The organism is Bacillus sp. SDLI1 (genome assembly GCF_001553895.1).
In the GTDB taxonomy this organism is placed as follows: Bacteria; Bacillota; Bacilli; order Bacillales; family Bacillaceae; genus Bacillus; species Bacillus siamensis.
The window spans coordinates 2,981,517-3,037,191 of the sequence record NZ_CP013950.1 but is presented as its reverse complement, the minus strand read 5'-3'; the positions used below and the strand labels follow the sequence as shown (position 1 = coordinate 3,037,191).

Sequence of the window (55,675 nt, the reverse complement as noted above, 5' to 3'; positions counted from 1 at the left end):
AATACTTTCAAATCAGAATCCTTTATATTGATATTCATCTCGTTCAAGCTCGCCGACCCGTTTTTTCAGATCTAAAATCACTTCTTCACTCATCATCATTGTTTCATGAAAAAGACGTTTCGCTTCTTCATCCTGAGATTTGAGCGCTAAAGCCGACAGACCTGCTTCAATACTCTTGAGACTGGCTAAGCATTGTTTTACCTGAGCTCCAACTGTCATGTGTACAACCTCCTTATCCTTTTGGTTTAAAAATTAGTGCTCCAATCAGACCAAAAATAACAGCAGCCGAAATTCCAGAACTTGTTACTTTAAACATACCGGTGATTACTCCGATTAGGCCATATTGATTTGCTTCTTCCATTGCCCCATGGAAAAGCTGATTTCCAAAACTGACTATCGGTACAGTTGCTCCAGCTCCCGCAAAATCAATAAATGGTTCATAAAGCCCAAACGCATCAAGTAAAGCGCCAATGACGACAAGTGTGGACAGCGTATGTGCCGGTGTCAGCTTAAATACATCGAACATAATTTGCCCAACGACACATATCAGTCCCCCGACAACAAATGCCCAAAAAAAGATCACCTATTTCTCACCTCCGAGCTCAATTGAAACAGCATGGGCAATACACGGAATCGTTTCTTTTTGCTGGTATGACAATGGAGATAATAATGCTCCGGTTGCAACGACAAGAAGACGCTTAATTTCACCTTTTTTCATTAGATTTAATAAATGCCCATATGCAACGGCCGCTGAGCATCCCGCACCGCTTCCTCCGGCAAGTACAGGCTGTCCTTCCCTGTAAATCATTAAGCCGCAATCCTGAAATTGTTTTTCACTAATCCATGTCTCGTGTTTTTTGAATAAATCCAAAGCAATTTCCCTGCCGATGTGCCCAAGATCCCCTGTCGCGATGACATCATAATAGGAAGGGTCAACCCCCCGCTCTTTTAAATGGGTTTCAATCGTATCTACGGCAGCAGGCGCCATCGCCCCTCCCATATTAAAAGGATCTGTCAAGCCCATATCAATAATTCTTCCGATTGTGGCTGATGTGACAACAGGACCGTCTCCCTTATCCTTTAACAGTGCTGCGCCGGCAGCAGTAACAGTCCATTGTGAGGTAGGGGGCTTTTGCGAACCGTATTCTGTTGGATAGCGGAATTGTTTTTCAACTGCCGCATTATGGCTTACAGCCCCGGTCAGCAAACAGTTTGCTCCCTTATGGTTAACAAGAAAAGCACCCAAGGCTAAGCCTTCCATCGATGTGGAACACGCTCCAAATAGCCCAATATAAGGTGCTCCCAGTGTTTTTGTAGCAAAGCTGGTTGGTGTAATTTGATTAATTAAATCTCCGCCTAGAAAAAACTGTACCTGATCTTTTTGGATGTTCGCTTTTTTAATCGCCGTTTGGCAGGCATCTTCCAAAAGAACTTGCTGGGCTTTTTCAAACGAATCCTGATTCAGCCACATATCGTTGTGCAAAAGATCGAAATCATTCGGGATTTTTCCATTCCCTTCGAACGGCCCTCCTACTGTTCCAGTCGCAACAATAACCGGTTTACGATCAAAAATCCAAGTACGGTGACCCGCAAGCATTACAGTCCCCCCCAAGTAATGAGGATGGTTTTAATCGTAGCAAACACAAATGCGGAGAAAACACCAAACATAATGACAGAGCCAGCCAACTTGAACATATTGCCTCCCACACCTAATACAAATCCTTCGGTACGATGTTCAATTGCCGCAGAAATAACCGCATTTCCAAATCCGGTCACTGGTATAGCTGACCCTGCACCTCCAAATTGAGCAATCCGATCGTAAATCCCAAACCCTGTTAAGAGCATAGAGATGAAAATCATTGTCGCAACAGTGGGATTTCCGGCCGTCAGAGTTGTAAAATTAAAATAATACATAAAAAACATTTGAATTGCTTGTCCGATTAAACAAATGATTCCGCCTGTTATAAAAGCATTTAAGCAATTTTTTAAAACAGGCCGTTTGACTTCTCGTTCTTTTGCGAATTGTTGATATTCTTGCATAACAGGTGTTAAATTTTTCTTTTTTTGATTAGCCATTTAACCCCACCTCTTTAAGGCTTTTCTTTCATCATTTTTTTGATTTTCTTAAGTTTTTTCTGCAATTTTTGTTCACTGATTTTTTTGTTTTCAAGCTGTTTTTCTAATTTGTCTAACTCCCAATAGATTTTTTGATCGGTTGACACTTCAATACTGTAACCAGGAATTTTTTTTTCCAGCAGGGCTTTAGACTGTTTCTCGATATCCTTTAGCCGAAAACGGCCAAACTGTTCAACCTGAACAGCCAGGATTAAATCCTTTTTACTATTGGCTCCTCTGACTTTAGTAACTTCATCTTTTTTCAATAACTGATCCTTTGCTTTATTTGCTACGGCCTGATCTGTTTTATCATTTTGAACATTTACATGCCGAATTGCCATCGATTTGTTTTGATTATTGTTTTCGTTTACATTTTGACAACCAATGGTGATGGTACTTATAGTAAGTAAAAATACTGCTATAAGGAAATAATTCAAAAAAACCTTCATCCTCATCACCCCTTTCAAGAAAAAGGTTGGCTAATTATCACCAACCTTTTTCAATCCTTACTGTTGTTTATATTGCGGTTCTTCTTGTTCAATTTGCTCAAGACGCGGCTCGAGTGAATCAACAATCGTTTGAGTTTGTTGGGCAGCTTGTTGATAAAGCTGCTTAGCATTCTGGTTATCAGTGCCTAATGAAAATGTTTCAAAGCTTGCTTGTGCGCTTTTCAGACTTGCTAAGGCCTGTTTGACTTGATTGACAACTGTCATGTTTTCTACCTCCTTTATCAACTTTATAATTATAGAATGTATTACTTTTCATATCATATTCAATCCATTTTTTTCATTTTTCTCTGTTAGTTGAAAATCACATCTTAGACTGGCGAAGCATAAAATGTAAAAGAAAGCAGCTCGATTAGTAGATCCAGTACTATCCATCCCTCCACTTAGGTGTAATGCACATTTCTTCACTCATTTAGATACACATTTTAAAATTAACGAACAACCGAAAAGAGCCGTTTTTTTAAAGGCTTTTTTCCTATTGTCCTGACTTTTTATTGGTTCTCTTAAGGGATGGACAAAATAAAACTACAAAAAGCCCTTATATAGAAAAGGGCCTTTTTGTATCACAATAAATCAACCGCAATGCCAAAGTAGCTATAATTTGACAACATACAATTGTAAAAACCTTGTCTTTCAACGGACATTTTTATTGTAACGGAGGTTGGAATTGTTGGTTTTACTGACCTTGTTGATTAAATGATTGTTGAGCCTTTGAGCCTTTGAGCCTTTGAGCTTTAATACTTGGCCGACCTTGATCAAGTTCGGATCCTTGATACCGTTCAATCTTTGCAGGGTTGCCATACTTACACCTGTTTTCTGTGCAACTACAGATAGAGCATCTCCTTTCTTCACGGTGTACGTCGCCCCGTTAGCCTTTGTTTTTGTTTTCGCAGGAGAAGATGTTTTTTTACCACCAAGGCGTTCTAATTCTGTAGCAATGGCCGCCTTTACTTGTTCCCATCTTCCCTCAAACAAAATGCGGTGCGGGCAATACTTGCCGTTCCAGTCTTGATGCTTTCTTAACCCCTTTCTGTAATGTCATGACTGCTTTAGTCAATTGAATAATTTGATCTTGCATTTGCTTGATGGTTTGACTATCCGTAATGTGCTGCTGCACAAGGGCAACAATTTGCTCTTGGGCCTGCTCCATTGGGCCGGGCGTATTCAAATCATTAATGACGGGATTTTGATAATCCGGGTTAATAATGAGAGCACCATCAGATAATTTGTAACGGAACGGATTGGAAATAAATTCAGCCGTGGCAAATTCATCCGATATCTCAATTGCTTTATCCAGCTCCCCTACCAAAGCATAAGCTGCTACTTCGTTGTTTTCATTTAGGACAATTTGCAATTAAAAGACCCCCTTGATACTCGAAATATAGATTTCAGGGTTACTGATTTCCATTTTTTCAGTATCCAGCGAAAGACATTCTGTCACAACTAATGTCTTTCCGTCCGTGTACTTCAGTCTGATTTCATCTTGATACATGCCTTTCCCGTTGCTTTTTAGGCCGGCATTGTTGATATAAAAAACAGTATCGACCGGGACAGGAAATAGCTGAAAATTAGAAATATCGGCAGCAAGTTTAATAGTATCCCCCGCTTTCGCGCTCCCTGAAAACAATAGAACCGGTGATTTCGATACCCAATTACGAAATGCTCCCTGGTATTTTTCAATATGCCAATCAGATCCCTGCAAAGTCACTAAGCCATTATCCTGATCACTGAAAACGGCGAAAATAAACCCATTCGCGTTGTCGCCGTTCAATTTAGGCGGCAGATTTTGAGTCGTAGAATTATACCAGTACACACCCGTACTAATAATGTCATAAATATCCGCTAAAACAACGGGCGTTGTATCCATTTTGTTAACGATAGCTGTATCAATTTTTTGTTTCATTTCCCCAAGATCAGCGGACACGCTTTTTCCCAAATTATCAACTACGCTGTTGAATTGACTAATTTGATCATTGAGGGTTTTCATATCATTTTCATATTGGCCGGTCGTGACAATATCACTGTTTTGAATTTTAGTATTAAGCGTGTTTAATTGCTCTTGCAATGATTGGATTGTTGTTTTAGTGCCCTCTATGATATTTTGTGTTACGTCCTGATCTGATTTGACCAAGGTTAAAAAGTCGTCATAGGCTTGTTTAAGCTGCGTTTTCAAATTTTCAAAATCAGAAATAAAGGAGGCTGAATTGATACCCATTTCCACTTTGTTCTCAAGCACTTTGATTTTAAATTCTAATGTGGTGTCTGTTTGACTGTCTCGGCTCACTTTAAAGAATGCCTGTTCATATTCCCCCACGGCCGCAAATGCTTGGTAAGGGAACACATAACGAAAAATCCCGCCCTGGGCATTAAGGACAATACCGCCGTTTGTATCAATAATATGCGTGCCGTCAGGCTTCAGCCCTTCGAAAGAGACAGTTTTCCCGGTTAGATCATAAGGCGTACCGTTTGATATGACTGATACCGTCACCGTATTAAAATCCCGAAGGAAACTAAAAACAATAAGGAAATTAAATTTTTTACAGTAGACCAACTAGAAAAATTTCTAAATCAGGTGAAAGAACCTCAGAAAAATTCCAAATACAAACATTCAATACAGTATTATGTTTTATTTTCTCTCATGGCTCGGACCGGTTTACGAATAGGTGAAGCGCTCGCTCTAACCTGGAACGATATAGATTTTGAAGAGTGCACGATAAAAGTGAATAAAACACTAGTCTACCCGACAAATTCCACACCCTATCTTTCAACTCCTAAATCAAAAGCCGGCTTAAGAATAATCAAACTAGATATGCACACCATTCAGCTTTAAAAAAAACGTAGAATCAACAGAAACGAGGTTGTGCTCAAATATAAAAATTACAAAAAACCGGAGACCGATATTGTGTTTTATCAGCATGACGGACGCTGGTTGCGCACAAATGTTGTTAGGGAATATTTCAAAGAGATATGTAAAAGAGCTGAGTTACCAATATTGTCACCCCACGCATTAAGGCATAGCCATGCGATTCATTTAATTGAGGCCAAAGCTGATTTGAAATTTGCATCTGAAAGACTTGGGCATTCGAGCATAAAAATAACCGCAGATACGTACCTCCATGTCACTAAAAAAATTGAAAATGATGCATTAGAGATGTATCTGCGGTATACAATTTTATAATCTTGTGGGTGTTTTGTGGGTGAGGTTTTCTTAAACCCCTGCTGTATCAGGCTTAGCCGATACTGCCTTCCATTTCGAACTTGATCAAACGGTTCATTTCAACTGCGTATTCCATCGGAAGTTCTTTTGTGAACGGCTCGATGAAGCCCATAACGATCATTTCTGTTGCTTCTTCTTCAGAAATACCGCGGCTCATCAAGTAGAAAAGCTGTTCTTCAGAAACTTTTGATACTTTCGCTTCGTGCTCCAATGAAATGTTGTCGTTCAGAATTTCATTGTAAGGGATTGTATCAGAAGTTGATTTGTTATCCATAATGAGCGTATCGCACTCGATGTTTGAACGGGCGCCGTCCGCTTTCCGTCCGAAGTGGACGATACCGCGGTACGTTACTTTCCCGCCTTGCTTTGAAATCGATTTTGATACGATTGTGGATGACGTATTCGGTGCAAGGTGAATCATTTTCGCACCTGCGTCCTGATGCTGACCTTTGCCCGCAAGAGCGATAGAAAGCGTCATGCCGCGCGCGCCTTCACCTTTCAGAATGACAGCCGGATATTTCATCGTCAATTTAGAACCGATGTTTCCGTCAACCCATTCCATTGTCGCGTTTTCTTCACAAACCGTACGTTTCGTTACAAGGTTGTAAACGTTGTTCGCCCAGTTTTGGATTGTTGTATAACGGCAGTAGCCGCCTTTTTTGACGATGATTTCAACAACCGCGCTGTGAAGTGAGTTTGTCGTATACACAGGAGCCGTACAGCCCTCTACGTAATGAACGCTTGCTTCTTCGTCAACGATGATCAGCGTGCGTTCGAACTGGCCCATGTTCTCAGAGTTGATGCGGAAGTACGCTTGAAGCGGTGTTTCAACCTTCACGCCTTTTGGCACGTAGATGAAAGATCCGCCGGACCAAACAGCTGAGTTCAGCGCCGCAAACTTGTTATCTGTCGGCGGAATGACTTTCGCCCAGTGCTCGCGGAAAATGTCTTCATTTTCTTTCAGCGCGCTGTCTGTGTCTTTGAAGACGATGCCTTGCGCTTCAAGATCTTCTTTCATGTTGTGGTACACAACCTCAGATTCGTACTGTGCAGAAACACCGGCAAGGTATTTTTGCTCAGCTTCAGGAATACCGAGTTTGTCGAATGTCTGTTTAATTTCCTCAGGCACTTCATCCCAAGAACGCTCTGAACGCTCAGACGGTTTTACGTAGTACGTAATTTCGTCAAAGTTTAAAGAGTTTAAATCCCCGCCCCACTGCGGCATCGGCATGTTGTAGAAATGCTCAAGAGATTTCAGGCGGAAATCAAGCATCCATTGAGGCTCTTCTTTCATGCGTGAAATTTCTTCTACGATTTCTTTTGTCAATCCGCGCTCTGAACGGAAAATGGAAACGTCCTTATCGTGAAAACCGTACTTGTATTCACCAATTTCAGGCATTTTTTTAGCCATCCATTTTCACTCCAATCTTTTAATTGCCGCCTTTTTCGCCAGCGACTCCTTTTTCAAGTGCTTTCCATGAAAGGGTGGCACATTTAATCCGGGCCGGGAATTTCGAAACGCCTTGAAGGGCTTCAATATCCCCGAGATCTATTGAGTCGTCATACTCTTTCCCTTGCATCATGTCTGAGAAAATCTTAGACATGGAAAGGGCGGTATCAATATCTTTTCCTTTAATCGCCTGCGTCATCATGGAAGCTGAAGCCATGGAGATGGAGCAGCCTTCCCCTTCAAACTTCGCTTCCTGAACGGTATCGCCGTCAAGCTTCATTGTCAGTCTGATCCGGTCGCCGCAAGTCGGGTTGTTCATATCGACGACGATGCTGTCATCCAAAACCCCTTTGTTGCGCGGATTTTTGTAATGATCCATGATCACTTGTCTGTATAATGTATCTAAATTTGCATTAAAAGACATTTGTAAAGTACTCCTTTGTCTTTTGGAGAGCTTCCGCGAGCTTATCGATCTCTTCCTCTGTATTATACAGATAAAAACTCGCTCTCGCAGTAGCAGATACATCCAGCCATTTCATGAGCGGCTGGGCGCAATGATGGCCGGCTCTGACCGCAATGCCCTCAGCATCAAGGACAGTCGCGACATCATGAGGGTGAACCTCATCAAGGTTAAATGTCACAAGGCCCGCCCGCTCTTTCGGTCCGTATACCGTAACGCCGTCGAGCTGTTCGAAACGGTCAAGCGCATAGGCCGCAAGCTTATGCTCATGCCGGGAAATCTCGTCGAGTCCGACCTCTTCAAGAAAATCAATCGCGGCTCCCAATCCGATCGCGCCTGCAATAATCGGCGTGCCTGCTTCAAACTTCCACGGAAGCTCTTTCCAAGTTGATTCATAAAGCCCTACAAAGTCGATCATCTCGCCGCCAAATTCGGCCGGCTCCATATTCTCAAGCAGTTCTTTCTTGCCGTACAGCACGCCGATTCCCGTCGGGCCGCACATTTTATGGGAAGAAAGCGCGAAGAAGTCGCAATCCAGATCCTGAACGTCGATTTTCATGTGCGGTGTGCTCTGCGCTCCGTCCACCACGATGACCGCGCCGTTGTCATGAGCGATTTTGGCGATTTCTTTAATCGGGTTGATCGTGCCGAGCACGTTTGACACATGAGCGACCGCCACGATCTTCGTATGGCTTGTGATAGTCTGCCGGACGTCTTCCAGCGAAAGCGTGCCGTCTTCCTGCATCGGGATATACTTTAAAGTCGCGCCGGTTGCTTTTACAGCCTGCTGCCACGGGATGATATTCGCATGATGCTCCATTTGGGTGATGACCACTTCATCACCTGGTTTTAAGCTGGCGCGGGCATAGCTCAGCGCCACCATATTCAGTGAAGTTGTCGTGCCTTTTGTGAAAATGACCTCAGCCATTGACTTCGCATTGATAAACTTACGAACTTTTTCACGTGCTCCTTCATAGCCGTCTGTCGCTCTTGTGCCAAGAGTATGGACGCCTCTGTGAACATTGGAATTGTATTTGCTGTAATACTGATCCACTGCTTCAATGACAGCACGCGGCTTCTGAGAAGTCGCCGCGCTGTCAAGGTACACGAGGTCATGTCCGTTCACTTGCTGATGAAGGATCGGGAACTGTTCACGAATATCAGTGATATTCATTATTTTACTTTCCTTTCGATGACGGAGACGAGCTGTTTCTTAACTCCTTCAATCGGAAGTTCTTTTACCACCGGAGCAAGGAATCCGTAAATGACTAAGCGTTCCGCTTCTTCTTTCGCAATTCCGCGGCTCATTAAGTAGTAAAGCTGGATCGGATCCACACGGCCGACAGATGCCGCATGTCCTGCAGTTACATCGTCTTCATCAATTAAAAGAATCGGGTTTGCGTCGCCTCGCGCTTTTTCACTCAGCATCAGGACGCGGGATTCCTGTTCAGCGTTTGCTTTAGACGCGCCGTGCTCAATCTTGCCGATGCCGTTAAAGATGGAAGATGCGGCATCTTTCATGACTCCGTGCTTCAGGATATAGCCTTCAGAAGCCTTACCGAAGTGGATGATCTGCGTCGTAAAGTTTTCCGTCTGTTCTCCTCTTCCGACAACCACGGTTTTCGTATCGCCGTATGTGCCGTCTCCGTAGAGGTTTGTCGTGTTTTCAGAAATCGTGTCGCCATCGTTCATCAGACCGAGCGCCCACTCGATTTTGCTGTCGCGTCCGCGCGCGGCTCCGCGGCGGTTGACGTATGTTGTGACGCCTGCTGACAAGTTGTCAACGGCACCGTACGTCACGCTGGCATTATCACCTGTGATCACTTCACTGATAATGTTGAATACAGCTTCTTTCGGATTCACCGTGCTGATATAGTTCTCAACGTAAGTGACGGAGCTGTGGTCTTCAGCGACGATCAGCACGTGGTTGAACAATGCCGTGTCATTGCTTTCATGAACGTAAACGGCCTGAACAGGCGTCTCCACCTGAACGTTTTTAGGAACATAAAGGAATGCCCCGCCATTCATTAATGCCGCATGAAGCGCAGTCAGTTTATGCTCGTCGACCTTTACGCCGTCTTTCATGAAGTATTTCTCAACGAGGTCGCTGTGCTCACGGGCAGCCGTTAAGATGTCCGTGAAAATAACGCCTTTGTCTTTCAGCTCTTTAGAGAGAGACAGGAATGCAGGCGTTTGGTCACGCTGCACATATAACGTTTTGTCTTCGTTTTCGATATCGATCAGCGCTTTTGCTTCATCAGCTAAATCTTCCAAAGAAGCAAGCGGCGCGTTTTCTACTGTATGCTTGTTGAACTTTGTAAAGTTCCAATTTGTGATTTTTGTTTTATCAGGCTTAGGCAGCGGCAGATCTTCAGCTTTTTCAAGAGCCTGTAAGCGCAGGTTTTTCAGCCAGGCAGGTTCTTGATGCTTTTCGGAAAAGCCTTTGACATATTCCTGATCTACGGATAGTTTCGTTTCCAATGTCATGTTAATCCCCCTAACGCTTACGCTTCTTGGCCTACAGTTTCGTCTTCAATGCCGAGTTCTTGTTTAATCCAGTCATAACCTTCCGCTTCAAGGCGCTGTGCAAGCTCCGCACCGCCTGATTTCACTACGCGTCCCTGCATCATAACGTGAACGACATCTGGTGTGATGTAGTTCAGAAGGCGCTGATAGTGAGTGATCATTAAGCAGCCGAAGTTTTCGCTGCGCATTTTGTTGATTCCTTTAGAAACGACTTTAAGCGCATCGATATCAAGACCTGAATCGATCTCGTCAAGAATGGCGATTTTCGGCTCGATCATCATAAGCTGAAGGATTTCGTTGCGTTTTTTCTCTCCGCCTGAGAAACCTTCGTTCAGGTAACGCTGCGCCATTTCAGGGTCCATTTCAAGGAACTCCATGTTTTCGTCCATTTTGCGGATGAATTTCATAAGAGAAATTTCATCGCCTTCTTCGCGGCGTGCGTTAATCGCAGAGCGAAGGAAATCGGCATTTGTCACACCGCTGATTTCGCTTGGGTACTGCATCGCAAGGAAAAGACCCGCCTGAGCGCGCTCGTCCACTTCCATTTCCAGTACATCCTTGCCGTCAAGTGTGATGCTGCCTTTAGTGACTTCGTATTTCGGATGTCCCATAATCGCTGCAGAAAGCGTGGATTTACCGGTACCGTTCGGCCCCATGACAGCGTGGAATTCGCCGCCTTTTATTTCAAGGTTTACACCTTTTAAGATCTCTTTTCCTTCGATTTCAACGTGAAGATCCTTGATCGTTAATGTTGAAGCAGCCATATCTATACCTCCAAAAATATATAATCATTATTCTCAATTTATTCTCATTCTAATTTTATAACAAATGAAAAGTAAATACAACTTTTTATATTACCAGGAACATTCCTAAAGTTTATCAAAGATCAGGGTGTAATTAAAGCTGTTTAAAACAGAAAAAGGGCGGAATTCCACCCTTTTTTACTGACCGATTTTCTCATTAAGCTGCGCTGCGAGGAACTTGCTTTTTTGGTACTCAAGCTCCCTCTGCCGTTCGACTTCCATCCTTTTTGAAAGACGCCGTCCGTATTCCTCGTAGCCGATGCCGTGTGACTTCTGCATCGCTTTTTCCATTTCAGGCGTATAGTCAAGGTCCAGTCTCTCGTGGCTGGTGCAGATAATGAATCAATCCCTTCATATATTTGTTTCTATTGTAACAATGATCCTCTGCTCCGGCCAAAGCGAGTGTGCCCCTGAATCCTTTCGAATGTGCCGGTAACCGGCGCTGGCTTTATCTGAAAAACGGTATTCATACGATTGCTCTTTCTAATGCGTTGTATGTCCGAATTCCTGAATGCACTGCTGCACGAGGGTTACTCCCTGACTGAGAGCCGCGCCTCCCCCGAATGCCGCCGCGACGCTGATGACCTCAAGGATGTTTTCCTCTGTCGCACCCTGATCAAGACAGCCTTTCGTGTGATAAATCATGCAAAATTCATCTTGAGCGCTGATGCTGATGCCCAGAGCGATTAATTGTTTCTCTTTTTCAGTTAATGAATCCGCTGAAAAACACTGTTCAGTAAATTCATTAAACTTCCGCCCCATCATCGGCATTTTTTGCTCGAATATGCCTAAACCTTCTTTATATTGTTTCAATGCGTCATGCACGCTTTTTCCGTTATCCTGGTATTGAGCCACTGCCATTCCCTCCAATCGTTAACCTTCCTTTTTATTATGGACAGTTCTCCGATTAATACCCGAAAAAAACCCCGGATGGTCCATCCGGGGTTTTTGCTTTATTCAGATACTGGAAGCACGGCTCCGTCGTATTTTTTCTCAATAAAGTCTTTGATTTTCTTAGAGTGAAGCACTTCCATAAGCGCTTTGATTTTCGCTGATTTTTCGTCACCTTTGCGTACGGCGATGATGTTTGCGTACGGGTTGTTTTTCGTTGATTCCACTTGAATCGCATCTTTTAACGGATTCAGTTTGTTTTGAATCGCATAGTTGACGTTAATGAAGACTGCATCGCCTTCTTCTTCATTATATGCTTTCGCCGTTAATTCAGGGGCGATTTTTTTGAATGTCAGGTCTTTCGGGTTTTTCGTAATGTTTTTCGTAGTGGCGTCGATCGTTTTTACCTTCGGATCAAGAGTAATCAGTCCGGCTTTTTCAAGCATCGCCAGCATACGGCCTTGTTCAGCGACGTTGTTTGTCATGATGATGGTCGCGCCTTTAGGCAGGTCTTTCAGTGATTTGTATTTTTTCGTGTAAATACCGAACGGCTCAAGGTGAACGGCTCCGGCATTCACGAGTTTGTAATCTTTATTTTCTTTCATTTCCTGTTCAAGGTAAGGAACGTGCTGGAAGTAGTTCGCATCCACTTCATTATCAGCTAACGCTTTGTTGTACATTTTGTAATCGTTCAGCACTTTTACTTTTAATGTGTAGCCTTTTTCCTTCAAGAGCGGTTCCGCTTCTTTTAAGATTTCAGCATGCGGTGTTTTTGTCGCGGCGACGACGATTTCCTTTTTATTTGAGCCGTTTGATCCGCAGGCGGCCAAAACTCCCGCGAACACAAGCAGCAGCGCACTTAATACAATCTTTTTCAATGTAAATCCTCCCTTATCTTTTGTCTATTATATTTGTAATCACATCACCGATAATCTGAATGATAAAGACGATGATGAGTATAAATACTGTCGCTACAAACGTTACATCCGTATTGTTGGACTGGTACCCCTCTACATATGCAAGGTTTCCGAGTCCGCCTGAACCGATGGCGCCGGCAATGGCGGTAGATCCGATCAGGGCGATGGCTGTAACGGTGATGCCCGAAATTAACGCAGGCATTGATTCAGGAATCAGCACTTTGAAGATAATCGTCGATGTCTTTGCTCCCATTGATCTGGCAGCTTCGATGACTCCTTTATCGACTTCCCGCAGCGCGATTTCAACAAGCCGGGCGTAAAACGGCGCGGAGCCGATAATCAGCGCGGGCAATGCGGCGTTCGGCCCTAAAATCGATCCGACCAAAATCTTAGTAAAGCCGAGAAGCAGAATAATTAAAATAAGAAACGGAATAGACCTGAAAATATTAACGACCGCCGCAATCACGGTGTTAATGATTTTATTTTCCCATAAGCTTCCCTTGCCCGTTAAAAAGAGCAGAAGACCGAGAATCGCTCCGATGATAAATGAAAAAACTAATGCGATGACCGTCATATAAAGGGTCTCGTATGTGGCCGTCCACAGCTCGGTTAAATCAACGTTCGGGAACCATTTTTCAAACATTTGTGATCACCTCTGCTTCTACCTGTTTGTCTTTGATGAACCTGATCACGTTTTCTACTTCTTTTTCCTGACCGTCAATATGGATGAATAAAGAACCGTAGGCTCCGTCCTTCGTCTGTGAGATTTTCCCCTGCAGAATATTGACGTCCACATCAAAGTTTCGGATCATCTCCGTAATGAGGGGCTGCTCGGCGGCCTGCCCGACAAATGAAAGCTGAATCGTTTTTCCTGTCGCGGTTTCCTGCAGAAAATGCTGGATGGTTTCTTTCGTCTCCTCCGGTTCTGTCACCTGCTGAACGAAACGCTTGGTCATCGGTTCGCGCGGGTTTCTGAAGACTTGGAGCACTTCGCCTTCTTCAACGACTTTCCCGTTTTCCATGACGGCGACTCTGTTGCAGATTTTTCGGATGACGTGCATTTCATGGGTAATGAGCACGATCGTCAGACCGAGTCTGTCATTTATATCGGATAAAAGATCCAAAATTGAATCGGTCGTCTGCGGGTCGAGCGCTGATGTCGCTTCATCGCACAGAAGGACTTTCGGATTATTGGCGAGCGCCCGGGCGATGCCGACACGCTGCTTTTGACCGCCGCTCAGCTGTGACGGATAAGACTTTTCTTTCCCCTCTAATCCGACCAGTTTAATCAGTTCATCGGCGCGGCGGACCCGTTCGCTTTTTTTCACGCCGGCGATTTCCAGCGGAAACATAATATTCTCCCGGACGGTACGCGACCACAATAGGTTAAAATGCTGGAAAATCATGCTGATTTCCTGGCGCGCTTTTCTCAGCCCGCGGCTGCTTACTTTATTTAATTCCGTCCCCGCGACTTCCACGATGCCTGACGTCGGCTTTTCAAGGCCGTTCAAAAGACGGATTAAGGAACTTTTACCAGCTCCGCTATATCCTATAATTCCAAATATTTCGCCCTTTTTGATATCAAGAGTGACATCTTGGACAGCATTGACATCCCCATGCTTCGCTTTGTACATTTTTGAAACATTTTGAAGATGGATCAAAGCAATCACCTGCCTTACACTATTCTAAGAAATCTTCCGGTTTTCTACGCAAAAGAAAAGCCTTTCTGCAAAAATGAGCAGAAAGGCTTATTGAAAAAGGCCTTTCTCTCATCTTTCAAAGCAGACCGCTTCGAGTGAATTGGCACCATTTCAACAATGTTGATGGTTGCCGGGCTTCATAGGGCACTTCCCTCCACCTCTCTTGATAAGAGAAAACATATCGTATTTTCGTCCGGAAATTCTTACTGTAGAATAGCACGGCGAATGATAAAAAGTCAATAAAATAAATAATGGAAGCTATTGTCACATAGTAGATTGGCTGTTTACGGCCGTTTGCTGATCGTCTGAAAAAATCCGTTTGTCAGCCAGAGGATGGCCTCCAGCTTCAGCAGGGCCCGGAATGATCCTTTCACTTTGAGTTTTCCGCTTTGGATGAGCTTCTGCAAAGAGACATCACCGTGCAGGAGATGGATGATTTCCGCCTGGTTTCCGTAAAAGGTCAAATTAGATTTTTCCTTTGAAACTGACGTTTTTCTCATTTCTCCCTGTCCGTTAATTGAGACCGTTAAGGCTTCTTTTTCTCCCTGGAATGTAATCAGCAGCGTTGAGGCGTTTAATAGCGGTTTCAAAAACAGATGCTGTCCGTCATTCTCCAAAACTTCTATTTTCTCCACTCGTATAACCTCCCGTTTTAATGGCCATACATACACTTTCTCTTTTTAACGGACAGAACCCTTTATAAACCGCACGACATTTTCCAGTAAAAATTGTCACATCGGGAACGTTTGCGATGTTTTTTGTTTAATCAGCTCATATAAATAGGAAACGGAGCGGAAGGCGTATCCTTTCTCAACAAGTTCTCCGCCTTTAAACAGCAAAAAGCACGGAACGCTTTCAATCTGATAGGCTTTGGCGAATGCGGGGGAATAATTCACGTTGTTTTTATAGAAGGCGGTGCCGGGCAGCATTTCTTCGACGACAGAAAGCATCTTGGACGCCAGCTGGCATGTGCCGCAAAACGGGGTGTACAAATACAGAAGATAGACGTCATCCTGAATCAATTCGAGTTCATTTTCTTGGAGTTCTTTCATTTTGATTATCACCTCAGGTCGTTCTTTTTCAAAAATACAGTGTCAGCATCAAAGCCGGCTCTGATCAGCACAGATGCGAGATGATGGCCCGGGCACGACTCGACTTGCCTGTATGTTCTGTCTATATAGATATGGCTCGCTTCGGGAAGCTCCCGTTTCAGCTGTTTTCTTAATTTTTCTCCGGATTCATCTGCGTCCGTTAATATAAAGACGTCTCTGTCAAACAGGCGGTCCGCCAAATCTTCCAGTTCGGTTTGGCCGATCGTCCCGTTTGTACAGACGATTTCCGCGGGTTCGATGAGCACTTCTCTGACTTTGATTTTATCCGATTTCCCTTCTACGATGATCACCTTTTCATCTTCGTTGTTCATAAGCATCACCTGCCGATTGTTTTAGCGTCAGATTAAAAAAGAAGGCAGTGAAATTCACCGCCAACTGTTAACACCAGCCGTTCTCATAATCGCAATCCACATATTTCGGATCACTGCCGTTTATGACATCGGCTGTTTTATAAAATTTTTGATTCTCAAATGAAAAGCCCTGTTTGAGCTCGTACTGGTTCATGCCTGTCATCTCGCCGATGGCTTCATTTTCATGAAACAAGGAAAACCGGCCGTTTTGAAAGCGGCCCGTGACGTTTTCCGTCACATCGACCTTTTGTTTATCAAACGCCATATTAGACACCTCCCGTTACAGATAGAATGTCCAAATGGCCCTTTTGCTATCCGATCAGTCTTCCTGTGTCATTTCGTCATATTGCTCGGAAGTCATGAGGTTTTCGATTTCTTCAGCATCAGCCGGTTCCACGACGATCATCCACGCTTTTTCATACGGAGATTCGTTTACGAATTCAGGGCTGTCATCAAGGTCTTCGTTCACTTCCGTCACCGTTCCGTTAATCGGTGCGTACAATTCGGATACGGTTTTGACGGATTCTACGCTGCCGAATGGCTCGTCCGCTTTAATTTCAGCGCCGACTTCCGGAAGCTCGACAAATACGATATCGCCAAGTTCGGCTTGTGCGAAATGTGTAATCCCGATACGAGCTTTTCCGTCCTCAACTTTGACCCATTCGTGCTCTTTGGAATAACGCATATCTTTCGGTGTGCTCATCTAAATCCCTCCAATTTTTTCTTATAATAAGAAGATACCATAATACTTAGAACGCGGCATTACATCCAATATTTTTCGAATTGGTCTTCTTTGAAGCCGACAGTGACTTTTTCGCCGTCTGTCGTAATCGGGCGTTTCAGGAGCATACCGTCAGATGCCAGAAGGTCAAGCTGTTCATCCTCTGACATGTGATACAGTTTTTCCTTTAGGTTCAGCTCGCGGTATTTCATGCCGCTCGTGTTGAAAAACTTTCTCAGTTCAAGTCCGCTCTTTTCATAGAGGTCTTTAATTTCTTCTTTCGACGGAGTTTCCTCCACAATATGTATTTCGTTTATTTCCTTACCGCGGTCTTCCAGCCATTTTTTCGCATTACGGCACGTTCCGCATTTAGGGTACCAGTAAAAATTTAACGACATCTTCTTCACCCCTTGTAAATGATCGTCGTTATTTTAACACAATCACTTGTAAAAACCTATAACGTTGCTTCATGAAAAAGCGCTCCGGATGAAGGAGCGCTTACAGCATGTGATCAGACGATATATTTTTCTTCACGGAAGACAGCTGCAGCCGCTTCACGTTTTTTCCGAATCAGATTTTTCGGTGTCAGGCGCGTCAGTTTGCGCAGCACGGAAAGCATCATGCGGAGGGAATCTCCTTCCTCCATGGCGATCAGTGATTCTTTGGCATGCGCTTCAATATTCTGAAGGGCTTCCTGGGCAAAGATTTCCGTATATAACAGCTTTTGCGCGGCTTTTTCGGCACCGTCCGCCGCAATCGCTTTTTCCGTTCTGAGGACGGCAGATTCCAAAGCGTACACCGCGCTGACGATATCAGCGATGTTCACCATGATTTCCTGCTCGCCTTCGATCTCTTTTCCGTATTTCTGCGCCGCGAGTCCCGCTGTCAAGAGGGCGATTTTTTTCGCCTGTCTGACAATGTATTTTTCCTGCTCAAGAGGCTCTGAGCCCGGCTCTTCAGGCATCAGCATCATGAGCTCTTCCTGGAGCGCCTTCGCTTTTTCAAAGAGCGGAAGCTGCCCTTTTACGGCTTTTTTCAGGAACGTGCTCGTTACGATCAGGCGGTTGATTTCATTTGTGCCTTCAAAAATTCTGTTGATTCGGGAGTCACGGTAGGCGCGCTCTACTTCATATTCCTGCATAAACCCGTAACCGCCGTGAATTTGAACGCCTTCGTCGGCAATGTAATCAAGCGTTTCAGATCCGCACATTTTGTTGAGCGAGCATTCAATCGCGTACTCGGCGATTGACTTTGCGACTTCGCGTCCGTCTTTTTGCGCTTCTTCCGTCAGCCGGCTCATATTATCTTCGAACAAGCCCACTGTTCTGTATACAGAGCTCTCCATGGCGTAAAGCCGTGCCGACATTGTCGCAAGCTTTTCCTGAGTGAGCGTGAAGCTTGAAATCGGCGTTTTAAATTGCCGGCGCTGGTTTGCGTAAGCGGCAGACAGCTCAATCACCCGTTTAGAAGCGCCGATTGTGCCGACGGCAAGCTTGTAGCGTCCGATATTCAGGATATTAAAGGCAATGACATGGCCTTTTCCGATTTCGCCGAGAAGGTTCTCTTTCGGCACTTCCGCCTGATCTAAAATCAGCGTTCTCGTCGATGAACCTTTAATCCCCATCTTTTTCTCTTCAGGGCCCGTTGACACGCCCGGATAATTTTTCTCTACGATAAATGCGGAAAACTTATCTCCGTCCACTTTTGCGTAGACGACAAAGACATCTGCAAAGGCGGAGTTAGTAATCCATTGTTTTTCTCCGTTGAGAATATAATGTGTGCCCGCATCATTCAAAACGGCCGTTGTTTTCGCGCCGAGGGCATCTGAACCTGAACCGGGCTCAGTTAAGGCGTATGCCGCGATTCTTTGTCCTGAAGCCAAGTCCGGCAAATATGTTTTTTTCTGTTCTTCCGTTCCGAAGAACACGATCGGCAATGAGCCGATACCGACGTGAGCGCCGTAAGATAGCGAAAAGCTGCCGGCACGCGAAAATTTTTCCGTAATGAAGGCTGAACTGATTTTATCCAAGCCGATGCCTCCATACTCTTCAGGCACGTCTGCTCCGAGGAGGCCCAAGTCTCCGGCTTTTCTGAGCAGTCTGACTGAATGCTCAAACTGATGGTTTTCAATTTCATCAATATAAGGAAGCACATCGTTTACGACATAGTCTTCTGTCGTTTTGCCGATCATTTTATGTTCGTCTGTAAAGTCCTCCGGAGTGAATATTTGATCATATCCCGTCTCCTCAATCAGAAAGCTGCCGCCTTTTTTGACGTTGACCGTTTCCTGTTTCATATTCGTTTCCCCCTTTGTTTAAATGAGCTCAAATACGCCGGCAGCGCCCATGCCGCCTCCGATGCACATCGTCACCACGCCGAATTGCTCGTTTCTCCGTTTCATTTCATGAATGAGTGACAGGGTCAGCTTCGTCCCCGTGCAGCCGAGCGGATGTCCGAGCGCGATGGCGCCCCCATTGACGTTCACCTTTTCTTCATCTATTCCCAGTGATCTGATAACTTGAATGGCCTGTGAAGCAAAGGCCTCATTCAATTCAAAAAGCCCGATATCCTGCAATTCGAGTCCGGCAAGCTTGAGCGCCCGCGGAATAGCTTCAATCGGACCGATCCCCATGACCTCAGGGGGAACGCCGCCTACGGCAAAGGAACGGAATTTGACTAGCGGCGCCAATCCGAGCGACGAAGCTTTTTCGCGATCCATCAGCATGACAGCAGCCGCGCCGTCACTCGTTTGTGAAGAGTTCCCGGCCGTCACGGTTCCCGTTTTAGAAAAAGCCGGACGGAGCTTTGCCAATACGTCAGCCGATGTGCCGGGGCGCACGCCTTCATCTTGAGAAAAGGTAAATTGTTTTTTCCGCGGCTTATGGTCATCCCCGGCTTCTGTCAGCGATACTTCAACCGGCACGATTTCGTCATTAAATTTCCCTTCTTTAAGGGCTTTCGCGGCATTTTGATGGCTGCGGACGGCAAATGCATCCTGGTCTTCTCTGGATACGCCGTATGTTTCGGCGACCTGCTCCGCTGTGTGCCCCATACTCATGTAATACTCAGGCGCATGCTCCGCCAAAGCGATATTCGGGCGGGTCACATGCCCCATCATCGGAACTTGCGACATGGATTCCGCCCCGCCGGCGATGACGGTGTCGCCCGCGCCGATCATAATTTTTTCCGCACCGTAAGCGATGGATTGAAGTCCGGAAGAGCAGTAGCGGTTCACCGTAATGGCCGGCACCGTATGAGGAAGCCCCGCCAGCGCACCGATATTCCGCGCCATATTTAATCCTTGTTCGGCTTCAGGTGTTGCACATCCGATAATTAAGTCATCGATGTTTCCTTCATAGCCGCCTGCCCGTTTCAGCGTTTCTTTCACACAAAGCGCGCCTAAATCATCAGGACGAACGGCTGCAAGCGACCCTTTTTTCGCTTTACCGACCGGCGTTCTCGCACCGGCCACAATGACTGCTTCTCTCATAAACACCCTCCTAGTTCCGTAAAGGTTTGCCTTTGACCAGCATATGCTGCATTCTCGCTTGAGATTTCGCCTCGCCAGCGAGGCTTAAAAAGGCTTCTCTTTCAATCTCAAGTAAATATTCTTCTGAAACCTCCGTGCCGAACGGGACTCTTCCTCCAGCAATGACATGGGCCAGCTTCTTCGCAATCTTCATATCGTGATCTGATAAATAGCCTGATCTTCTCATTTGGTCTGCTCCGAGCAGTAACGCCGCACAGCCGGTTTCCCCCGTGACTTTTACTTTTTTGCGGGCAGGCGGGCGGTATCTGCTGTCATATAAATAAGCAGCCAGCTGTTTCGCATCGTGCAGCAGGTGATCCTGATTCATGCTGATGCGGTCTGCCGCAGACAAAATCTTCATATCACGGGCTTCGTGCGCCGAGCCGGACACCTTGGCAAGCGCAATGGTTTCGAAGGTTTTAATGGCCGCGTCCATCAGTTCACTTCCGCCGTTCAAGTAATTCATGTACAATTCTTTATTTCCTCCGCCGCCCGGAATAAGGCCGACGCCGGTTTCGACAAGACCCATATACGATTCGCTCGCCGCCTGAACGCGTGCCGCCGGAAGACAGACTTCCGTTCCTCCGCCGAGTGTCATTCCGAACGGCGCCGCCACAACAGGTTTGGCGCTGTATTTGATGTTCAGCATCGTCTGCTGAAAACGGCGGATGACAAAATCGACTTCCATGAAGTTATCATCCTGAGCTTCCATTAAAATCATCGCCAGGTTTGCTCCCGCGCAGAAATGTCTGCCTTGGTTTCCGATGACAAGACCTTTATAATTCCGCTCCGTTTCCTCAAGCGCATTGTCAATCATCTGAATAATGTCTAAGCCGATCGCGTTGCTTTTCGTATGAAATTCCAGCAGAGCGATATCATCGCCGAGATCAATCAGACTGGCGCCGCTGTTTTTGCTGATCACGCCCTTTGTTTCCTTTACCGTTTGCAGGCTGATTCGTTTCGGATTTTCTTTCACAGCCCTGTATTGGCCGTCTGAATAGTAAAATCGTCTTCCGTTTTCCTTCATATAAAATGTTTCATGGCCCTCGTCAAGCATTTCTTTCACCCAGCCGGGAAGTTCTGCGCCTTCTTGTTCAAGCCGCTCCGCTGATGTTCTGACACCGATGGCATCCCATATCTCAAACGGGCCGAGCTCCCAGCCGAAGCCCCATTTCATGGCGTCGTCAATCGCTTTGATATCATCAGCGATTTCACCTAAAAGCCGGGCTGAGTATAAGAGAGTTTGCGACGTGATATTCCAAAGCAGGCGGCCGGCGCGGTCATCAGAGTATATAAGCGCTTTCATTTTCCCTTTGGCACCCTTTGCCTGTTTGGCGGCTTCTAAAGCGGGCGTCTTCATTTTCGAGCGCTCGCCGTATGTCATGGTAAGCGGATCGAGCTCATATATTGTTTTACCTTCTTTTTTGTAAAAACCTTGGCCTGATTTGCTGCCCAGCCAATTGTTTTTCAGCATGTCATTCATAAATTCCGGCAGCTTAAACATGTCTTTTTCAGCGCCGTCGGCTTTATCATAAACATTTTTTGCCACATGGGCGAATGTATCAAGCCCCACGACGTCAAGGGTTCTGAAGGTCGCGCTTTTCGGTCTGCCGATCAAAGGCCCGGTCACCGTGTCCACCTCGCCGATGCGGCAGCCGGAGGAAAGCATTTCCCTTACCGTGACCAACAGGCCGTACGTACCGATGCGGTTAGCGATAAAGTTAGGCGTGTCTTTTGCGATGACGACACCTTTTCCGAGTGTATTTTCGGCAAATGAAGTCATAAATTGCAATACGTCAGGATCTGTTTCCTGAATCGGAATGATTTCCAGAAGCTTCAAGTAGCGGGCCGGATTAAAGAAATGGGTTCCTAAGAAATGAGCTTTAAAATCGGCAGATCTGCCTTCCGCCATTTTTGTGACGGAGATACCGGACGTATTGCTGGACACGATGCTTCCCGGTTTCCGGTATTCATCAACAAGTGAGAAAATCTGTTTTTTCACGTCAAGATTTTCGACGACGACTTCAATAATCCAATCGGCATCCTTCAATTGAGCGGCGTCATCTTCCAAATTCCCCGCCGTTATATAATCGAGATTGGCAGCTGAAGTCAGCGGCGCCGGTTTTTGCTTCAGCAGCTTTTGCATGGCCGATCGGCTCAGTCTGCTGCGGACCTCCGGGCTTTCTAATGTCAGCCCTTTTTTCACCTCATCCTTTGTCAGCTCGTTTGGCACAATATCAAGCAGCAGGACGGGAATTCCGATGTTAGCCAAGTGCGCGGCAATTCCGGACCCCATGACGCCTGACCCGAGAACGGCTGCTTTCTTTATAAACTTGTGCATGAGTCATCCCCCTTGAACTTTGAATGAATAGTCATTCATTTTTTCGGCAAAAAAAATGAAACCCTTTTCTTCTTTCATCTTAAAAGATTTTCAGGATGACTTCAATAGCAAATATGGAATTTTTTTAAATTTTTTGGCTTCCGCATGTTCCGTGCCGCAGGCGGGAAACTTAAACCCGGAGGTGAAGGGAATGGTGCGAGGGAGAAAAGATCCGTCTTCCGGCGCAGTGAGCGCGGCAAGCATGAAAGGAAATGCGGGACCGAAGCAAAAATACGGCGGCGGCAAGCGGACAAGCCAAAATCAGCAATATAAAAAAGACAACATGGAGTAACATACTGCGGCTGCTTTTTTAAGGCAGCCGTTATTTTTTGAAGATTCCTTTCAGCACAAACGCCGCATTTGCCGGGCGTTCGGCAATTCTTCTCATCAAGTAGCCGTACCAATCGGTTCCGTACGGGACGTACACCCTCATCCTGTATCCTTCTTCGGCAAGCTTCTTCTGCCGCTCCATTCTGATGCCGTACAGCATTTGGAATTCAAACTGCTCCCGGGGAATTTGATACTCGCTGATGAGTGTTTTCGTATACGAAATCATGTCGTCATCATGTGTCGCCACCGCTGTTTCATGCCCGCTCAAAAGCTGCAGCTTAATCAGCTGCTGGAAATGAAGATCGGTCCCTTTTTTATCAGGAAACGCAACGGACGCTGATTCTTTGTATGCGCCTTTTACAAGTCTGAGCCGCGGCTTATATGGCATCAGGCTGCTGATGTCTTCAGCCGAGCGGTACAAATAAGCCTGAATGACGGTGCCGAGCATCGGAAAATCCGGTTTGCACCGCTTATACAGATCAAGCGTGCGGGCGCATCTGGAATAGTCCTCCATGTCAATCGTGACGGGGACGCAGTGTTCTTTTGCCTCCGTCAATATGTCTCTGATGTGCTGTTCGGCGAGATTCTCAGATATATCCAGACCGATAGATGTTAATTTCAGCGACAGCTCACAGTCCAATTGATTCTCGGCGATCGCCCTGATTGCTTTTTTGCATTCTTCGGCCGTCCTTTTGGCATCCTTCCGGAACCCAGCATATTCACCCAGATAATCTATCGAGGCCGACAGCCCGTTTTGGTTCAGCCGCTTCACCGTTTTTACAGCTTCTCGAAGTGTTTCCCCCGCAACGAATCTTCCCGCGCCGAAGCGGAGGCCGTAAGCCTGGGCGAATTTCGTAAGCATTTTATTTTTCGACAAAAATAAACATATGCTCCGCAGCAAGGGCGAACTCCCTCCTTTTTCTTTTATTAGTGTATGAAATCCCGGTCGCAGAGAAAGCTAAGAAGAACAGAATTGAAGGAGGCGTTTATATGAATAACCAGGAGCAGCACGGACATTTGCCGCCTGCCGTCATCTCAACGAAAGACCATTTGTATCTTGAAGACATGCTGAACTGGAATCTGCTTGCCATGAAAAAAGCGCATTTCATGGCGGAACACTGCCAGAATCAGACGTTAAAACATGAGCTTGAACAAATAGGCCGGATGCACCACAAGCATTATCAAAACATCTTGGGTCACCTGAATCCCGCTCAAGGCGGACAGACAACAACAGGCTATATGCAATAGGAGGACAATACATGGAACAGCAAAATCAAAAAATCACTAACCCGCAAACACCCGTGCCCGATACGGCGCAAATGAATGACCGAGACTTGGTGAATGAACTGCTGACGACGGAAAAGTATATCACGTCTTCATATTGCACAGCCCTGCACGAGTTCAGCCACGAGTCTCTTTATCAAGATATTCAGGCGATTTTCGATGAGTCACAAAAAGCGCAGAGAAGATTATACGATGTAATGTTTCAAAATGGCTGGTATTCCATTGAAGCGGCCGACACCCAAAAGCTTCAGCAATCGTATCAGAAGTTCCAGCAGACCATTCAGCAGCAGTCTCCCTACCAGCAGTAACATAAGAAAGGATTTGATGTTTTTCACTAAGCATCAATCCTTTTTTTATTTTTGCACAAAAGGATTGACTTATCTTTAATCCTTATTTATATTTAACTAATGTTAATTATTTTCCCGAAGAACCAGATGAGGAGGAGTTATGAAAAACGCGGATCAATATGTGTCTGACATCCAAAAATCCCTTCAGACGCTGCTGCAAAACATACAGCCGGAAATGATGGAAAGCATGGCAAAACATGAGGTGACTCCTGCCCAATTATTTGTTTTAGCCAGCTTAAAAAAACAAGGCAGCTGCAAAGTTTCCGAAATTGCGGAGCGCATGGAAGTAAAGCCGAGCGCAGTGACGCTGATGGCCGACCGCCTTGAGCAAAAAGGACTGATCGTCCGCAAACATAATCAGCAGGACAGACGTGTCATCGACATCAGCCTTACCGAAAAAGGCGAGAAGAAATTCGAGGATGTCGTGGAAGGAAGAAAAGCGATATTAGCGCGAAACCTGTCCGTTCTGACTGACGATGAACTGATTCAGTCCGTGAACATCATCCGCAAAGTAGCGGAAGCCGCCGAGAAATACGCGGTTGACCAAAAAGAAAACGAATAGAAAAGAGGAGCTGCCGAAGCATGAGCATTGAACAGAAGGATCCAAAACGCACATTATTAATAACGGGCTTAATTATCGCTATGTTTTTCTCAGCCCTTGACGGCACGATTGTAGGAACGGCGATTCCAAAAATCGTGGGTGACCTCGGGGGATTAAGCATGATGACGTGGCTGACCACGGCATATCTTTTAACTTCGACGACGATCGTCCCGATTGCGGGGAAACTTGCAGATTTATTGGGGCGACGCGTCGTATATGTATCAGGTTTATTGATTTTTATGGGAGCTTCCGCACTGTGCGGAATGGCCAGCAACATGACGGAACTGATTATTTTCCGCGGACTTCAGGGAATCGGCGGCGGTGTCATGATGCCGATGGCCATGATCGTCATCGGGGATTTGTTCACAGGGAAACAGCGTGCCAAGTTCCAAGGGCTTTTCGGGGCGATTTACGGGCTGGCTTCTGTTATCGGCCCGCAAATCGGGGGCTGGATTGTTGACTCTTTAAATTGGAAATGGGTTTTCTATATCAACCTGCCAGTCGGAATCTTAGCCGTCATCTTTATCGCAAGAGGACTTCAAGGCAGAAAACAGACCGGGCCGATTAACTTTGACATCGCCGGCATTTTCACAATGATCGTCGGAATCGTCAGCCTCCTGCTAGCACTCAGCTTCGGAGGAAAGGATTATGCATGGGGGTCTTGGCAGATTATCGGTCTCTTTGCGCTTGCGCTTGCCGGGATTGTCGGATTCATTTTCGCTGAAATCAAAGCAAAAGAGCCGATTCTGCCGATGTACCTGTTTAAAAACAGAACGTTTACCGTACTGAATCTGATCGGGTTTTTCATGAGTATCGGCATGTTCGGCGCCGTTACGTTCGTTCCTTTCTTTATGCAGGGAATTATCGGAGTCAGCGCTACCGCGTCCGGAACGATTATGACGCCAATGATGGTATCTATGATCATCACAAGTATTATCGGAGGCCAGCTGGTTTATAAGATCGGCATTAAACCGCAAATCATGATCGGCATGCTGATCATGGCCGTCGGCTTCTTCTTATTAACGACTTTGCAGCTGGATACAAGCAAGCTCGCGGCTACATGCTATATGGCCGTGATCGGTCTGGGAATGGGGCTTGTTATGCCGCTTCTCACACTCGCTCTGCAAGAAACGTTTTCAAAAGAAGAGCTGGGTGTGGTGACTTCATCAAGCCAATTTTTCCGGATGATCGGGGGAACGTTCGGCATTACGGTGCTCGGCGCTGTCATGAATGCCAGATCAGGAACCCTTCTAACCGACAGACTGGTGCCTTACTTAGATTCACTGCCGAAACAGGCAAGTGCCTTTGCCGACCAGTTTAAAGGCATGATTGACAAGAATCCTGAGGGGCTGCTTCAATCCTTGTTCAGCCAGGAATCGATTAAGCAGATTCCGGCCGCATTTTCTTCCCATATCGTGCCGGTTTTGAAAACGTCACTGATGGATTCGCTTCACAGCGTGTTTTTCACAGGCCTGGCCTTTATCGCTGCCGGATTGATCCTCACACTGTTTGTTAAATCAATTAAACTGACTAACAAAAAAACAGGCAAACAAGAAGAAAAGGCGAAAGCCGTTTAATAGAGAAAAATCCCGCGGATGCCGCGGGATTTTTTTTATATCATCTGGGCCTCTCCGTTTCCGAATGACCAGTCTTCCGCCGCATTGCCTGAGAGGACGATAAACACATCTTCTTTTCTGACGCCCAGCTTTTCGTGCAGCCGGTCAGCCAAATGCTGATAGAATGCTTGTTTCTGATGAGTTGTTCTGGAGTTTTTCAAAGTGACGCGGATAAACATCAGTTCATCGCTCCGCTCGACTTGAAGATATGACGGATCATAGAAAAACTCCCCTTTTTCGTGCTGATGCACCACTTGAAAATAGTCATCATGCGGAACATCAATCATCTCCGTCATCGCAGTGTGAATAACGGCGCTCATTTTTTTAAGCCAAAGTCCGCTTTTCCCTTTCTGTAAATGGATCTGTACAAACGGCATCATTTCTCTCTCCTTTCGTCACATCGTCTGGCCGCAATCGGCTGTTATGATTTGTCCCGTCAGTGATTCCTGCTCCAACACAGAGCAAATCAGTTCTCCGATATCCTCCGGAGTGGCGATCCCGTTCCAGCGGAAGGCATCCGGCAAGCCGGTACATCGTCTCTTCCCGCCCCGTCCACCATCTTGTTGCAACGGCTCCGGGCGCGACACAGCTTACACGGATGTCCGGCGCCAGCGCATGGGCCAATGATTTTGTCAGGCCATGCACCGCCGCTTTGGAAACGGCATACGGAAGGGAAGAACCCGCTCCCGTCAGGCCGGCGATGCTCCCGACATTCACAATAGCGCCTGACTTTTGCTTTTTCATATGAGACGCTGCCGCTCTTGCGCAATGAAACATCCCGTTTACATTGACAGCAAATAATTCATCCCATACTTCTTTCGTTGCAGATTCCAAATCATGAAGCGGAATATGTCTGGTGATGCTCGCATTATTTACGAGTAAATCAAGGCTTCCGAATCGGCTGGCCGCTTCGTTCACCATGTCTCTCGCCTGTTTGTCTATAGAAACATCCGCTTGAATGGTCATCGCGTGTCCGCCTGCTTTTATTATGAATTCTGCCGTTTGTTCCGCTTCCGTTTTTGAATGTGAATAGTTAATGACAACAGCCGCTCCCCGTTTTGCCAAGGCAAGGCACGCCGCTCTTCCGATTCCTGTACCGCCGCCTGTGACCAGTGCCGTTTTATGTTGTAAATTCACGGCTTCTTCTCCTCTTACGTTCGATGTTCATCAGCTGATATGTTTATTGTAATGGAGATCTGCATTTTCGTATAATGATCGTTAAAGATGTTTCATATCACAAAAAATGATAGCAAAGAGGGAGAGATGACAATGGAAAGCGGAGATTTGCGGATTTTTCAGATGGTGGCCCGTGAAGGTTCCATTACAAAGGCGGCTGCGCGTCTCGGCTATGTGCAGTCAAACGTGACGGCCAGAATCCGCCAGCTGGAAGAAGATTTGAAAACCGATCTGTTTTTCCGCCATAACCGCGGGATGACGCTGTCTTCAAGCGGCACGGTGCTCCTCCATTATGCAGATCAGGTCGTCGGTCTGATAGAAGAAGCCAAAATGGCGCTCGCTTCAACAGACAAGCCGAGCGGACCGCTTATGATCGGCTCCACCCAGACAACAGCCGCCGTCAGGCTGCCAAAACTTTTAGCCTCTTATTATGAGCGGTATCCTGATGTGGAGCTGTCCCTTACGACAGGACATACACAATATGTAACCGATAAAGTTCTTCGCTATGAATTGGACGGCGCATTTATCGGCTGTCACTTTCATCATCCGGATTTGCACTCCATCCCGGCCTTTGAAGAAGAAGCCGTTGTCGTGACTCCCGCTGCCGTCACCGCTATAGAAGAAGCGGTAAAAAAGCCGCTTCTTGTGTACAGCACGGGCTGTACGTATCGTGATACATTAGAGCGGTGGCTTCATTCTATTGGAACGGCGCATCCGGCTATTATGGAATTCGGCACCCTTGAAGCGATTATCGGGGGAGTGGGCGGGGCTCGGCATTACGCTGCTCCCGCGAAGCGTAATAACGCAGCACGCCGCACTGGGCGCGGTTCGATTATGGACCATTCCCGAATCTTTCAGCCTGATGAAAACGGAATTCGTCACGCGGAAGGATTCATATATGAGCAGTGCATTACGCGCCTTTATTGATTCCTTTTCAGCAAAAAAAGCTTCCGGCACCTCTCTTTGATGCCGGAAGCTTTTTATTATTTTTTTCTGTGCTCTTCATTGAGCTGTTTAATGTGCTGTACCGCGGCTTTGATGCCCTCTTTGGCGTCCGGGTAGGATTGGTTCCAATGCTTTACGAGCGGAGGCATGCTTTTTGCGATATGTGTATACAAAATCCATTGCCTGACTTCTTCCTTTAGTTCCGGATTTGTTTCGCCAAGCAATAGTTCCGTGTATTTTTCAAGCAGGCCGTCCAGCTGCTGCTGCAGTTTTTCTTCCATACCGTTCCCTTCCCTTTTTCATGATTATGACAATCGGGCGGTGAGAGCCGCTTCCTGCACGATGCATCTCCCGCGCCCGTGCGGAATGCAAAGCGGCGTGCCGAACAGCGGGTCCTGCGTTACTTGGCAGTTCATCGCAAATACCTGCTGCACAAGCTCGCAAGTGATGACTTCTTCGGGACGGCCCTCCGCATAAATCTGTTTATCCTTAATGGCGACAAGATAATGAGCATAACGGCATGCGAGATTAAGGTCGTGCAGCACCATGACGATTGTCCGTTTTTCTTTTTCATTTAATTCAAACAGCAAATCAAGTATTTCAATTTGATGCGTCATGTCAAGATAGGTTGTCGGCTCGTCAAGCAGAATGATATCCGTATCCTGGGCGAGTGTCATCGCAATCCACGCGCGCTGGCGCTGTCCGCCTGACAAAGAATCCACCGTACGGTCGGCCATTTCCTCAAGCTTCGTCGCCTTCAGCGCTTTTGCCACTGCGTCTTCGTCCTCTTTGGACCATTGCTTCAGCCAGCTTTGATAAGGGTATCTCCCCTGCTTTACAAGCTGATGCACGGTCAGGCCTTCGGGAGCTGACGGGCTCTGCGGCAAGATAGCCAGTTCTCTGGCGACTTCTTTCGTCGGCAGCTTAGCGATGGCTTTTCCTTCCAAAAGCACAGAACCGCCCCTCGGTTTCATCAGGCGCGCCAATGAACGTAAAAGCGTGGATTTTCCGCAGCCGTTGCTTCCGATCAATACAGTGATTTCGCCTTTTGGAATCGCTACATCCAACTCGTCAATGATAACAGTCTCTCCGTACCCTAAGCTCAGCGTCTCTGTAGAAATTGCACTCATACCGCTAACCGCTCCTTTTTTGTATTTCCCAACACTATGTATATAAACAAATTGCCTAAACATTCAACGTGAGATCATGATTATATTGTAACAGAAATTAATGACTCTGAATATCATTATCAATTAGTTTTGGGTAAAAAAACAGCGGGCAGCGGTTATTTTTTGATTTCCGTCATTTCTCCGTCGCTTTTTTTCAGTTTCAAATAAAAATGGTCATAATGGCTGTCTAAATTAAAAGCAGAGAGCACCTGCCTGACGACTTCGCCTTCTTGCATCCCGCTGTTTACGGCAAGTTCTCCGAGGATCATCTTCATTTCATCAAGCGCTTCCTCGCCCTCTCTGTGAACTCCTGAAAGCTTGTCTTGGATGTCCGCTGTTTCACGACCGCCTTTTCTTTCATACAAACCTTCATAGCGGTTATGCTCTCCTGTTCCGTAGTTGACGCGAAGAGAAAAGCTGCTGTAAGGAACCGGCTTCGTGGATGATACGGGCGTGCTGTCTTGTTCCGCTTCCCGTTTTTCTTCATTCAATCGGCAGCCGGCAATCAGCATCAGCGTCAGACATAAAACGCCCGCCGTCCTGATCCATTTCATGCGATTCACTCCCATTCCATTCCGATCGTTTTTAGGTATTTCCAAGGGAGGCGGCTGTCATTCATCGAACAAAAAAGAACCGGAGCTGTTTATCGCTCCGGCCGGTTCCTCTCTATATCATCATTCAGTCAGCTCTAAAAATTCCTGCACATCCCGTACCGCAAGGCGGACCGCGTCTTCCCAAAACGATCGTTCCGTCAGATCCGCTCCAAGGTGCTTCATCGCCAAATCCTCAACGGTCATCGAAGCCGTGTCACGCAAAAGCGCGATATATTTTTCTTCAAAATCCGCTTTCTCCCGAAGAGCTCTTGCGTATATTCCAAGCGAAAATAAATAACCGAACGTGTACGGAAAATTGTAGAACGGCACTCCCGTAATATGAAAATGAAGTTTTGACGCCCAGAAATGCGGGTGGTATTCCCCTAATGAATTGCAAAACGCTTCTTTCTGCGCCGCTTCCATCAGTTCATTCAATTTATCAGCCGGAACGACGCCCTGCTTCCGCTCTTCATAAAACCGCGTTTCAAATAAAAATCTCGCATGGATGTTCATAAACATGGCTACGCTTCTTTGAATTTTATCTTCAAGCAGGAACAGCTTTTCTTCTTTTGTCTCCGCTTGTTTCAACGCGGCGTCGGCGACGATCATTTCCGCAAAGGTCGAGGCTGTTTCAGCGACATTCATGGCGTAGGCTCTGTTCAGCTGCCGCACTTGGAGCATGGCCTCCTGATGGAACGCGTGACCAAGCTCATGCGCCAGCGTTGATACATTTGAAGCGCTTCCTGAAAACGTCATGAAAATCCGGGATTCTCCGCTATCGGGAAAGCTGGTGCAGAAACCGCCGACCCGTTTGCCGCTGCGGTCTTCCGCTTCAATCCACCGATCGCGGAACGCTTTTTCCGTAAATGCGGACAGTTTTTTGCCAAATGTGGAAAATTGGGTAACGATCAGATTGGCCGCTTCATCATATGTGTATTTTTTCGGCGCCTCACTGATCGGCGCGTTCACATCATACCAATTCAGGCGCTCAAGCCCTAAAAGGGACGCCTTTCGATTCAGGTATTCGGCAAAGGGCTTTTTATGATCGGTAATGACCTGCCACATGACATCCAGTGTTTCTTTTTTCATCCGGTTGATCGCAAGCGGCTCTTCCAAGGCGCTTTTCCAGCCCCGCGCTTTATACATTTCCGTTCGGAAGCCGGCCAGGTGATTCAGCGTGCTGCCAAACAGCTCCTCTTCTCCCTTCCAGGCTTCGTTAAGCTCTTTAAATACTTGCCGTCTGGTGCCGCGGTCCGGATGCGCCATCATATTTTCCGCTTGGCCGACCGACAGCTCTTTATCCTCAAACGGAATCTTCATTCTTCCGACAGCCGCATTATACAGGTCGCCCCATGCGTGATAGCCGTCAACGGCCAGACCTTCAATCAGTCTCTCTTCTGAAGCGCTGAGCTTTTCTCTGATCCGGTCTCTTCTTTCATTTAAAACGTATGTGAGGTCCTGAAGTTCCGGTTTTTGCAGCAGTTCCTCCCACACCCGCTCGTCAATCCGGGCAAGTGTATCATCAAGCGTGACCAGAGCGGATTTAAAATCACTGCTCAGCTGATTGATCCGCCCCCTCCACTCATTCGCTTTCTGATCATCAGTGTTCTGAGCCTGAAGACAGCCGACGAACGCTCCCGCCTGTCTGATCATGATCGTCGACCGCTCATACCGATCAATCAGATGAATCAGCTCTTGGCCTTCATCAGCATGAGACGGAACTGTAAACGCCTCTGCCTCTTTTTGAAAAGCGCTGAGCTGCTGTTTAAGCTTTTGTATGTATTGCTGGAAATCTTCCGACCTGCTCCCGCCCTCAAAAATGGAGTTTAAATCCCATGTTTCCTTCAATCCCTCTAATGCCATCTTTTTCATTACCCCTTTCTGTCCGAAACTGATTCCATTATAAAACAATTCTGACATATTTCCGAACGATTTCTCCTTCTCACTGCTAAATGTTATACACTAACATATAAGAACAAACGGGGAGGAATATGAGTTGAACAGAAAAGTTGCCATTGTAACCGGCGCGACGAGCGGATTCGGTCTGCTGACAGCGCTGAAGCTCGCCCGGTCTTATCATGTCATCGCAACAGCGAGACAGCCGGAGAAAGCTGAAACATTGAAAGAGGCCGCCGCCCAAGCGGGTGTATCCGGTCATATTACGATCGCTTCTTTAGATGTGACAAATGAGCAGTCAGTGTCTGACTTCGGCAACACCATCAGCGGTTTCGGACCGGTTGATGTGCTTGTGAACAACGCCGGCACTGCGTACGGGGGATTTATTGCAGATGTGCCGATGGAACATTACAGACAGCAGTTTGACACGAATGTATTCGGCCTGATTCATGTCACAAAAACCGTCCTCCCTTATATGAGAAAACACGGCGGAGCGAAAATCATCAATATCAGCAGCATCAGCGGACTGACCGCCTTTCCTGCTCTTTCTCCGTACACTTCTTCCAAATTCGCGATTGAAGGGTTTACAGAGTGTCTGCGTCTTGAGCTTCTTCCTTTAGGAATTGATGCCGCTTTAATAGAACCGGGCTCCTATAAAACGTCTATCTGGGAGACGTCTCTCTCCCATCATCTTACGGCACCCGGCAAAGATTCGCCCTATTACCGCTATTATCAGCAAATTGAAGCTTACTTCAAAGCGAGCGCATCCAAAAGCGGCGATCCCAATGACGTGGCGGAGCTGATTTATCAATTGGCACAGACGAAATGCCTGAAGAAACTGCGGTATCCGATCGGCAGGGGCATTAAGCTGACATTGGCTTGCCGCTCACTCTTCTCTTGGCCCGTCTGGGAATCTGTTATAAAGAAAAAGCTGTTCAAAGAAACCTAAATTATAATTATTATAATTTAGTATTGATTTTTATTTGATATGTGATATAATTAAATTAACAGATCACAGGGAGGACGATAAACATGAATACACAAAACGCGAAAAAAACTGAAAATCTAGTTGAGAAATCAATGAACACCCAATTATCAAACTGGTTTATCCTTTACTCTAAACTGCACCGCTTCCATTGGTATGTAAAAGGCCCTCATTTCTTTACGCTGCATGAAAAGTTTGAAGAACTGTATAACGAAGCGGCGGAAACGGCAGATGCCATCGCAGAGCGTCTTCTGGCCATCGGCGGACAGCCCGCGGCGACTTTTCACAGCTACCTTGAACAAGCTTCCATTACGGATGAAGGCCAGGAAAAGACGGCTTCTGAAATGGTGGAATCACTCGTTCAGGACTACAAACAGATCAGCCGCGAATCAAAATTTGTCATCGGCATCGCCGAGGAACAAAATGACCCGTCAACAGCCGATTTGTTTGTCGGATTAGTTGAAGAAGCGGACAAGCATGTGTGGATGCTGTCAGCCTACTTAGGAGAATGACGAAAAAAGCTGAACCTCAGGCGGAGGTTCAGCTTTTTTTATGCGTTCAGCTTGCGCTTTCAGTTTGTTTCGTTAATGTGATGTTCAGCGTCTTGCTGCTGCCGCCTCTGAGAACTTGAACAGTCGTTTTATCGCCGATTTTCAGCTGGTTATACAGAATCTGTCTGATATCGGCGCTGCTGCCGACATCTTTGCCGTTCAATTTTACAATGACGTCATTTGATTTGATGCCCGCTTTCGCAGCCGGTGAGCCGGACTGCACTTCTTTTACGTAAACGCCCTTAGACAGCTGGTCGCCGAACAATCCGAGTGTGTTTTCCTGATAGGTTTCCGGCACTTGCGACATATCAATCATCTGCACGCCTAAAAACGGACGCTCGACTTTTCCTTTTGCAAGCAGCTGGTCGACAATCGGTTCCACATCGTTGCTCGGAATGGCAAAGCCGAGTGATTCCACGCCGTTTTCACTGACTTTCATGCTGTTGATTCCGATGACCTGGCCGCTGGAATTGATTAACGGCCCGCCGCTGTTACCGGGATTAATCGCAGCATCGGTCTGAATCACGTTCATTTCCACCGTGCCTTGGGATGTGTCGGCGTCTACCGTTCTGTTCAGCCCGCTGATCACACCTTGTGTGACGGTGCCGGAAAACTGCTGGCCGAGCGGGTTGCCGATGGCGATTACCTTATCGGCAATGCGCAGCTGTGAAGAATCGCCGAAGCTGGCCGCTTTTTTGACATTGGACGAGCTGATTTCCAGTACGGCCAGGTCACTGATGGCATCCTTTCCGACAAGCTTTGCCGTTTCGGTTTTCCCGTTATAAAGAGTGACCGACAGCTTGTTTGCTCCTTCTACGACATGGTTGTTTGTGATGATGTACGCTTTTTGGCCGTCTTTTTTGAAAATGACGCCTGACCCCGTGCCGCTCTCCGTTTCAGAGCTTGAACCGCCGTCAAGTCCGAATTGGCTGCTTTGCGAAGCTTGGTAGTTGGACACTCCGACAATCGCAGGCTCCAAATCTTCTACCATATCCGCCACACTTGAGGTATTTTTCAAAGGCGTTGACGTAAAATTCGCAGACTGAACTTGTTTCGCCGTATCAGAAACAGATTCTGCCTTATGCTGCTCACCCGGCAGATTCGGTACAATGCCAAGCACGAGGCCTCCGCCGATAATGCCGCCTAAAATCGGGCTCAGCCAAGCGGCTCTCCGTTTTTTTTCTTTTTTCACGGCAGCCGTTTTTTCAAATTCCGTACCGGCCGCCGTCTCTTTTTCCGTTTCTTTCGAGACGGGGCCTTCGAGCAGCTCAGGCTCCTGATGGCTGATCCGCTGCTGTTCATTGCCGTTTTGCTCCGTATGTGAAAGATCTGACTGATCGCGGCTGATGCCGTCATCTCGCTGATCGTTCATATTCACGCACACTCCTTCAGTATGTTTTCATTCTATTCATTACATATTCATCGCATGTACAAGTTCTATTGTCCCAATAATAAGGAGAAAAGCAAAGCTCCAAAACAAAATGTGTTTGAACATGTTATCTTCCCCGCTTTTTTTCTTCCTTTCTTCCCTTATACATATCATAAACAAACATTGTGGGATAAAAATGAAAAGAATATGTGAAATTATGAAAATGCGGCCTGAGTGTGTTAAAACTAGTATAATGACGTTGAAAGGATGTGAACTGCCTTGTCATACACCATTTATCTAGTTGAAGATGAGGATAACCTGAATGAACTGCTCACAAAATATTTAGAGAATGAAGGCTGGAACATTACATCTTTCACAAAAGGCGAAGAAGCCAGAAAGCAGATGCAGCCGTCTCCCCACCTGTGGATTCTTGACATCATGCTGCCGGATACGGACGGCTATACATTGATAAAAGAAATAAAAGAAAAAGATCCCGATGTGCCGGTCATTTTCATTTCCGCCCGGGATGCCGATATTGACAGAGTTCTCGGGTTAGAGCTTGGAAGCAATGATTATATCGCCAAGCCTTTTTTGCCGAGAGAGCTCATTATACGGGTTCAGAAACTGCTGGAGCTTGTATATAAAGAACAGCCCGCTCCCAAAAAAACCGGCCTCACCGTTTCCACCTACAATGTGATCGAAGATGCCAGAGAGGTTTATGACGAAACCGGCAGCCTGGTCAATTTGACGTCTAAGGAATTTGATCTGCTGCTTTTATTTCTTCACCATAAAGGACACCCCTTTTCCAGGGAAGATATCCTGCTGAAAATATGGGGCCATGACTATTTCGGCACTGACCGGGTGGTCGATGATCTTGTGCGGAGGCTGCGGAAAAAAATGCCCGGCTTAAAGGTTGAAACCATTTATGGATTCGGCTACAGGATGATGACGTCATGAAAAATAAGCCGCTTGCTTTTCAAATTTGGGTGGTCATCTCGGGTATCCTTTTAGCCATCTCGATTCTGCTGCTCGTGCTGTTCTCAAATACGCTTCGGGATTTTTTCACGGATGAAACGTACACGACCATTGAAAATGAACAGCATGTGCTGACGGAGTACCGGCTGCCCGGGTCGATCGAGCGGGGATATTACAGTGAGGACGCGACCGCTCCGACGACTTTCCGATCCGTTCAGCACGTTCTTTTGCCGGAGCGGGAGGAATCGGCAAGCGACAAAGATTTAAACTACTTTTCTTCTTCCTTTATCCATAAAGTGTACAAGCTCGCGGGCCGCCAGCACAGCGTCACGAAACGATACAGCGCGGACATTGGCGGGGAAAAAGTGTTTTTCGTCATTAAAAAAGGCCTCACCATTAACGGTCAGGATGCGATGATGCTGTCATATGCGCTTGATTCTTACCGTGATGATCTGTCATACACCCTGTTCAAGCAGCTGCTCTTTATCATTGCCGGCGTGATTTTGTTAAGCTGGATTCCGGCGATTTGGCTTGCCAAATATCTCTCGCGCCCGCTCGTCTCCTTAGAGAAGCATGTCAAACGGATTTCCGAACAGGACTGGGATGATCCGGTCATCGTCGACAGAAAAGATGAAATCGGAAAATTAGGCCACACCATTGAAGACATGCGGAGCAAGCTGGTGCAAAAGGATGAAACGGAAAGAACGCTCCTGCAAAATATCTCTCATGATTTAAAAACGCCTGTCATGGTGATAAGGGGCTATACTCAATCCATAAAGGACGGGATTTTTCCTAAGGGGGACCTGAAAAACACAATTGATGTCATTGAAGGCGAAGCAGAAAAGCTTGAGAAGAAAATTAAGGATTTATTATATTTAACGAAGCTTGATTATTTAATGAAGCAGCGGGTGCACCATGAGACATTTGACCTTGTGAAAGTCACGGAAGAAGTCATTGAGCGGCTCAAATGGGCCCGGAAGGAATTATCGTGGACCGTTGAAACAGAAGATGTATTGATGATGCCCGGTGATCCGGAACAATGGGGCAAGCTCCTCGAAAACATTCTTGAAAATCAAATCCGCTATGCGGAAACGGCGATTCACATTCAGATCAGCCAAAATCAGCAGCAGATTGTCATGACGGTTAAAAATGACGGGCCTCCGATTGAGGATGAGATGCTATCCAGCTTGTACGAGCCTTTTAATAAAGGGAAGAAAGGCGAGTTCGGCATAGGACTCAGCATCGTAAAACGGATTTTAACCCTGCATAAAGCATCAATTTCAATTGAAAATGACCAATCGGGTGTAATCTATCGGATTATCATACCAAAGTAGACTGTAGTGTTTCATTGCAGTCTTTTTTTATGTGAAGGAGTAGCCGTTAAAATCTCTGTAGTTTGTTTTCAGCGGTTTTCGGCATTGATGAACCCATTTCTTTTCACAAATAGTCTTTTTCGGATATTTCACCTTTTCGACTTTAATTCCTCTGTTTCGCAAGCGGCTGATCATTTCATCTAATTCTTTCATTTTCAGATTCACCCTTTCGCCAGAACTTTGACCATTCGGTCAGCTCACTATATAATATAAATAAAACAAAACAAAAAAACAAGTTACAATCAGGTTAAATTTACAGAATATCAATATGACCATATAGTCACACACGTGAAGCACAAGCCAGCCTCCTGGCTCCGAAAGGGTGGAACCATTGAAGGAAAAAGAAAAGCTGATTATTGAAGCAGCAATTAAACTATTTGCCCGAAAAGGGTACAAATCAACATCGGTTCAGGAAATCGCCGATGAATGCAAAATCTCAAAAGGCGCTTTTTATCTTCACTTTCCTTCCAAAGAAGCACTGCTTCTGTCCATGCTGAATTACTACTATGATAAAACGTTTACCCGAATCACGACGATCCAAACGGAGGGTGACAGCCCGAGAGCCGCTTATCAAAAACAGCTTGCGGTGTTTTATGAATCGATTCTCGCCCATAAAGATTTTATTACCGTGCAGATGAAAGACGGTTCACTTCCTTATACCGAAGAAGTGGCGCAGTGCGGAAAGAGAATCCGCCGGTCGATCCTGCAGTTTCATATCGACAGTCTTCTTGCTATTTACGGAGAAAAAGCCGAACCCTACACCGCCGAGCTTTGTTTTTTAATAGAAGGAATCAGTCAGATGTATCTTGAATATCTCATTCTGACCGGCCGGTCTGTACAGCCTGCGCTTCTCGCAAATACCGTGATTCACAGAATTGATGACATCGTAAACGGAATGGCGGACAGACATGATGAAGCGTTAATTTCTCTTGATGAGGCAAGCTCACTGTTTGGGCCCCTTCATAACGGGAAGCCCGATCCTTTAAGCCAATCAATCTTGCAGACCCTCCGTGCGCATATCAGCACGATGGACAAGCCGCAAGCATCTGAATACACCGAGAGCTTGGATATTCTTGAAGCGGAAATGAAGAAAAAGTCGCCGAAACCGGCAATCATCAAAGGAATGATTCTGAATTTGAAGGAATCCGACCTGCTGGCTGAAGATGCAGAACAGCTCAGATTTTTACTGAAACAACAGTTTATTTAGAAGAACGGCCGCAATGACTGCAGCCGTTCTTTCTGTTTATGCTTTCGGGTGCACCATATCTTCCGGACGCACCATTTCATTAAATTGTTCTTCTGTCAGAAGGTTCAGCTGTAATGCCGCTTCTTTCAGCGTCAGGCCTTCTTTATGGGCAAGCTTGGCGATTTTTGCGGCGTTTTCATAACCGATGTGCGGGTTAAGCGCCGTGACAAGCATTAATGAGTTAGAAAGGTTTTCCTGAATGGTTTCCTGGTTCGGCTCAATACCGACAGCGCATTTGTCATGGAAGGAATTCATTCCGTCACTGAGAAGCTGCACTGTCTGCAGGAAGTTATAAATGATAACCGGCTTGAAGACGTTCAGCTCGAAGTTTCCTTGGCTGGCCGCAAATCCGATTGTCGCGTCATTTCCCATCACTTGCGCGGCGATCATTGTCAGCGCCTCACTTTGCGTCGGGTTGACTTTGCCCGGCATGATAGAGCTTCCCGGCTCATTTTCAGGAATGACGATTTCGCCGATTCCGCAGCGCGGGCCGCTTGCCAGCCATCTGACATCGTTGGCAATCTTCATCAGGTCGGCAGCCAATGCTTTTAACGCGCCGTGAACGTGAGTGATTTCATCATGGCTTGTCAGCGCATGGAATTTGTTAGGCGAGCTTTTAAATGTCTGCCCCGTTACTTTTGTGATTTCTTCCGCGACGAATTCACCGAACTGCGGGTGGGCGTTGATTCCCGTACCGACTGCCGTGCCGCCGATCGCAAGCGCGCGGATTTTTTCCGTTGACTCAAGAATCATTTCTTTCGAACGGTCAAGCATGTATACCCAGCCGCTGATTTCCTGTCCGAGTGTCAGCGGAGTCGCGTCCTGCAAATGCGTGCGTCCGATTTTCACAATGTCTTGATACGCTTTCGCTTTTTCGTCAAGTGTCGCGCGCAGCTGATCAAGGGCCGGAACGAGCTGCTCATATACGGCAAGGGCCGCCGCAACGTGCATCGCCGTCGGGAATGTATCGTTTGAGCTTTGGCTGCGGTTGACATCATCATTCGGATGAATCTTCAGATCAGAATTTTTTTCTTTCAATAAAGCAGTCGCGCGGTTGGCCACCACTTCGTTCATATTCATGTTGCTTTGTGTGCCGCTTCCCGTCTGCCAGACAACGAGCGGAAAGTTATCGTCGTATTTGCCGTTTAATACGTCATCACATACAGCGGCAATCGCCTGTGCTTTTTCAGACTCTAAATTGCCGAGGCGTTCGTTAGCGATCGCCGTGCTTCTTTTTAAAATTGCAAACGCCTTCACAACACGCTGAGGCATTTTTTCTGAACCGATTTTGAAGTTCTCTTTGCTGCGCTGTGTCTGAGCGCCCCAAAATTTATCTGCCGGAACTTTAACTTCTCCCATGGTGTCTTTTTCAATTCTGTAGTCCATTTATGTATCCCTCCATAACAGTTGCTTCACCCTGAGTATTATTCGCCAGTAACCGATGAAACCCTTTTTATTTTTCGGCCTTGGCCGTTTTTAATTTCAGCTCAAGATAGACGCGCGAATCCTTAGAGTATTTGTACTTCGGATTTGTTTTTCGGTATTCCTTCGACGTGTAAGCTACTTCGTAATGCGCTTCAAATGATTTGATGAGCTGCTCTATTTCTTCGGCATTTCCTGCCAGTCTGACTTGTGCCACATCTCTCCTCCGCTTTCATAAAAAAACTTGTACCATTAATTACTTTATCATAGTATATCATTTTTTTAACAGGAAAAGATAACCTCAATTAAGGAATGGAAGGCGGGTGACAGTTGATGGCGCAATCGGAATTCAAGGAATACATACACATAAACCTGGCTATGGTGCTGCCCCACCTAGAGCCGAACGATGACCTGGTCCAAAATAAAAAGATGCTTCCGAACGGGCTTGTTTTTTATTATATGTATCTGAGTGAAATGAACGATGAAGACAAAATAAAAGAAGCGATTGAAACGCTGCTGCAGGGAGAAGACACCCTGACGCTGGAGGCAGTGACGAAACGTCTTGATCAGATTGACGCCCGTCCCGTCACTGCGGCGAAAGAAGCCGTCACTTCCATTCTGCGGGGGAAATGCGCCGTGTTTATTAACGGCCTTGACAACGTATACATTCTTTCCACGGGAAAAAGAGAAAAAAGAAGCGTGACAGAACCTACCTCCGAAAAGGTTGTAAGAGGGCCTAAGACCGCTTTCATCGAGGATTCTGATACAAACGTCGCCATGATCAGGCAGCGGACGAACCATCCGAAGCTGAAAACGAAAAAGGTTCCGCTCGGAGAAAGCAAGTTAAAATACGCCACTGTCATGTACATAGATGATGAGGCTGACCCGTCTGTCGTCAGCGATGTTTTAAAACGCCTCAGCGAAGTGAAGCTGGACGACATTCAGGATTCGGGGACGCTTGAAGAGCTTATTGAGGATAATAAGTATTCGCCGTTTCCGCAAATACAAAATACGGAACGGCCTGATAAAGTCTCCTCCGCCTTGTTTAACGGCCGCGTCGCCATCCTTGTCGACAACTCACCGTTTGCGCTGGTGGTTCCGGCTACTTTAGGCATTTTAATGCAGTCTCCCGACGATTATTATGAACGGTGGATTTCCGCCTCGCTCATTCGGGCGCTGCGGTTTACGTCTATTTTTATCACGCTGTTTTTTTCAGCCATTTATATCGCCCTCGTCTCGTTTCACCAAGGGCTTCTGCCGACGCCGCTTGCAGTCACTATCTCGGCGAACAGAGAAAACGTTCCCTTCCAGCCCATCATTGAAGCGATGGTGATGGAAATTACGATAGAACTGCTGAGAGAGGCGGGTTTGAGGCTCCCTAACCCGCTCGGCCAGACGATCGGACTGGTGGGCGGAGTCGTCATCGGCCAGGCGGCCGTTGAAGCAAATATTGTCAGTTCCATCATGGTCATCGTGGTCAGCATTGTCGCGCTCGCTTCATTTACGGTGCCGCAGTACGGAATGGGGCTTTCATTCCGTGTGCTTCGTTTCATTTCAATGTTTGCTGCGGCAGCATTCGGGCTGTACGGCATGATTTTATTTATGCTGGCGATATACACTCATTTATCGAGACAGCGAAGCTTCGGTTCTCCGTATTTCTCGCCAAATGGGTTTTTCAGCTTAAAAAACGCAAGACACTCCATTCTCCGTCTCCCTATTAAAAATCAACCAAAAGAGGCGAAAAACGTAAATGAGCCAGAAAACAACTCACAATAAACTTACAAACTATCAAGGGACGGCATTGATTGCCAACACGATGCTCGGTGCGGGGCTCCTCACCATGCCCCGGTCGCTGTCAGCAAGGGCAAATTCGCCGGACGGCTGGATCACATTATGTCTGGAAGGCGTCATCTTTATTTTATTGATTTATCTCAATACGCTCATTATGAAAAAACATCAGTATGGATCGTTTTTTGATTATATGAATGAAGGTCTCGGCAAATGGGCGGGAAATATCGTCAACCTGGCGATCTGTCTCTATTTTATAGGAGTCGCCAGCTTTGAAGCCCGGGCGATGGCGGAAATGGTCAAGTTCTTTTTATTGGAAAGAACGCCCGTGCCGGTCACGCTGTTTATCTTTATCGCCTGTTCCGTTTATTTGATTATCGGCGGCATGAATGATATCGGCAGGCTCTTTCCTTTTTATTTGACGTTTACGATTATTATTTTGCTGGTGCTGTTTTCCTTCAGTTTTAAAATATTTGATATAGACAACCTGCAGCCGGTGCTCGGTCAGGGATTTTCTCCCGTTATGGCTTCTTTGACCGTCATTTCTGTTTCCTTCTTGGGCATTGAAATTATGCTGTTTCTCCCCAAGCACCTTAAAAATAAACAGCATATGTTCCGCATGTCGGCCATGGGCTTTGGCATCCCGATTATTTTATACATCATTACCTACGTGCTCGTCGTCGGCGCCTTAACCACCCAGGATGTCAAAACAATGATCTGGCCTACGATCGCGCTCTTTCAATCATTTGAAATCAAAGGGCTTTTTATCGAACGGTTCGAGTCCTTTTTACTTGCTGTCTGGATTATCCAATTTTTCGCCACCTATGTATCGTACGGATATTTCGCGACATCAGGCCTTCATAAAATTTTCGGGCTGAAGCAGAAAAAAGGCATCATCTTCGTAGGGATTGCGACATTCTTAGGGTCATTGATGCCAAAGGACGCCAACAAGCTGATGATGTTCAGTGATATTCTCGGCTATATCTTCTTAGGTTTCTTTTTGCTGCCTTTACTGATGTTTGCAGTCGTCGCTGTGAAAAGGAAGGTGAAAAAAGCGCAATGAAGAAATACATCGTAATCTTTCTTTGCTCATTGCTTTTGACGGGATGCTGGGACAGCCGTAATATAGAAGACTTGAGCCTCGTTATCGGAGTCGGGCTCGATAAACCTGAGGAAGAAAACGTGGAAGTGACGCAGCAGATTCTGATCCCGCAAAAAGCAAGTTCCCAGCAGTCGACATCAAGCAATCCGACAAAGGTGACTTCCACTTCCGGGGAAACCGTTCACCAAGCCTTAAGGACGGCATCGTTAAAAAATCATCCCTCTTTCTCCCAGCACTTGCGCATCATGCTGTTTTCCGAAGCGCTGTTAAAGGGCAACATCCCGTTTGACGCATTAATGAACCAGTTTGTCAGAGACAGCGGAACGAGAAGAAGCTGCAATGTGATGACGGTGCCGGATAAAACGAAAGATATTTTCAATGTCACCGACCAGGGGGAGCCTGCGTCAAATACCATCTATGACTTAACGGAAAATAATTCCGTCACCATACGGATGATGGAACCTGTGACATTAGGGGATATATCCGAGAAAATCGCCCAGAACGAGACCTTTGTCCTGCCTCAAGTGCGCAAAGTGGGCAGCAGGCTGGAAATCTGGGGCGCAACCATTATAAAAAATAAATTCTGGTATGCAGATTTAACGCCTTTACAAGTCCAGAATATGAACCTGTTCACAGGCACGGTAAAGGGAGGCGTCACGTTTGCAAAGCATGACAATTATTATTTATCCTTCGAGGTATTTTCCAGCAAATATGATGTGAAAACACAATACAAAAACGGGAAATTCAAGTTTATCGTCACCCGGTTTGTTGAAGGCCGCCTGTCTGAGGATTGGAACCCGAAAGAAGATTCCTTCAAGGAGTCCTATATAAATGAAATCAAAAACGCGGTAAAACGAAGCATCCATTCTGATGTCATGACATTTATCGATTATCTGCAGCATGATTTAAAAGTGGATATTACCGGGTTAGGCGATCAGGTCCGTATTCATTACCCCGATAAATGGCAAAAGGTGGCCTCTGACTGGGACCGTCATTTCAGTGAATCAGATATTGAATACAAAGTCAAAGTCGCCGTCAGAGATTTCGGAACAAAAGGAATGTCCCAATGACCTGTCCTGCGGGGAGAGTGTGCATAGCGCCGCTCTCCATTTTTTATTTCACGAGATGATTGCGATGGGCATATACGGCGGCCTGCGTGCGGTCACTGACATCAAGCTTTGACAATATATTCGTGATGTGGGTTTTCACCGTTTTAATCGTTATGAACAGCTCGTCCCCAATCTCTTTATTCGTCTTGCCTTCCGCGACGAGACAGAGGATTTCCAGTTCTCTCTTTGTCAGCGTTTCATGCGGAAACTGATTCTCTGAATGGCGCAGCCTTGACAGCACTTTTCCCGCCACCTTCGATTCAAGCTTCGGTTCGCCCTTGGCAGCCGCTCTGATGGCTTCGGCTATTTCCGCCGCCTTGGACGTTTTCAGCAAATAGCTGAGCGCTCCCGCTTCGATTACCGGATACACTTTATCGTCATCAATAAAGCTCGTCAGCACGATGATTTTCGGGTCATCGAGTTTGGCGCAGATCTGTTTTGTCGCTTCGATGCCGTCCATGCCGTCCATGACAAGATCCATTAAAATCACATCCGGCAAAAGCGCGGCGGCCAGATCGACACCCTGCTGTCCGTCTGATGCTTCACCGGCGACTTCAATGTCCGGCTGTGCTTCTAAAAACGCGGCCAGACCCATCCTGACCATTTCATGATCATCAATCAGTAACACTCGAATCACTGTCGTTCTCTCCTTTTGTTTTCTGGTAAATCGGGACTTTCACGTCGATCTGCGTGCCTTTTCCCTTCACGGAGATAATTTCCGCTATGCCGCCGATTTCGCTCGCTCTTTCCTTGATGGAATGCAGACCGTAAGAGGACGCTTTGACTTGATCCATTGTAAAACCCGCCCCGTTATCAATGACTTTAAGCTGAAGTTTTTGATGTTTCGCGCCGAGTCTGACAGTGACCTTGGTCGCCTTTGAATGCCTGAAAACGTTGGAAAGCGCCTCTTGTACGATTCGGAACAGATGGTCTTCAACGCCTTTTGACACACCCGTGTCGCTGATATTCCACTCAATATCAAGCGGCTGCTTCGCTTTGAACTCTTTTAACAGCTCAATCAGCCCTTCTTTCAAGCCTTTTCCTTCTAACGTGACAGGCCTCAGATGCAATAGCAGCGCCCTCATTTCGTTTTGCGCTTCACCCGCCATATGTTCAACCATGCGAATCCGTTTGACGATTTTGTCATCCGCATCTTTCACCTGCTCTAAGACGGCGGATGTCATCATAGAAATGGCAAAGAGCTGCTGGCTGACGGCATCGTGCAGATCGCGCGCCAGCCGCTGGCGTTCTTCAGTGATGACCGATTTTTTCATTTGATCCTGCCATTCCGCCCGCTCGTTGGAAAGCTTTTGCAGCGATGTGACCTGCAGCTCGACCCGCTTGGCCATTTCGTTGAGCTGGTCTGCCGCCAGACCGATTTCATCATCACCGAGCGGCGGAACCCGATAAGCGAAATTGCCGTTTTCAAATTTCAAAACCGCTTCAATCAGTGTATCCATTCTTGTTTTCAGACGGCCGCCGTATACATAACCGGAAATCAGTCCGGCCGAAAGGGACGCCAAAAGCAGGATGACCACAAACGGAATACCGAACCAGCCGGAAGAAAACAAAAGCATCGGATCAAGCCCGTCATATAACAGCATCAGCGCAATAAACACCGCGCAAAGGAGCAGACTGAGCCCCGCGGTCATCCGCATGGCGCGCCACTGAATATTGGCGAGTAATTTTTTCTTCATAAATACTTCACATCCACATCGCCGATGAATAGAGAAATTGATATTTTAATCCGCCGCGGCGAGTCGCTGTACTCAGAAGACACTTTATACAGATTCGTGCTCATGCCGCTTTTCTTAGAACCGAGCAGGTTCATATCGCCGATAAAAGCTGATGAACTGACGGACACTTCGATATCGGACGGGACGTACACATCAACATTGCCGATGACGCCGCTGATTGTCATCGTGCTTTCTCCTTCAGGTATCATCGCCTTTGAGAGATCAATTTTCACATCACCGATAAATCCGGAAACATTTAAATCATTCAGCTCAAACGGGTCCTTCATCATGCGCAGCTCGCCGATAAAAAAGCTCCGGAGATCCGGCTGTCTGCTTTCCGGCTGTACGGCAGGCTTTGGCTGCTCTTCTTTTTCAAGGCTGATTTTCTTTTCTTTATGCTCAAATACGCGCTTTCCTTTCAGGAGCCTGTAGCCCGCGTAAATGAGAAAGGCGGCGAAGGCATAGCCGAACAGGCTGAAGGTGGCGCTGAACAGGTTTCTCAAAAATAAAAAAGCGGCAAAGATATACAGGACGGAGCCGAGCCAGCCGCGGGAGTATTTATTAAAAATATAGCCTGTGATCAGAAAAAAGAGCGGCCAAAACAGGAAGTCGCCGATGCCGATAATACGTAAAAACATGCTGACGCCTAATAAGGCGATGATAAGTCCGAGAATCTGTTTTTTTGCCATGTCAGCTGCTTGCCCCTCCTTTCCTTGTCTATTGCAGTGCAATATTGCCGCTCGTCACTTTTATATCTATCGGCCTGGCGCCGCTGCCTTTCATGCCGGTGAAGGTCCCGCCTTCCTTACTCGTTTTCTCAAAGGAATAGGACGGCTGAATCCTTCCGCTTGCCGTTTCGGCGTTTACTGTAAAATTCCCGTCTTTCGGCAGGCTGATGGCTGCGCTGCCGCTCGCAAGCCTGACGGATACGGGAGCGTTCGCTGTCTCAAGCGAGGCGTCGACACTGCCGGAAGCGACCCTCACGTCAAGGGCTCCCGTCACATGATGAAGCCCGGTATGTCCTGAGGATGAGCGGACTTCCGCCGTTTTAGCCGCAAGATCGGCTGCTTCGAGATCGCCCGACAGCCCTTTCGCTTTAAACACATCCGTCTTCACATGCTTCAGCGATATGTTCCCGCTTACAGAACGGACGCCGAAATGCGCAAGAGACAGCCCCTTGTTTCCGTCAACGGAAATGCTTCCGCCTGATGTTTGGACGGTGATGTCCTGATGATACTCATACGGGATGCGGACAATCAGCAGAGGACGCTGAAAGAGATTCAAAAATTGGAATCCTTTCTCCTTCGCTTTGAGATTGAGGGTTTTCCCCCTGCTTTGGACAAACATTTTCCCCGCCGGTCCGGTCATGTTTGCCGCGATGTCATTCCGCTCTTCCGCAATGATTTTCACATCCGTCTGTTCCGACGAAACGGACAGGCTTTTGACGGCATGAGGCGGCACGCTTGCCGATACCGATTCTGTTTCGTACAGCAGAAACAAACGCCCGGCAAACACTTCTTTCACCAAAAACAGACAGCAGATCAGAACGGGCGCCGCCATCAGCCCTTTGGCAATCTTACGCTTCATTACGTTCCATCCTTTTTCATTCATTTTATTATAAAGGAAAAGCCGGATAATTGATACGTGCGTATAGGGAAGAGGCGTAAAAGCGCCGACCTTCCCTTGTGCACATTATTCATGAGCCGCTTTTTGATGCTCTGCTTTTTCCAGAGAAAGCGAGCGCATTTTTTCAAGCTCAGCTTCGACCTCGTCCGAATATTGCGAGCGGCTGTGTTCTGTATTCGCCTCAGCCGAAGTGCCGTATTTGACGCGGACTTCCATTTCTTCAATGCGGTTTTCCATTCGGAGAAACTCTCTGTAGGCGCTTTCGCTGTCAATCTTGTCAAAAGAAGCGTTCATATGTTCCTTCGCTTTTGCCGCGTTGGCGCGGGCGATGAGCGCCTGTTTTTTATCCTTTACGTCGCGAAGACGCGTTTCCAGAGTTTCCAGCTGTTCTTTCAGCTCGGCCAGCTGTGTTTTCGCCTGCTCGTACGCTTTTTCATGTTCGGCCGCTTTTCCCTCAAGGTATTTCATTTCAGTCAGAGCCTTTTTCGCAAGCTCCTCTTCCCCGGCGTCAAAGGCAAGCTGAGCCTGATTTTTCCGCTTTGCCGCCGTTTCGGAAGCGTCCTCCTGTTTTTTCTTAAACTGATGGACGATCGTGTGCTGTTTGACAATCGTTTGTTTCGCCTTGGCGATGTCACTTTCCATATCACGCACATATTGATTCAGCATAACTTTCGGATTTTCTAGTTTATCAAGCCCTTCGTTAACAGATGCGACGAACATATCTCTTATTCTTTTTAAGACCATTTTGTCTTCCTCCTTATTTTTTCTTCAAAAATTCTTCCCATTCAGAGTCAAAGCCTGATTGATAGCCCGGTGATGACGCTTCCGGTTCATACTGGCGGGAAGCGGTGTCTGAGCCGCCCTGCTTCATCATCTTCCAGCCGAAATACACCATAGCGCCAGCCAGCCCGATAGCAACGATAAATGGCAGAGAGCCGACAAGAATCATAGCTCCGATGACGCCCGCGATGATACCGGATACCGCCCGGCCTTTTGAAAAACGTTTGATTCCCCAGTAAAGCATCAGGCCTCCGATCGCCAGCGGGATGATAAACGCGAAGTGGCCTCCTCCGAAAAAGACAGAAAGTCCGAACACAATCAGCAGAAAGCCGCCTGCCGTTTTTATATTTATATTCATGCAGATCCTCCTTTCGATTTCCTTGTCTTTACTATAAACAAATCCCGCGGCCGGCAAAACGAGTCAGAGATTGATTTTCATATCAGACCGGAGTCGTATAAGCCCCCCGACCCTAACATCAAAAAAACGCCGCTGCACCGGACGGCGCAGGGCGTTTTACAAGAATGCTATATTCTGATGCTCGCTTCTTTTTCCTTGATGAGATCAGTGCGTTCCGCTTTGGCAAGCTTCGTAAAGAACAATATCCCGAGACCTGACAGGACTTCAACGAGACCGCCGGCGGCAATGACTTTTCCGGGCCCGAAGGCGTTAGCCGCATATCCGCAAAGAACCGCACCGAGCGGAATGGATATGTTGGAGATCATATGGATGACGGCATAGACCTGCGGCTGATCATCATGATCCACAGACGTTTGAATGATGGTATACTCCGGCACATTTATGGCGCTGACGGCGGAACCGAACGCAAACGCCGCAAGGAAGACGAGCGGCAGAAACGTGTTGATGCCGGTGATGAAAAATGCCGCCCCTTCTATGATTCCCGCTGACACAAACAGGAGACCGTATTTGTTCACCTTCACCTTAGCCAAAATAAAACCCATTAAAAAGGCTCCGCCCGTGCCTGTCGCTTTCAGAAGCGAGTAAATGATCGGCGGCATATGTAAATCTTCAGCGACGTAAACGGCGGAAAGCGCCTCCCACGGAGCGGCCGCAAAGTTCATGAAAATACAATAGATGGCGAGCGGGTATAAAATCTGGTGTTTTCGGACGAGCACAAAACCCCGTTTAAGCCTTCCGAAATACGTCCCGCGCTGTCTGACGGCGGCGGTATCCGGTTTGTCACGCTGAACTTGGTATGACATAAAGAGTACGAGAAAACCTGATAGAAGATAGAATATAAGTGCGATAAACAAAGAATAGGCGGGACTGATAAATGTTAAAAACACTCCGCTCAGCGTAACGGCGGCAAGCCTGACGATCTGGCCTGATGACTGGATGACCGCATTCGCTTTCTGCAGGCTGTTTTCTCCGACAATATTGGGGATTAAAGAGATAGATGCAGGATTATAAGCGGCTCCGGTGGCTGAATGCACAATCATAAGAAGCATCACAAACCATAAAGGAGAAAAACCGTTAAAATAACAGACCGGAATGATTAACACGACCGCCGCGCGCGTGAGGTCTGAAAAATACATCCAGAATTTCAGCGTATGCTGCTTCATAAAAGGCCCGGTAATCGGCGCCAGCATCGCCTCCGGAAGGAACGTAACCGCAATTAACAGCGCCGTGCCGATCGCCCCTTCACCGTCAAAAATCAAAAACCAGAGAATGGAATTAAAGGCAAAACCGTCTCCCGACAATTTAACAAGCCTTGAGATAAACAGAAAGGTGAAATTTTTATTCCAGATGCTCTCGCTCTTATGATTTGTATCCATCTATCAAATCCCCCATTTTTTTACAATGTTTCTTATAATATCTCATTTTTTAATTTTTCAGTCAATAATGCATAAGATACATTTTCCTTCTGGCAATAAGGGTTCAATTGATGGATATCGCCGTTAAAAACAGCCGGCTTCCTCTCGCCGGCTGAATCAAAACGTTATTCATCTTCACGGAATACTGCGGCGCTTCTTTCATACTCTATATCTTTAACGCCATGTCTTGCGTTGACTGCTCTTGCCGCCGCGAAAAAATAATCAGACAGGCGGTTCAAGTAACGCATCACCGTGTCATTTATCTCTTCTGTTTTGCCAAGTTTCACGATGAGACGCTCCGCCCGTCTTGTGACAGTCCGCGCGATGTGAAGCTGAGCAGCCGCCTTATGCCCGCCCGGAAGAATAAATTTTTCAAGCGGAGGCGCTTCAGCGGTATAACGATCTATGCAGTCTTCCAGCACGGTAATAGATTTCTCTCTTAATGTATAGCTCTTATTCTCAGTGACAGTCGCCAAGTCGCCGCCGCAGTCAAACAGCTCGTGCTGAATGTTTCGGAGTTGGGCTTTCAGATCACCGCAATTCTCACAATCAGCAAGCTCCGCAAGCGCAAGCCCGATAAAGCTGTTCAGCTCATCGATCGTCCCGTAGCTTTCAACCCGCAGACTGTCTTTATCCGTTCTGCCGCCGATCAGGCTTGTCTGTCCTTTATCGCCGGTTTTCGTATACAGCTTCATCGTTCTGTTCCTCCTTCTTCCGCCGCTTTTACACATGCCGCGGTTCCTCTTCTCACAGCTTTTTCCGCATGGCGGACGTCCATTACCTTTCCTGTCTGCAAGGCACAAATGACAATGTCGCCGTTTGCCTGTCTGCCGGAAAGAGCCTGCATTCTCGCTTCCGCCGCTGCCGTTAACAGACGTACAAAGCCTTGTTCAGATAAGCGGCCGCTGATGAGTGCCCAAACGGTGTGCCTGGCGGTCACGGCAATCGTTATCGAATCAAACGTCCGGCAGACAAAACCAGCCGCCGCTGAGCCGGTAAGCCGGCGGCTCCACGAAAAGCCTGAGCCGTCAGATGCGGTTGACAACATTCTGAACGGACGGTCTGTCTGAAGCTTTACGGTATTTCCGCTTTTGTTTATCAAAGAGGCGAACGAAGCGCTGACAGACTCTCTTTCCTCCCGCACTTCCGGCATGAAGGCGATCAGCGGTTTCGGTGACGCTTTTTGGCCGACAGCACTGACGGTGATGCCGTAAATGTCTTCAATCGTTTCTTTTTTCAAAGCCTGATCCGGCGTCTGCTTCGAAAAAGCACGTCCGTCTTTCATCATGAGGAGCTGATCACAGTATTGTCCTGCAGCGTTGAGGTCGTGAAAAATACTGATGACCGTCAGGCCGCTTTCTCTCGTCAGCCGCTTCACCGTATCAAGCAGGTCTTTTTGATATTTGAGATCAAGAAATGTCGTCGGCTCATCCAGACACAGCACCTCAGGCTGCTGAGCCAGCGCCTGCGCCAGAAAGACGCGCTGCCGCTCCCCGCCGCTCAGATTGCGGACGGATTGCTGCGCATATCGGTCGATGCCGGTCATTTCCATCGCTTCCCGGACAATGTCTTCGTCATGTTGATCCATCTGTCTGAAGAGTCCTTTTTGATACGGGTATCTGCCGAAAGACACCGTTTCCTTCACGGTAAATGAAAAGGCTTGCTCCGTATGCTGCGGCAAAACAGCCATGATTTTCGCAAGCTCCCGCGGCTTGTATCTGCTCACTGGCCTGCCTGCGACAAGCACCTCGCCTTTTGACGGAGAAAGCATCCCCGTCAGCAATTTCATCAGCGTTGTTTTTCCTGAGCCGTTCGGACCGAGTATGCCGACAAATTCACCCTTTCCGGCGGTAAAGCTGACATCCTCTACAATCATCCGGCCTCCGTACCCGCCGGACAGGCCGCTCACCCTGATCATAAGCGTTTCCCTCCATGATGCTGGCGAAGCAGAATCAAGGCAAATACAGGCGCTCCCGCCAAAGCCGTCATAATGCCGATCGGCAATTCGACAGGTTCAATGACGGTGCGGGAAAACAAATCAGCCAAAATGAGAAAACCGGCGCCCGTCAATGCTGACAGCGGGAGTAAATGGCGATGATCCGTTCCCCATAAAAGCCGTGTCACATGGGGAATGACAAGGCCGACAAATCCGATTGTCCCCGATACGGCAACCGCTCCCCCCGTCAGCAGAGATCCGGCAGCGATCATCAGCCATTTTCTTTTTTCCGTACTGACGCCTAACAGCCTTGCCTTTTCTTCTCCATAAGTCATAATGTTTAATTCTCTGCCATTGATAAGCAGAAGCGCCGTCCCGGCCAGAAAAAAAGGCAGAAACAGCGCGACATAGCCCCAGCCTCTCATTGACACGCTTCCTAACAGCCAGCGGACAATCGGGAGCAGGTCATTTCCCGTTAAGGCGATCACAAGCGAAATGAGAGCTCCGAGAAAAGAATTCATAATGATGCCTGTCAAAATGAGCGTCGAAACAGACATCGACGCATGAACGAGACGGCTGAAAAACAGAACCGCCGCCATGACCGCAATGGCTGCGGCGATGCTGACAACCGGAAGTGTGAACCGGCCGATGACGGGAATCTGTAGGCCGAAAAACAAGGTGATCACGGCTCCAGCCGAAGCTCCCGAAGACACCCCGAGTGTATAAGGGTCGGCGAGCGGATTTTTCAGAAGTCCCTGAAACGCCGCTCCCGCAATGGATAATGCAGCTCCGACAAGGGCGGCCAGAACGACTCTCGGCAGGCGGATATTCATCATAATATTGACATTCATAGGGTCAGCCGAGGATGTCCGGCCGACCCCGATCCAAAAAACGTCGGATAAAGGAATATGCAGACTGCCGATTGAAATGCCAAGCGCCGCACAAACGGCTAAAAACAGCAGGCTGACCGCGTAAGCCAGCGGCCGGTTACTTTTTAAACGTTTCAGGATAAACGCTTTCCGCAAGCTTCTCGACCCCTTTTACAAGGCGCGGGCCTGAGCGTGTGACAAGGTCAGGATCAACAGAATAGACGTTGTGGTGTTTGACCGCATTGACGGCACCCCAGCCGGCGCGTTTTTCCACTTCAGCGGCCTTTACGCCGTCTGTCGTAATGATGACGTCCGGATTCATTTTGACAATCGCTTCATCCGTCAGCTGCACCCAGCCGGTCTGGCTGCCGGCGGCGTTTTTCGCATGTATATCTTCAAGCATTTCGTTCATAAACGTGCCCTTTCCCGTTGTATAGCCGTCAGGAGAAACCTCGACGAATACTTTCTTTTCATCTTTTTCAGAAATCGCCGCCGCTTTCTTTTCTATGCCGGAAAGGTCGGATTTCATCTTTTTAATCAGCTTGTCCGCCTGCTTTTCTTTGCCGGCTGCTTTTCCGATCATACTGATTGATTTGTACACATCTTGGAACGATTGCGCATCATTGACCGTTAAGACGGTGATGCCCGCATCTTTTAACTGCTTCATCGCATCGGCGGAAGCGGACATTGAGGACGCGTGGGCCAGCACGAGATCCGGCTTCAGCGCGATGACTTTCTCAGCGTTTACATTCATATCTCCGACTTTCGGTTTTTTTACAGCTTCTTTCGGATATGTATCATTTGTCGTGACGCCTGCGATCTTATCTCCCAGTCCGAGCGCGTATGTAATTTCCGTATTGCTCGGCATGAGGGAGACAATTTTTTCCGGCGCCTGCTTCATGGTTACTTTGTCATTTGCGGCATCCTTGATGGTTACCGGGAATGCCTCGGTTGAAACGGCTTTTTGTTTTGCCGGGTTTCCTTCTTCTTGCGCGCCGGAACAGCCGGCGGTCACAACGGCGGTGACAAAGAGCGCCGCCCAGACGGCAGTGATCTTCTTCATTCTTTTAACTCCCCCTGATTATGGTAAACGATTGTCTTCTTGACATTCGTATCCTTTTTTCGCAGTAATTATACTATAAGTCTTGAAGGCTTGTATATCCGGCCTTTTTTGCATGAAAGCAAATGATTCGTAAACACTAAAATTCATCATGTATACTGTTACACAATCGAGTAAAAAGGAGGATCATCATGGAATTACAGCTTGAACGAAAACTCGTGTTAATCACAGGATCAACTTCCGGCATCGGAAAAGCCGCGGCAAAAAGCTTTTTAACTGAAGGCGCTGAGGTGATTGTAAACGGAAGAAAAAAAGAAACCGTTGAACGGACGGTTGAGGAGCTTTCCGCTTACGGAACGGTTCACGGCATCGCCGCAGATTTATCGCGTCAGGAGGAGGCCGATGATTTGATCAAGCGCGCCGCCGGAATCGGGGAAGTCGATATTCTCGTTAATAACCTCGGTTTTTTCGAAGTAAAGGACTTCGCGGATGTATCTGATGACGAATGGACCCGGTATTTTGAAGTGAATGTCATGAGCGCTGTGCGCCTGTGCCGGCGTTTTCTGCCGCAAATGCTTGAAAGAAACAGCGGACGGATTTTGAACATTTCCAGTGAAGCCGGTGTCAAACCGCTTGCGCAAATGATTCCGTATTCAATGACGAAAACGGCGTTAATCAGCTTGTCCCGGGGAATGGCGGAAATGACAAAAGGCACGAATGTCACGGTAAACTCCGTGCTGCCGGGACCGACATGGACCGAAGGCGTCGCTTCTTACATGGAAGGAGCCGCAAAGGCCGCCGGAGAAGATACGGACAGCTTCGTCCGGGATTATTTTAAAGTGAATGAACCGACATCTTTGATCCAACGCTATGCGACCCCGGAAGAAGTCGCCAATACGATTGTATTTCTCGCTTCAGCTGCGGCATCTGCCATTAACGGCACCGCACAGCGGGTTGAAGGCGGCATCATCCGTTCCATTTAACACAAAAAAAGCCCGGCACAATGGGACCATTCCCATATGCCAGGGCTTTTTTACATGAGGCCTGCAAACGGAACCGGCTCCCAGCCGCCTGTCTCAAGCTCTGCGGAAAACAGGCCGCCCGCATGCGGCTGTTCAAGTCTTTCGGCTTCCGTCAATTTTTCCGTCGCGGTCGTAATGTATAATGTGTTGAGCTCCCTTCCTCCGAACGCACAGCAGGTGACGTATTTTGCGGGAACTTCAATAGATGCAATTTCCTTATGCGAAAACGGGTCAATCCGGACGGCACGGCCGCCTCCGA

Annotated in this window: 62 protein-coding genes, 5 pseudogenes and 1 riboswitch (1 of these 68 running past the window's edge); of the genes and pseudogenes, 16 read left to right on the top strand and 51 right to left on the bottom strand. The window is 47.1% G+C overall.

Translation table 11 applies throughout. The annotated features are described in order from the left end of the window. Window positions 1–12 precede the first annotated feature (12 nt). From AUL54_RS14755 to AUL54_RS14715, 9 genes and pseudogenes are all read right to left on the bottom strand, one after another. A complete protein-coding gene (locus AUL54_RS14755) occupies window positions 13–219 on the bottom strand; it encodes a DUF1657 domain-containing protein (RefSeq protein WP_060964341.1) in 207 nt (68 codons plus the stop codon). Window positions 220–232: 13 nt separating this feature from the next. After that, window positions 233–583 carry a stage V sporulation protein AE gene (gene spoVAE / locus AUL54_RS14750; RefSeq protein ID WP_060964340.1) on the bottom strand — a complete coding sequence of 117 codons (351 nt, stop codon included), beginning with the start codon at window positions 581–583 and terminating at the stop codon, window positions 233–235. After that, entirely contained in the window at window positions 584–1,597 is a 1,014-nt protein-coding gene (spoVAD, locus tag AUL54_RS14745; RefSeq protein WP_060964339.1) for a stage V sporulation protein AD, read from the bottom strand. Further along, window positions 1,597–2,076: a stage V sporulation protein AC gene (gene spoVAC / locus AUL54_RS14740; protein ID WP_060964338.1), complete on the bottom strand. Its 480-nt coding sequence runs from the start codon at window positions 2,074–2,076 to the stop codon at window positions 1,597–1,599. Before spoVAC ends, spoVAD begins: the two co-directional genes overlap by 1 nt. Before the next feature lie 14 nt (window positions 2,077–2,090). Continuing rightward, the gene (locus tag AUL54_RS14735) at window positions 2,091–2,564 is read right to left on the bottom strand and encodes a hypothetical protein (RefSeq protein ID WP_060964337.1); all 474 of its coding nucleotides are present in this window, start codon (window positions 2,562–2,564) and stop codon (window positions 2,091–2,093) included. Window positions 2,565–2,621: 57 nt separating this feature from the next. Beyond that, window positions 2,622–2,828 (bottom strand): DUF1657 domain-containing protein, encoded by a 207-nt coding sequence (locus tag AUL54_RS14730; protein WP_060964336.1) that lies wholly within the window; start codon window positions 2,826–2,828, stop codon window positions 2,622–2,624. Between the two features lie 513 nt (window positions 2,829–3,341). Then, window positions 3,342–3,644 (bottom strand): annotated as a pseudogene (locus AUL54_RS14725) (LysM peptidoglycan-binding domain-containing protein); the annotation flags it as partial. After that, window positions 3,589–3,975, bottom strand: coding sequence for a DUF2977 domain-containing protein (locus tag AUL54_RS14720; protein WP_060964334.1), 387 nt, complete (start codon window positions 3,973–3,975; stop codon window positions 3,589–3,591). The pseudogene AUL54_RS14725 and the gene AUL54_RS14720, both read right to left, overlap by 56 nt. After that, window positions 3,976–5,109, bottom strand: a complete 1,134-nt coding sequence (locus AUL54_RS14715) for a BppU family phage baseplate upper protein (protein ID WP_235588374.1) — start codon at window positions 5,107–5,109, stop codon at window positions 3,976–3,978. 84 nt (window positions 5,110–5,193) lie between these two features. On the opposite strand from AUL54_RS14715, the pseudogene AUL54_RS14710 reads away from it, so the two are divergent. Beyond that, window positions 5,194–5,799: pseudogene (locus tag AUL54_RS14710) on the top strand (site-specific integrase). Between the two features lie 52 nt (window positions 5,800–5,851). Here AUL54_RS14710 and sufB read toward each other — a convergent pair. From sufB to AUL54_RS14620, 19 genes are all read right to left on the bottom strand, one after another. After that, window positions 5,852–7,249: a Fe-S cluster assembly protein SufB gene (gene sufB, locus AUL54_RS14705; RefSeq protein WP_003151878.1), complete on the bottom strand. Its 1,398-nt coding sequence runs from the start codon at window positions 7,247–7,249 to the stop codon at window positions 5,852–5,854. Window positions 7,250–7,268: 19 nt separating this feature from the next. After that, window positions 7,269–7,712 (bottom strand): Fe-S cluster assembly sulfur transfer protein SufU, encoded by a 444-nt coding sequence (sufU, locus tag AUL54_RS14700; protein WP_003151877.1) that lies wholly within the window; start codon window positions 7,710–7,712, stop codon window positions 7,269–7,271. Further along, window positions 7,702–8,922, bottom strand: coding sequence for a cysteine desulfurase SufS (sufS, locus tag AUL54_RS14695; RefSeq protein WP_060964333.1), 1,221 nt, complete (start codon window positions 8,920–8,922; stop codon window positions 7,702–7,704). Before sufS ends, sufU begins: the two co-directional genes overlap by 11 nt. Further along, complete coding sequence (gene sufD / locus AUL54_RS14690) at window positions 8,922–10,235, bottom strand: Fe-S cluster assembly protein SufD (RefSeq protein ID WP_016938012.1); 1,314 nt, start codon at window positions 10,233–10,235, stop codon at window positions 8,922–8,924. The genes sufS and sufD overlap by 1 nt, the downstream gene beginning before the upstream one ends. Before the next feature lie 17 nt (window positions 10,236–10,252). Next, complete coding sequence (gene sufC, locus AUL54_RS14685) at window positions 10,253–11,038, bottom strand: Fe-S cluster assembly ATPase SufC (protein WP_003151872.1); 786 nt, start codon at window positions 11,036–11,038, stop codon at window positions 10,253–10,255. Window positions 11,039–11,215: 177 nt separating this feature from the next. Continuing rightward, window positions 11,216–11,368 carry a YuzK family famiily protein gene (locus AUL54_RS21250; RefSeq protein WP_003151857.1) on the bottom strand — a complete coding sequence of 51 codons (153 nt, stop codon included), beginning with the start codon at window positions 11,366–11,368 and terminating at the stop codon, window positions 11,216–11,218. Window positions 11,369–11,560: 192 nt separating this feature from the next. Continuing rightward, window positions 11,561–11,938 carry a carboxymuconolactone decarboxylase family protein gene (locus AUL54_RS14680; protein WP_031306536.1) on the bottom strand — a complete coding sequence of 126 codons (378 nt, stop codon included), beginning with the start codon at window positions 11,936–11,938 and terminating at the stop codon, window positions 11,561–11,563. Window positions 11,939–12,030: 92 nt separating this feature from the next. Next, window positions 12,031–12,846, bottom strand: coding sequence for a methionine ABC transporter substrate-binding lipoprotein MetQ (gene metQ, locus AUL54_RS14675; protein WP_060964332.1), 816 nt, complete (start codon window positions 12,844–12,846; stop codon window positions 12,031–12,033). Between the two features lie 13 nt (window positions 12,847–12,859). Continuing rightward, complete coding sequence (locus AUL54_RS14670) at window positions 12,860–13,528, bottom strand: methionine ABC transporter permease (RefSeq protein ID WP_060964331.1); 669 nt, start codon at window positions 13,526–13,528, stop codon at window positions 12,860–12,862. Then, window positions 13,521–14,546 carry a methionine ABC transporter ATP-binding protein MetN gene (metN, locus tag AUL54_RS14665; protein WP_060964330.1) on the bottom strand — a complete coding sequence of 342 codons (1,026 nt, stop codon included), beginning with the start codon at window positions 14,544–14,546 and terminating at the stop codon, window positions 13,521–13,523. The genes AUL54_RS14670 and metN overlap by 8 nt, the downstream gene beginning before the upstream one ends. 105 nt (window positions 14,547–14,651) lie before the next feature. Then, window positions 14,652–14,758: riboswitch (SAM riboswitch) on the bottom strand. Window positions 14,759–14,869: 111 nt separating this feature from the next. Then, window positions 14,870–15,220 (bottom strand): SCP2 sterol-binding domain-containing protein, encoded by a 351-nt coding sequence (locus AUL54_RS14660; RefSeq protein WP_060964329.1) that lies wholly within the window; start codon window positions 15,218–15,220, stop codon window positions 14,870–14,872. 96 nt (window positions 15,221–15,316) lie between these two features. Beyond that, on the bottom strand, window positions 15,317–15,637 hold the full coding sequence (locus AUL54_RS14655) for a thioredoxin family protein (RefSeq protein WP_016938005.1): 321 nt from the start codon (window positions 15,635–15,637) through the stop codon (window positions 15,317–15,319). Between the two features lie 8 nt (window positions 15,638–15,645). Continuing rightward, a complete protein-coding gene (locus tag AUL54_RS14650; protein ID WP_082761642.1) occupies window positions 15,646–16,008 on the bottom strand; it encodes a toprim domain-containing protein in 363 nt (120 codons plus the stop codon). 67 nt (window positions 16,009–16,075) lie between these two features. After that, complete coding sequence (locus AUL54_RS14645; RefSeq protein ID WP_016938003.1) at window positions 16,076–16,312, bottom strand: YusG family protein; 237 nt, start codon at window positions 16,310–16,312, stop codon at window positions 16,076–16,078. Window positions 16,313–16,366: 54 nt separating this feature from the next. After that, window positions 16,367–16,750 (bottom strand): glycine cleavage system protein GcvH, encoded by a 384-nt coding sequence (gene gcvH / locus AUL54_RS14640; RefSeq protein WP_003151844.1) that lies wholly within the window; start codon window positions 16,748–16,750, stop codon window positions 16,367–16,369. Between the two features lie 59 nt (window positions 16,751–16,809). Next, complete coding sequence (locus AUL54_RS14635) at window positions 16,810–17,166, bottom strand: arsenate reductase family protein (protein WP_049627325.1); 357 nt, start codon at window positions 17,164–17,166, stop codon at window positions 16,810–16,812. A 113-nt stretch (window positions 17,167–17,279) separates the two neighbouring features. Next, on the bottom strand, window positions 17,280–19,064 hold the full coding sequence (locus tag AUL54_RS14630) for an acyl-CoA dehydrogenase family protein (protein ID WP_060964327.1): 1,785 nt from the start codon (window positions 19,062–19,064) through the stop codon (window positions 17,280–17,282). 18 nt (window positions 19,065–19,082) lie between these two features. Then, complete coding sequence (locus AUL54_RS14625) at window positions 19,083–20,258, bottom strand: acetyl-CoA C-acetyltransferase (protein ID WP_060964326.1); 1,176 nt, start codon at window positions 20,256–20,258, stop codon at window positions 19,083–19,085. Window positions 20,259–20,268: 10 nt separating this feature from the next. Further along, window positions 20,269–22,638, bottom strand: a complete 2,370-nt coding sequence (locus tag AUL54_RS14620) for a 3-hydroxyacyl-CoA dehydrogenase/enoyl-CoA hydratase family protein (RefSeq protein WP_060964325.1) — start codon at window positions 22,636–22,638, stop codon at window positions 20,269–20,271. A gap of 190 nt (window positions 22,639–22,828) precedes the next feature. Between AUL54_RS14620 and AUL54_RS20805 the strand changes: the two genes are divergently transcribed. Further along, window positions 22,829–22,969, top strand: coding sequence for a YuzL family protein (locus AUL54_RS20805; RefSeq protein ID WP_076982541.1), 141 nt, complete (start codon window positions 22,829–22,831; stop codon window positions 22,967–22,969). A 30-nt stretch (window positions 22,970–22,999) separates the two neighbouring features. Here the strand turns inward: AUL54_RS20805 and AUL54_RS14610 are convergent, their stop codons facing one another. Further along, window positions 23,000–23,908 (bottom strand): proline dehydrogenase family protein, encoded by a 909-nt coding sequence (locus AUL54_RS14610; protein ID WP_060964323.1) that lies wholly within the window; start codon window positions 23,906–23,908, stop codon window positions 23,000–23,002. Between the two features lie 89 nt (window positions 23,909–23,997). Between AUL54_RS14610 and AUL54_RS14605 the strand changes: the two genes are divergently transcribed. The 4 genes from AUL54_RS14605 (at window position 23,998) to AUL54_RS14590 (ending at window position 26,816) form a co-directional block, all read left to right on the top strand. Then, window positions 23,998–24,255: a hypothetical protein gene (locus tag AUL54_RS14605; protein WP_060964322.1), complete on the top strand. Its 258-nt coding sequence runs from the start codon at window positions 23,998–24,000 to the stop codon at window positions 24,253–24,255. An 11-nt stretch (window positions 24,256–24,266) separates the two neighbouring features. After that, a complete protein-coding gene (locus AUL54_RS14600) occupies window positions 24,267–24,599 on the top strand; it encodes a spore coat protein (RefSeq protein ID WP_045926004.1) in 333 nt (110 codons plus the stop codon). A gap of 139 nt (window positions 24,600–24,738) precedes the next feature. Continuing rightward, window positions 24,739–25,200 carry a MarR family winged helix-turn-helix transcriptional regulator gene (locus tag AUL54_RS14595; RefSeq protein ID WP_060964321.1) on the top strand — a complete coding sequence of 154 codons (462 nt, stop codon included), beginning with the start codon at window positions 24,739–24,741 and terminating at the stop codon, window positions 25,198–25,200. Between the two features lie 20 nt (window positions 25,201–25,220). Next, entirely contained in the window at window positions 25,221–26,816 is a 1,596-nt protein-coding gene (locus tag AUL54_RS14590; RefSeq protein WP_060964320.1) for an MDR family MFS transporter, read from the top strand. Window positions 26,817–26,851: 35 nt separating this feature from the next. Here the strand turns inward: AUL54_RS14590 and AUL54_RS14585 are convergent, their stop codons facing one another. Together AUL54_RS14585 and AUL54_RS14580 are read right to left on the bottom strand one after the other, a co-directional pair. Next, window positions 26,852–27,232 carry a tautomerase family protein gene (locus AUL54_RS14585; protein ID WP_060964319.1) on the bottom strand — a complete coding sequence of 127 codons (381 nt, stop codon included), beginning with the start codon at window positions 27,230–27,232 and terminating at the stop codon, window positions 26,852–26,854. An 18-nt stretch (window positions 27,233–27,250) separates the two neighbouring features. Further along, window positions 27,251–27,992 (bottom strand): annotated as a pseudogene (locus tag AUL54_RS14580) (SDR family NAD(P)-dependent oxidoreductase). A 132-nt stretch (window positions 27,993–28,124) separates the two neighbouring features. Between AUL54_RS14580 and AUL54_RS14575 the strand changes: the two are divergent. Further along, window positions 28,125–28,998, top strand: a pseudogene (locus tag AUL54_RS14575) (LysR family transcriptional regulator). 16 nt (window positions 28,999–29,014) lie between these two features. Here AUL54_RS14575 and AUL54_RS14570 read toward each other — a convergent pair. The 4 genes and pseudogenes from AUL54_RS14570 to AUL54_RS14555 all read right to left on the bottom strand — a co-directional run bounded on the left by AUL54_RS14570 (window position 29,015) and on the right by AUL54_RS14555 (window position 32,601). Then, window positions 29,015–29,279: pseudogene (locus AUL54_RS14570) on the bottom strand (YusU family protein). Between the two features lie 2 nt (window positions 29,280–29,281). Continuing rightward, a complete protein-coding gene (locus AUL54_RS14565; RefSeq protein WP_016937987.1) occupies window positions 29,282–30,106 on the bottom strand; it encodes an ABC transporter ATP-binding protein in 825 nt (274 codons plus the stop codon). A gap of 155 nt (window positions 30,107–30,261) precedes the next feature. Then, window positions 30,262–30,699, bottom strand: a complete 438-nt coding sequence (locus tag AUL54_RS14560) for a YusW family protein (protein ID WP_060964317.1) — start codon at window positions 30,697–30,699, stop codon at window positions 30,262–30,264. A gap of 120 nt (window positions 30,700–30,819) precedes the next feature. Further along, window positions 30,820–32,601: a M3 family oligoendopeptidase gene (locus AUL54_RS14555; RefSeq protein ID WP_060965107.1), complete on the bottom strand. Its 1,782-nt coding sequence runs from the start codon at window positions 32,599–32,601 to the stop codon at window positions 30,820–30,822. Window positions 32,602–32,734: 133 nt separating this feature from the next. Here AUL54_RS14555 and AUL54_RS14550 point away from each other — a divergent pair, with 133 nt between their 5' ends. Together AUL54_RS14550 and AUL54_RS14545 are read left to right on the top strand one after the other, a co-directional pair. Next, entirely contained in the window at window positions 32,735–33,583 is an 849-nt protein-coding gene (locus AUL54_RS14550) for an oxidoreductase (protein ID WP_060964316.1), read from the top strand. An 83-nt stretch (window positions 33,584–33,666) separates the two neighbouring features. Then, window positions 33,667–34,131: a Dps family protein gene (locus AUL54_RS14545; protein ID WP_016937983.1), complete on the top strand. Its 465-nt coding sequence runs from the start codon at window positions 33,667–33,669 to the stop codon at window positions 34,129–34,131. Window positions 34,132–34,177: 46 nt separating this feature from the next. On the opposite strand, the gene AUL54_RS14540 is transcribed toward AUL54_RS14545, so the two are convergent. Further along, a complete protein-coding gene (locus AUL54_RS14540; RefSeq protein ID WP_060964315.1) occupies window positions 34,178–35,542 on the bottom strand; it encodes a S1C family serine protease in 1,365 nt (454 codons plus the stop codon). 276 nt (window positions 35,543–35,818) lie between these two features. Here AUL54_RS14540 and AUL54_RS14535 point away from each other — a divergent pair, with 276 nt between their 5' ends. Together AUL54_RS14535 and AUL54_RS14530 are read left to right on the top strand one after the other, a co-directional pair. Then, the gene (locus AUL54_RS14535) at window positions 35,819–36,496 is read left to right on the top strand and encodes a two-component system response regulator CssR (protein WP_016937981.1); all 678 of its coding nucleotides are present in this window, start codon (window positions 35,819–35,821) and stop codon (window positions 36,494–36,496) included. Next, on the top strand, window positions 36,493–37,848 hold the full coding sequence (locus AUL54_RS14530; protein WP_060964314.1) for a two-component system sensor histidine kinase CssS: 1,356 nt from the start codon (window positions 36,493–36,495) through the stop codon (window positions 37,846–37,848). The genes AUL54_RS14535 and AUL54_RS14530 overlap by 4 nt, the downstream gene beginning before the upstream one ends. A gap of 27 nt (window positions 37,849–37,875) precedes the next feature. Here AUL54_RS14530 and spxO read toward each other — a convergent pair whose 3' ends face one another. Beyond that, entirely contained in the window at window positions 37,876–38,040 is a 165-nt protein-coding gene (spxO, locus tag AUL54_RS21240) for an anti-adapter protein SpxO (protein ID WP_101605372.1), read from the bottom strand. 178 nt (window positions 38,041–38,218) lie between these two features. On the opposite strand from spxO, the gene AUL54_RS14525 reads away from it, so the two are divergent. Beyond that, complete coding sequence (locus tag AUL54_RS14525) at window positions 38,219–39,094, top strand: TetR/AcrR family transcriptional regulator (RefSeq protein ID WP_060964313.1); 876 nt, start codon at window positions 38,219–38,221, stop codon at window positions 39,092–39,094. A 36-nt stretch (window positions 39,095–39,130) separates the two neighbouring features. On the opposite strand, the gene fumC is transcribed toward AUL54_RS14525, so the two are convergent. Both fumC and AUL54_RS14515 read right to left on the bottom strand, forming a co-directional pair. Then, a complete protein-coding gene (gene fumC / locus AUL54_RS14520; protein WP_060964312.1) occupies window positions 39,131–40,519 on the bottom strand; it encodes a class II fumarate hydratase in 1,389 nt (462 codons plus the stop codon). Between the two features lie 67 nt (window positions 40,520–40,586). Next, window positions 40,587–40,772, bottom strand: a complete 186-nt coding sequence (locus tag AUL54_RS14515; RefSeq protein ID WP_003151806.1) for a YvzF family protein — start codon at window positions 40,770–40,772, stop codon at window positions 40,587–40,589. A gap of 116 nt (window positions 40,773–40,888) precedes the next feature. Here AUL54_RS14515 and AUL54_RS14510 point away from each other — a divergent pair, with 116 nt between their 5' ends. From AUL54_RS14510 to AUL54_RS14500, 3 genes are read left to right on the top strand one after another with little or no spacing between them, the layout of a single operon-like run. After that, complete coding sequence (locus tag AUL54_RS14510) at window positions 40,889–42,331, top strand: spore germination receptor protein GerAA (RefSeq protein ID WP_060964311.1); 1,443 nt, start codon at window positions 40,889–40,891, stop codon at window positions 42,329–42,331. Beyond that, window positions 42,306–43,406 (top strand): spore germination protein, encoded by a 1,101-nt coding sequence (locus tag AUL54_RS14505; RefSeq protein WP_060964310.1) that lies wholly within the window; start codon window positions 42,306–42,308, stop codon window positions 43,404–43,406. Before AUL54_RS14510 ends, AUL54_RS14505 begins: the two co-directional genes overlap by 26 nt. Further along, window positions 43,403–44,515 carry a Ger(x)C family spore germination protein gene (locus AUL54_RS14500; protein WP_060964309.1) on the top strand — a complete coding sequence of 371 codons (1,113 nt, stop codon included), beginning with the start codon at window positions 43,403–43,405 and terminating at the stop codon, window positions 44,513–44,515. The genes AUL54_RS14505 and AUL54_RS14500 overlap by 4 nt, the downstream gene beginning before the upstream one ends. A 43-nt stretch (window positions 44,516–44,558) precedes the next feature. On the opposite strand, the gene AUL54_RS14495 is transcribed toward AUL54_RS14500, so the two are convergent. The 11 genes from AUL54_RS14495 to AUL54_RS14445 all read right to left on the bottom strand — a co-directional run bounded on the left by AUL54_RS14495 (window position 44,559) and on the right by AUL54_RS14445 (window position 54,397). Then, on the bottom strand, window positions 44,559–45,191 hold the full coding sequence (locus tag AUL54_RS14495; protein WP_060964308.1) for a two-component system response regulator LiaR: 633 nt from the start codon (window positions 45,189–45,191) through the stop codon (window positions 44,559–44,561). Then, complete coding sequence (gene liaS, locus AUL54_RS14490; protein WP_060964307.1) at window positions 45,169–46,251, bottom strand: two-component system sensor histidine kinase LiaS; 1,083 nt, start codon at window positions 46,249–46,251, stop codon at window positions 45,169–45,171. Before liaS ends, AUL54_RS14495 begins: the two co-directional genes overlap by 23 nt. Beyond that, window positions 46,248–46,979, bottom strand: a complete 732-nt coding sequence (liaF, locus tag AUL54_RS14485; RefSeq protein ID WP_060964306.1) for a cell wall-active antibiotics response protein LiaF — start codon at window positions 46,977–46,979, stop codon at window positions 46,248–46,250. Before liaF ends, liaS begins: the two co-directional genes overlap by 4 nt. Window positions 46,980–47,007: 28 nt before the next feature. Continuing rightward, on the bottom strand, window positions 47,008–47,877 hold the full coding sequence (gene liaG / locus AUL54_RS14480) for a LiaG family protein (protein WP_060964305.1): 870 nt from the start codon (window positions 47,875–47,877) through the stop codon (window positions 47,008–47,010). Between the two features lie 105 nt (window positions 47,878–47,982). Beyond that, entirely contained in the window at window positions 47,983–48,660 is a 678-nt protein-coding gene (gene liaH / locus AUL54_RS14475; protein ID WP_047477575.1) for a stress responsive protein LiaH, read from the bottom strand. Between the two features lie 13 nt (window positions 48,661–48,673). Further along, window positions 48,674–49,054 (bottom strand): hypothetical protein, encoded by a 381-nt coding sequence (locus tag AUL54_RS14470; RefSeq protein ID WP_060964304.1) that lies wholly within the window; start codon window positions 49,052–49,054, stop codon window positions 48,674–48,676. Window positions 49,055–49,221: 167 nt separating this feature from the next. After that, a complete protein-coding gene (locus AUL54_RS14465) occupies window positions 49,222–50,490 on the bottom strand; it encodes an MFS transporter (protein WP_060964303.1) in 1,269 nt (422 codons plus the stop codon). 164 nt (window positions 50,491–50,654) lie between these two features. Further along, window positions 50,655–51,224: a cob(I)yrinic acid a,c-diamide adenosyltransferase gene (locus AUL54_RS14460; protein ID WP_060964302.1), complete on the bottom strand. Its 570-nt coding sequence runs from the start codon at window positions 51,222–51,224 to the stop codon at window positions 50,655–50,657. Then, window positions 51,221–52,447 (bottom strand): ABC transporter ATP-binding protein, encoded by a 1,227-nt coding sequence (locus AUL54_RS14455; protein WP_060964301.1) that lies wholly within the window; start codon window positions 52,445–52,447, stop codon window positions 51,221–51,223. The genes AUL54_RS14460 and AUL54_RS14455 overlap by 4 nt, the downstream gene beginning before the upstream one ends. Then, window positions 52,444–53,490, bottom strand: coding sequence for a FecCD family ABC transporter permease (locus AUL54_RS14450; protein WP_060964300.1), 1,047 nt, complete (start codon window positions 53,488–53,490; stop codon window positions 52,444–52,446). The genes AUL54_RS14455 and AUL54_RS14450 overlap by 4 nt, the downstream gene beginning before the upstream one ends. Beyond that, a complete protein-coding gene (locus AUL54_RS14445) occupies window positions 53,453–54,397 on the bottom strand; it encodes an ABC transporter substrate-binding protein (protein WP_060964299.1) in 945 nt (314 codons plus the stop codon). Before AUL54_RS14445 ends, AUL54_RS14450 begins: the two co-directional genes overlap by 38 nt. Before the next feature lie 188 nt (window positions 54,398–54,585). Here AUL54_RS14445 and AUL54_RS14440 point away from each other — a divergent pair, with 188 nt between their 5' ends. Then, a complete protein-coding gene (locus AUL54_RS14440) occupies window positions 54,586–55,377 on the top strand; it encodes an SDR family NAD(P)-dependent oxidoreductase (protein ID WP_016937962.1) in 792 nt (263 codons plus the stop codon). 50 nt (window positions 55,378–55,427) lie between these two features. Here the strand turns inward: AUL54_RS14440 and AUL54_RS14435 are convergent, their stop codons facing one another. Then, window positions 55,428–55,675: the final stretch of an SMP-30/gluconolactonase/LRE family protein gene (locus tag AUL54_RS14435; RefSeq protein ID WP_060964298.1), read on the bottom strand. Its footprint extends 631 nt past the window's final position; only the last 248 of its 879 coding nucleotides appear in the window; its start codon lies beyond the right edge, outside the window — the gene reads right to left on this strand; the stop codon is at window positions 55,428–55,430.

Excerpts from the sequence above, each read along its gene's own strand:
- AUL54_RS14730 (WP_060964336.1), bottom strand. The coding sequence starts at position 2,828 with ATGACAGTTGTCAATCAAGTCAAACAGGCCTTAGCAAGTCTGAAAAGC.
- spxO (WP_101605372.1), bottom strand. The coding sequence starts at position 38,040 with ATGAAAGAATTAGATGAAATGATCAGCCGCTTGCGAAACAGAGGAATT.
- AUL54_RS14600 (WP_045926004.1), top strand. The coding sequence starts at position 24,267 with ATGGAACAGCAAAATCAAAAAATCACTAACCCGCAAACACCCGTGCCC.
- spoVAD (WP_060964339.1), bottom strand. The coding sequence starts at position 1,597 with ATGCTTGCGGGTCACCGTACTTGGATTTTTGATCGTAAACCGGTTATT.
- sufB (WP_003151878.1), bottom strand. The coding sequence starts at position 7,249 with ATGGCTAAAAAAATGCCTGAAATTGGTGAATACAAGTACGGTTTTCAC.
- AUL54_RS14625 (WP_060964326.1), bottom strand. The coding sequence starts at position 20,258 with ATGAGAGAAGCAGTCATTGTGGCCGGTGCGAGAACGCCGGTCGGTAAA.
- AUL54_RS14470 (WP_060964304.1), bottom strand. The coding sequence starts at position 49,054 with ATGAATATAAATATAAAAACGGCAGGCGGCTTTCTGCTGATTGTGTTC.
- sufD (WP_016938012.1), bottom strand. The coding sequence starts at position 10,235 with ATGACATTGGAAACGAAACTATCCGTAGATCAGGAATATGTCAAAGGC.
- AUL54_RS14505 (WP_060964310.1), top strand. The coding sequence starts at position 42,306 with ATGAGCCAGAAAACAACTCACAATAAACTTACAAACTATCAAGGGACG.
- AUL54_RS14620 (WP_060964325.1), bottom strand. The coding sequence starts at position 22,638 with ATGCACAAGTTTATAAAGAAAGCAGCCGTTCTCGGGTCAGGCGTCATG.
- AUL54_RS14590 (WP_060964320.1), top strand. The coding sequence starts at position 25,221 with ATGAGCATTGAACAGAAGGATCCAAAACGCACATTATTAATAACGGGC.
- AUL54_RS20805 (WP_076982541.1), top strand. The coding sequence starts at position 22,829 with ATGGTGCGAGGGAGAAAAGATCCGTCTTCCGGCGCAGTGAGCGCGGCA.
- AUL54_RS14540 (WP_060964315.1), bottom strand. The coding sequence starts at position 35,542 with ATGAACGATCAGCGAGATGACGGCATCAGCCGCGATCAGTCAGATCTT.
- liaF (WP_060964306.1), bottom strand. The coding sequence starts at position 46,979 with ATGGCAAAAAAACAGATTCTCGGACTTATCATCGCCTTATTAGGCGTC.
- AUL54_RS14555 (WP_060965107.1), bottom strand. The coding sequence starts at position 32,601 with ATGGCATTAGAGGGATTGAAGGAAACATGGGATTTAAACTCCATTTTT.
- AUL54_RS14565 (WP_016937987.1), bottom strand. The coding sequence starts at position 30,106 with ATGAGTGCAATTTCTACAGAGACGCTGAGCTTAGGGTACGGAGAGACT.
- sufS (WP_060964333.1), bottom strand. The coding sequence starts at position 8,922 with ATGAATATCACTGATATTCGTGAACAGTTCCCGATCCTTCATCAGCAA.
- AUL54_RS14605 (WP_060964322.1), top strand. The coding sequence starts at position 23,998 with ATGAATAACCAGGAGCAGCACGGACATTTGCCGCCTGCCGTCATCTCA.
- AUL54_RS14465 (WP_060964303.1), bottom strand. The coding sequence starts at position 50,490 with ATGGATACAAATCATAAGAGCGAGAGCATCTGGAATAAAAATTTCACC.
- AUL54_RS21250 (WP_003151857.1), bottom strand. The coding sequence starts at position 11,368 with ATGGAAAAAGCGATGCAGAAGTCACACGGCATCGGCTACGAGGAATAC.
- AUL54_RS14455 (WP_060964301.1), bottom strand. The coding sequence starts at position 52,447 with ATGATCAGGGTGAGCGGCCTGTCCGGCGGGTACGGAGGCCGGATGATT.
- liaG (WP_060964305.1), bottom strand. The coding sequence starts at position 47,877 with ATGAAGCGTAAGATTGCCAAAGGGCTGATGGCGGCGCCCGTTCTGATC.
- fumC (WP_060964312.1), bottom strand. The coding sequence starts at position 40,519 with ATGGACTACAGAATTGAAAAAGACACCATGGGAGAAGTTAAAGTTCCG.
- AUL54_RS14595 (WP_060964321.1), top strand. The coding sequence starts at position 24,739 with ATGAAAAACGCGGATCAATATGTGTCTGACATCCAAAAATCCCTTCAG.
- spoVAC (WP_060964338.1), bottom strand. The coding sequence starts at position 2,076 with ATGGCTAATCAAAAAAAGAAAAATTTAACACCTGTTATGCAAGAATAT.
- AUL54_RS14445 (WP_060964299.1), bottom strand. The coding sequence starts at position 54,397 with ATGAAGAAGATCACTGCCGTCTGGGCGGCGCTCTTTGTCACCGCCGTT.
- AUL54_RS14755 (WP_060964341.1), bottom strand. The coding sequence starts at position 219 with ATGACAGTTGGAGCTCAGGTAAAACAATGCTTAGCCAGTCTCAAGAGT.
- AUL54_RS14655 (WP_016938005.1), bottom strand. The coding sequence starts at position 15,637 with ATGAAAGAACTCCAAGAAAATGAACTCGAATTGATTCAGGATGACGTC.
- liaS (WP_060964307.1), bottom strand. The coding sequence starts at position 46,251 with ATGAAGAAAAAATTACTCGCCAATATTCAGTGGCGCGCCATGCGGATG.
- AUL54_RS14560 (WP_060964317.1), bottom strand. The coding sequence starts at position 30,699 with ATGAAATGGATCAGGACGGCGGGCGTTTTATGTCTGACGCTGATGCTG.
- AUL54_RS14645 (WP_016938003.1), bottom strand. The coding sequence starts at position 16,312 with ATGGCGTTTGATAAACAAAAGGTCGATGTGACGGAAAACGTCACGGGC.
- AUL54_RS14635 (WP_049627325.1), bottom strand. The coding sequence starts at position 17,166 with ATGTCGTTAAATTTTTACTGGTACCCTAAATGCGGAACGTGCCGTAAT.
- AUL54_RS14530 (WP_060964314.1), top strand. The coding sequence starts at position 36,493 with ATGAAAAATAAGCCGCTTGCTTTTCAAATTTGGGTGGTCATCTCGGGT.
- AUL54_RS14460 (WP_060964302.1), bottom strand. The coding sequence starts at position 51,224 with ATGAAGCTGTATACGAAAACCGGCGATAAAGGACAGACAAGCCTGATC.
- AUL54_RS14440 (WP_016937962.1), top strand. The coding sequence starts at position 54,586 with ATGGAATTACAGCTTGAACGAAAACTCGTGTTAATCACAGGATCAACT.
- AUL54_RS14680 (WP_031306536.1), bottom strand. The coding sequence starts at position 11,938 with ATGGCAGTGGCTCAATACCAGGATAACGGAAAAAGCGTGCATGACGCA.
- gcvH (WP_003151844.1), bottom strand. The coding sequence starts at position 16,750 with ATGAGCACACCGAAAGATATGCGTTATTCCAAAGAGCACGAATGGGTC.
- AUL54_RS14585 (WP_060964319.1), bottom strand. The coding sequence starts at position 27,232 with ATGCCGTTTGTACAGATCCATTTACAGAAAGGGAAAAGCGGACTTTGG.
- AUL54_RS14510 (WP_060964311.1), top strand. The coding sequence starts at position 40,889 with ATGGCGCAATCGGAATTCAAGGAATACATACACATAAACCTGGCTATG.
- AUL54_RS14500 (WP_060964309.1), top strand. The coding sequence starts at position 43,403 with ATGAAGAAATACATCGTAATCTTTCTTTGCTCATTGCTTTTGACGGGA.
- sufU (WP_003151877.1), bottom strand. The coding sequence starts at position 7,712 with ATGTCTTTTAATGCAAATTTAGATACATTATACAGACAAGTGATCATG.
- liaH (WP_047477575.1), bottom strand. The coding sequence starts at position 48,660 with ATGGTCTTAAAAAGAATAAGAGATATGTTCGTCGCATCTGTTAACGAA.
- AUL54_RS14650 (WP_082761642.1), bottom strand. The coding sequence starts at position 16,008 with ATGAACAACGAAGATGAAAAGGTGATCATCGTAGAAGGGAAATCGGAT.
- AUL54_RS14545 (WP_016937983.1), top strand. The coding sequence starts at position 33,667 with ATGAATACACAAAACGCGAAAAAAACTGAAAATCTAGTTGAGAAATCA.
- AUL54_RS14630 (WP_060964327.1), bottom strand. The coding sequence starts at position 19,064 with ATGAAACAGGAAACGGTCAACGTCAAAAAAGGCGGCAGCTTTCTGATT.
- sufC (WP_003151872.1), bottom strand. The coding sequence starts at position 11,038 with ATGGCTGCTTCAACATTAACGATCAAGGATCTTCACGTTGAAATCGAA.
- AUL54_RS14735 (WP_060964337.1), bottom strand. The coding sequence starts at position 2,564 with ATGAAGGTTTTTTTGAATTATTTCCTTATAGCAGTATTTTTACTTACT.
- AUL54_RS14670 (WP_060964331.1), bottom strand. The coding sequence starts at position 13,528 with ATGTTTGAAAAATGGTTCCCGAACGTTGATTTAACCGAGCTGTGGACG.